This window comes from Halorubrum salinarum (assembly GCF_013267195.1).
In the GTDB taxonomy this organism is placed as follows: domain Archaea; phylum Halobacteriota; class Halobacteria; order Halobacteriales; family Haloferacaceae; genus Halorubrum; species Halorubrum salinarum.
This window is the reverse complement of record NZ_CP053941.1, coordinates 2,608,836-2,663,259: the sequence shown is the minus strand read 5'-3', so window position 1 is coordinate 2,663,259 and position 54,424 is coordinate 2,608,836. Positions and strand designations below refer to the sequence as shown.

Annotated in this window: 56 protein-coding genes (2 of these 56 only partly in view); 29 read left to right on the top strand and 27 right to left on the bottom strand. The window is 71.5% G+C overall.

Features of this window, described 5'->3' with window-relative positions; genetic code table 11:
* Together pyrB and pyrI are read left to right on the top strand one after the other, a co-directional pair.
* Positions 1 to 380, top strand: partial view of an aspartate carbamoyltransferase gene (gene pyrB / locus HPS36_RS13600; RefSeq protein ID WP_173230558.1) — the 3' portion only. 568 nt of this gene lie to the left of the window's left edge; only the last 380 of its 948 coding nucleotides appear in the window; its start codon lies beyond the left edge, outside the window; it ends in the stop codon at positions 378 to 380.
* Positions 377 to 835, top strand: coding sequence for an aspartate carbamoyltransferase regulatory subunit (gene pyrI, locus HPS36_RS13595; RefSeq protein ID WP_137716294.1), 459 nt, complete (start codon positions 377 to 379; stop codon positions 833 to 835). The genes pyrB and pyrI overlap by 4 nt, the downstream gene beginning before the upstream one ends.
* Positions 836 to 1,027: 192 nt before the next feature.
* Here pyrI and HPS36_RS13590 read toward each other — a convergent pair whose 3' ends face one another.
* Positions 1,028 to 2,200, bottom strand: coding sequence for an RNA-guided endonuclease InsQ/TnpB family protein (locus HPS36_RS13590; RefSeq protein WP_173230557.1), 1,173 nt, complete (start codon positions 2,198 to 2,200; stop codon positions 1,028 to 1,030).
* A gap of 2 nt (positions 2,201 to 2,202) precedes the next feature.
* Positions 2,203 to 2,592, bottom strand: coding sequence for an IS200/IS605 family transposase (gene tnpA, locus HPS36_RS13585; protein WP_137716292.1), 390 nt, complete (start codon positions 2,590 to 2,592; stop codon positions 2,203 to 2,205).
* A 263-nt stretch (positions 2,593 to 2,855) separates the two neighbouring features.
* Here tnpA and HPS36_RS13580 point away from each other — a divergent pair, with 263 nt between their 5' ends.
* Positions 2,856 to 3,716 (top strand): hypothetical protein, encoded by an 861-nt coding sequence (locus HPS36_RS13580; protein WP_173230556.1) that lies wholly within the window; start codon positions 2,856 to 2,858, stop codon positions 3,714 to 3,716.
* Between the two features lie 164 nt (positions 3,717 to 3,880).
* Here HPS36_RS13580 and HPS36_RS13575 read toward each other — a convergent pair whose 3' ends face one another.
* Positions 3,881 to 5,530: an NADH-quinone oxidoreductase subunit D gene (locus tag HPS36_RS13575; RefSeq protein ID WP_173230555.1), complete on the bottom strand. Its 1,650-nt coding sequence runs from the start codon at positions 5,528 to 5,530 to the stop codon at positions 3,881 to 3,883.
* Between the two features lie 84 nt (positions 5,531 to 5,614).
* Here HPS36_RS13575 and HPS36_RS13570 point away from each other — a divergent pair, with 84 nt between their 5' ends.
* Entirely contained in the window at positions 5,615 to 6,283 is a 669-nt protein-coding gene (locus HPS36_RS13570) for a helix-turn-helix domain-containing protein (protein ID WP_173230554.1), read from the top strand.
* 67 nt (positions 6,284 to 6,350) lie between these two features.
* On the opposite strand, the gene HPS36_RS13565 is transcribed toward HPS36_RS13570, so the two are convergent.
* Positions 6,351 to 7,094: a ThuA domain-containing protein gene (locus HPS36_RS13565; protein WP_173230553.1), complete on the bottom strand. Its 744-nt coding sequence runs from the start codon at positions 7,092 to 7,094 to the stop codon at positions 6,351 to 6,353.
* Positions 7,095 to 7,161: 67 nt separating this feature from the next.
* Between HPS36_RS13565 and HPS36_RS13560 the strand changes: the two genes are divergently transcribed.
* Positions 7,162 to 7,395 carry a hypothetical protein gene (locus HPS36_RS13560; protein WP_235681712.1) on the top strand — a complete coding sequence of 78 codons (234 nt, stop codon included), beginning with the start codon at positions 7,162 to 7,164 and terminating at the stop codon, positions 7,393 to 7,395.
* Between the two features lie 15 nt (positions 7,396 to 7,410).
* On the opposite strand, the gene HPS36_RS13555 is transcribed toward HPS36_RS13560, so the two are convergent.
* Complete coding sequence (locus HPS36_RS13555) at positions 7,411 to 7,794, bottom strand: TlpA family protein disulfide reductase (protein ID WP_173230552.1); 384 nt, start codon at positions 7,792 to 7,794, stop codon at positions 7,411 to 7,413.
* 129 nt (positions 7,795 to 7,923) lie between these two features.
* On the opposite strand from HPS36_RS13555, the gene HPS36_RS13550 reads away from it, so the two are divergent.
* From HPS36_RS13550 to HPS36_RS13525, 6 genes are all read left to right on the top strand, one after another.
* On the top strand, positions 7,924 to 8,841 hold the full coding sequence (locus tag HPS36_RS13550) for a PLP-dependent cysteine synthase family protein (RefSeq protein WP_173230551.1): 918 nt from the start codon (positions 7,924 to 7,926) through the stop codon (positions 8,839 to 8,841).
* Positions 8,842 to 8,882: 41 nt separating this feature from the next.
* A complete protein-coding gene (locus HPS36_RS13545) occupies positions 8,883 to 9,311 on the top strand; it encodes a hypothetical protein (protein ID WP_235681711.1) in 429 nt (142 codons plus the stop codon).
* A complete protein-coding gene (locus HPS36_RS13540; protein WP_173230550.1) occupies positions 9,311 to 9,868 on the top strand; it encodes an MOSC domain-containing protein in 558 nt (185 codons plus the stop codon). Before HPS36_RS13545 ends, HPS36_RS13540 begins: the two co-directional genes overlap by 1 nt.
* 82 nt (positions 9,869 to 9,950) lie before the next feature.
* On the top strand, positions 9,951 to 11,078 hold the full coding sequence (locus HPS36_RS13535; RefSeq protein ID WP_173230549.1) for a DUF3179 domain-containing protein: 1,128 nt from the start codon (positions 9,951 to 9,953) through the stop codon (positions 11,076 to 11,078).
* Positions 11,068 to 11,712 (top strand): hypothetical protein, encoded by a 645-nt coding sequence (locus HPS36_RS13530; RefSeq protein WP_173230548.1) that lies wholly within the window; start codon positions 11,068 to 11,070, stop codon positions 11,710 to 11,712. The genes HPS36_RS13535 and HPS36_RS13530 overlap by 11 nt, the downstream gene beginning before the upstream one ends.
* 134 nt (positions 11,713 to 11,846) lie before the next feature.
* Complete coding sequence (locus HPS36_RS13525) at positions 11,847 to 13,064, top strand: MFS transporter (protein WP_173230547.1); 1,218 nt, start codon at positions 11,847 to 11,849, stop codon at positions 13,062 to 13,064.
* A 66-nt stretch (positions 13,065 to 13,130) separates the two neighbouring features.
* Here the strand turns inward: HPS36_RS13525 and HPS36_RS13520 are convergent, their stop codons facing one another.
* The gene (locus tag HPS36_RS13520) at positions 13,131 to 15,155 is read right to left on the bottom strand and encodes a peroxidase family protein (RefSeq protein ID WP_235681710.1); all 2,025 of its coding nucleotides are present in this window, start codon (positions 15,153 to 15,155) and stop codon (positions 13,131 to 13,133) included.
* Positions 15,156 to 15,390: 235 nt separating this feature from the next.
* Between HPS36_RS13520 and HPS36_RS13515 the strand changes: the two genes are divergently transcribed.
* Together HPS36_RS13515 and HPS36_RS13510 are read left to right on the top strand one after the other, a co-directional pair.
* A complete protein-coding gene (locus HPS36_RS13515) occupies positions 15,391 to 16,179 on the top strand; it encodes a PHP domain-containing protein (RefSeq protein ID WP_173230832.1) in 789 nt (262 codons plus the stop codon).
* A gap of 214 nt (positions 16,180 to 16,393) precedes the next feature.
* Positions 16,394 to 16,630: a hypothetical protein gene (locus HPS36_RS13510; RefSeq protein WP_173230546.1), complete on the top strand. Its 237-nt coding sequence runs from the start codon at positions 16,394 to 16,396 to the stop codon at positions 16,628 to 16,630.
* A 25-nt stretch (positions 16,631 to 16,655) separates the two neighbouring features.
* Here HPS36_RS13510 and HPS36_RS13505 read toward each other — a convergent pair whose 3' ends face one another.
* Entirely contained in the window at positions 16,656 to 17,894 is a 1,239-nt protein-coding gene (locus HPS36_RS13505; RefSeq protein WP_173230545.1) for a mandelate racemase/muconate lactonizing enzyme family protein, read from the bottom strand.
* A 96-nt stretch (positions 17,895 to 17,990) separates the two neighbouring features.
* Between HPS36_RS13505 and HPS36_RS13500 the strand changes: the two genes are divergently transcribed.
* Positions 17,991 to 18,467, top strand: a complete 477-nt coding sequence (locus HPS36_RS13500; RefSeq protein ID WP_173230544.1) for a TRAM domain-containing protein — start codon at positions 17,991 to 17,993, stop codon at positions 18,465 to 18,467.
* A 12-nt stretch (positions 18,468 to 18,479) separates the two neighbouring features.
* Here HPS36_RS13500 and HPS36_RS13495 read toward each other — a convergent pair whose 3' ends face one another.
* Both HPS36_RS13495 and HPS36_RS13490 read right to left on the bottom strand, forming a co-directional pair.
* Positions 18,480 to 19,610 carry a geranylgeranyl reductase family protein gene (locus HPS36_RS13495; protein WP_173230543.1) on the bottom strand — a complete coding sequence of 377 codons (1,131 nt, stop codon included), beginning with the start codon at positions 19,608 to 19,610 and terminating at the stop codon, positions 18,480 to 18,482.
* Positions 19,611 to 19,700: 90 nt separating this feature from the next.
* Positions 19,701 to 21,935, bottom strand: a complete 2,235-nt coding sequence (locus HPS36_RS13490) for a thioredoxin domain-containing protein (RefSeq protein ID WP_173230542.1) — start codon at positions 21,933 to 21,935, stop codon at positions 19,701 to 19,703.
* Positions 21,936 to 22,075: 140 nt separating this feature from the next.
* On the opposite strand from HPS36_RS13490, the gene purD reads away from it, so the two are divergent.
* Entirely contained in the window at positions 22,076 to 23,359 is a 1,284-nt protein-coding gene (gene purD, locus HPS36_RS13485) for a phosphoribosylamine--glycine ligase (RefSeq protein WP_173230541.1), read from the top strand.
* Between the two features lie 64 nt (positions 23,360 to 23,423).
* Positions 23,424 to 24,020 carry an acyltransferase gene (locus HPS36_RS13480; RefSeq protein WP_173230540.1) on the top strand — a complete coding sequence of 199 codons (597 nt, stop codon included), beginning with the start codon at positions 23,424 to 23,426 and terminating at the stop codon, positions 24,018 to 24,020.
* 12 nt (positions 24,021 to 24,032) lie between these two features.
* Here HPS36_RS13480 and HPS36_RS13475 read toward each other — a convergent pair whose 3' ends face one another.
* On the bottom strand, positions 24,033 to 24,347 hold the full coding sequence (locus tag HPS36_RS13475) for a DUF5798 family protein (protein ID WP_173230539.1): 315 nt from the start codon (positions 24,345 to 24,347) through the stop codon (positions 24,033 to 24,035).
* A gap of 95 nt (positions 24,348 to 24,442) precedes the next feature.
* On the opposite strand from HPS36_RS13475, the gene surE reads away from it, so the two are divergent.
* The gene (surE, locus tag HPS36_RS13470; RefSeq protein ID WP_173230538.1) at positions 24,443 to 25,237 is read left to right on the top strand and encodes a 5'/3'-nucleotidase SurE; all 795 of its coding nucleotides are present in this window, start codon (positions 24,443 to 24,445) and stop codon (positions 25,235 to 25,237) included.
* A 27-nt stretch (positions 25,238 to 25,264) separates the two neighbouring features.
* On the opposite strand, the gene HPS36_RS13465 is transcribed toward surE, so the two are convergent.
* Positions 25,265 to 25,936: a nucleotide exchange factor GrpE gene (locus HPS36_RS13465; protein WP_173230537.1), complete on the bottom strand. Its 672-nt coding sequence runs from the start codon at positions 25,934 to 25,936 to the stop codon at positions 25,265 to 25,267.
* A gap of 74 nt (positions 25,937 to 26,010) precedes the next feature.
* The gene (locus HPS36_RS13460) at positions 26,011 to 27,531 is read right to left on the bottom strand and encodes a trehalase family glycosidase (RefSeq protein WP_173230536.1); all 1,521 of its coding nucleotides are present in this window, start codon (positions 27,529 to 27,531) and stop codon (positions 26,011 to 26,013) included.
* 156 nt (positions 27,532 to 27,687) lie between these two features.
* Between HPS36_RS13460 and HPS36_RS13455 the strand changes: the two genes are divergently transcribed.
* The 3 genes from HPS36_RS13455 to HPS36_RS13445 are packed head-to-tail and all read left to right on the top strand — an operon-like array spanning position 27,688 to position 30,676.
* Positions 27,688 to 28,737, top strand: a complete 1,050-nt coding sequence (locus tag HPS36_RS13455) for an ABC transporter ATP-binding protein (protein WP_173230831.1) — start codon at positions 27,688 to 27,690, stop codon at positions 28,735 to 28,737.
* Between the two features lie 4 nt (positions 28,738 to 28,741).
* Positions 28,742 to 29,680: a carbohydrate ABC transporter permease gene (locus tag HPS36_RS13450; protein ID WP_137695016.1), complete on the top strand. Its 939-nt coding sequence runs from the start codon at positions 28,742 to 28,744 to the stop codon at positions 29,678 to 29,680.
* 6 nt (positions 29,681 to 29,686) lie between these two features.
* Positions 29,687 to 30,676 (top strand): carbohydrate ABC transporter permease, encoded by a 990-nt coding sequence (locus HPS36_RS13445; RefSeq protein ID WP_173230535.1) that lies wholly within the window; start codon positions 29,687 to 29,689, stop codon positions 30,674 to 30,676.
* Between the two features lie 58 nt (positions 30,677 to 30,734).
* On the opposite strand, the gene HPS36_RS13440 is transcribed toward HPS36_RS13445, so the two are convergent.
* From HPS36_RS13440 to dacZ, 7 genes are all read right to left on the bottom strand, one after another.
* The gene (locus HPS36_RS13440; protein WP_173230534.1) at positions 30,735 to 32,264 is read right to left on the bottom strand and encodes a cryptochrome/photolyase family protein; all 1,530 of its coding nucleotides are present in this window, start codon (positions 32,262 to 32,264) and stop codon (positions 30,735 to 30,737) included.
* A 90-nt stretch (positions 32,265 to 32,354) separates the two neighbouring features.
* Complete coding sequence (locus HPS36_RS13435; RefSeq protein ID WP_173230533.1) at positions 32,355 to 32,801, bottom strand: phosphate-starvation-inducible PsiE family protein; 447 nt, start codon at positions 32,799 to 32,801, stop codon at positions 32,355 to 32,357.
* Positions 32,802 to 32,887: 86 nt separating this feature from the next.
* Positions 32,888 to 35,329: a DEAD/DEAH box helicase gene (locus tag HPS36_RS13430; protein WP_173230532.1), complete on the bottom strand. Its 2,442-nt coding sequence runs from the start codon at positions 35,327 to 35,329 to the stop codon at positions 32,888 to 32,890.
* Between the two features lie 81 nt (positions 35,330 to 35,410).
* The gene (locus HPS36_RS13425) at positions 35,411 to 36,073 is read right to left on the bottom strand and encodes a GNAT family N-acetyltransferase (RefSeq protein WP_173230531.1); all 663 of its coding nucleotides are present in this window, start codon (positions 36,071 to 36,073) and stop codon (positions 35,411 to 35,413) included.
* Between the two features lie 75 nt (positions 36,074 to 36,148).
* Positions 36,149 to 37,366: a PAS domain-containing sensor histidine kinase gene (locus HPS36_RS13420; protein ID WP_173230530.1), complete on the bottom strand. Its 1,218-nt coding sequence runs from the start codon at positions 37,364 to 37,366 to the stop codon at positions 36,149 to 36,151.
* Between the two features lie 61 nt (positions 37,367 to 37,427).
* The gene (locus HPS36_RS13415) at positions 37,428 to 38,216 is read right to left on the bottom strand and encodes a mechanosensitive ion channel domain-containing protein (RefSeq protein WP_137716262.1); all 789 of its coding nucleotides are present in this window, start codon (positions 38,214 to 38,216) and stop codon (positions 37,428 to 37,430) included.
* 3 nt (positions 38,217 to 38,219) lie between these two features.
* Positions 38,220 to 39,029 (bottom strand): diadenylate cyclase DacZ, encoded by an 810-nt coding sequence (gene dacZ / locus HPS36_RS13410; protein WP_137716261.1) that lies wholly within the window; start codon positions 39,027 to 39,029, stop codon positions 38,220 to 38,222.
* Positions 39,030 to 39,191: 162 nt separating this feature from the next.
* On the opposite strand from dacZ, the gene HPS36_RS13405 reads away from it, so the two are divergent.
* The 4 genes from HPS36_RS13405 to HPS36_RS13390 all read left to right on the top strand — a co-directional run bounded on the left by HPS36_RS13405 (position 39,192) and on the right by HPS36_RS13390 (position 43,180).
* Positions 39,192 to 39,812 (top strand): class I SAM-dependent methyltransferase, encoded by a 621-nt coding sequence (locus HPS36_RS13405; RefSeq protein WP_137716260.1) that lies wholly within the window; start codon positions 39,192 to 39,194, stop codon positions 39,810 to 39,812.
* A gap of 107 nt (positions 39,813 to 39,919) precedes the next feature.
* A complete protein-coding gene (locus HPS36_RS13400; RefSeq protein ID WP_173230529.1) occupies positions 39,920 to 41,032 on the top strand; it encodes an aldo/keto reductase in 1,113 nt (370 codons plus the stop codon).
* Positions 41,033 to 41,108: 76 nt separating this feature from the next.
* Positions 41,109 to 41,825, top strand: a complete 717-nt coding sequence (locus HPS36_RS13395) for a hypothetical protein (protein WP_173230528.1) — start codon at positions 41,109 to 41,111, stop codon at positions 41,823 to 41,825.
* The gene (locus HPS36_RS13390) at positions 41,825 to 43,180 is read left to right on the top strand and encodes a hypothetical protein (protein ID WP_173230527.1); all 1,356 of its coding nucleotides are present in this window, start codon (positions 41,825 to 41,827) and stop codon (positions 43,178 to 43,180) included. Before HPS36_RS13395 ends, HPS36_RS13390 begins: the two co-directional genes overlap by 1 nt.
* 80 nt (positions 43,181 to 43,260) lie before the next feature.
* On the opposite strand, the gene HPS36_RS13385 is transcribed toward HPS36_RS13390, so the two are convergent.
* Positions 43,261 to 43,431, bottom strand: a complete 171-nt coding sequence (locus tag HPS36_RS13385; RefSeq protein WP_173230526.1) for an HVO_0758 family zinc finger protein — start codon at positions 43,429 to 43,431, stop codon at positions 43,261 to 43,263.
* Positions 43,432 to 43,604: 173 nt separating this feature from the next.
* On the opposite strand from HPS36_RS13385, the gene HPS36_RS13380 reads away from it, so the two are divergent.
* The 3 genes from HPS36_RS13380 (at position 43,605) to HPS36_RS13370 (ending at position 46,651) form a co-directional block, all read left to right on the top strand.
* Complete coding sequence (locus tag HPS36_RS13380) at positions 43,605 to 44,789, top strand: MFS transporter (protein ID WP_173230525.1); 1,185 nt, start codon at positions 43,605 to 43,607, stop codon at positions 44,787 to 44,789.
* A gap of 114 nt (positions 44,790 to 44,903) precedes the next feature.
* Complete coding sequence (locus HPS36_RS13375) at positions 44,904 to 46,091, top strand: glycosyltransferase family protein (protein WP_173230524.1); 1,188 nt, start codon at positions 44,904 to 44,906, stop codon at positions 46,089 to 46,091.
* A gap of 2 nt (positions 46,092 to 46,093) precedes the next feature.
* Complete coding sequence (locus HPS36_RS13370; protein ID WP_173230523.1) at positions 46,094 to 46,651, top strand: DUF7109 family protein; 558 nt, start codon at positions 46,094 to 46,096, stop codon at positions 46,649 to 46,651.
* 15 nt (positions 46,652 to 46,666) lie between these two features.
* Here HPS36_RS13370 and HPS36_RS13365 read toward each other — a convergent pair whose 3' ends face one another.
* Genes HPS36_RS13365 through HPS36_RS13355 form a run of 3 tightly spaced genes read right to left on the bottom strand, consistent with a single transcriptional unit; the run spans position 46,667 to position 49,144 of the window.
* Positions 46,667 to 47,119, bottom strand: a complete 453-nt coding sequence (locus tag HPS36_RS13365; protein WP_173230522.1) for a DUF5804 family protein — start codon at positions 47,117 to 47,119, stop codon at positions 46,667 to 46,669.
* 47 nt (positions 47,120 to 47,166) lie between these two features.
* Positions 47,167 to 47,883: an SDR family NAD(P)-dependent oxidoreductase gene (locus HPS36_RS13360; protein ID WP_173230521.1), complete on the bottom strand. Its 717-nt coding sequence runs from the start codon at positions 47,881 to 47,883 to the stop codon at positions 47,167 to 47,169.
* A 58-nt stretch (positions 47,884 to 47,941) separates the two neighbouring features.
* Positions 47,942 to 49,144: a methionine adenosyltransferase gene (locus HPS36_RS13355; protein WP_137716251.1), complete on the bottom strand. Its 1,203-nt coding sequence runs from the start codon at positions 49,142 to 49,144 to the stop codon at positions 47,942 to 47,944.
* A gap of 181 nt (positions 49,145 to 49,325) precedes the next feature.
* On the opposite strand from HPS36_RS13355, the gene HPS36_RS13350 reads away from it, so the two are divergent.
* The gene (locus HPS36_RS13350; protein ID WP_173230520.1) at positions 49,326 to 50,333 is read left to right on the top strand and encodes a hypothetical protein; all 1,008 of its coding nucleotides are present in this window, start codon (positions 49,326 to 49,328) and stop codon (positions 50,331 to 50,333) included.
* Between the two features lie 25 nt (positions 50,334 to 50,358).
* On the opposite strand, the gene HPS36_RS13345 is transcribed toward HPS36_RS13350, so the two are convergent.
* From HPS36_RS13345 to HPS36_RS13330, 4 genes are all read right to left on the bottom strand, one after another.
* On the bottom strand, positions 50,359 to 51,480 hold the full coding sequence (locus HPS36_RS13345; RefSeq protein ID WP_173230519.1) for a pyridoxal phosphate-dependent aminotransferase: 1,122 nt from the start codon (positions 51,478 to 51,480) through the stop codon (positions 50,359 to 50,361).
* A 75-nt stretch (positions 51,481 to 51,555) separates the two neighbouring features.
* Entirely contained in the window at positions 51,556 to 52,608 is a 1,053-nt protein-coding gene (locus HPS36_RS13340) for a transcriptional regulator TbsP domain-containing protein (RefSeq protein WP_173230518.1), read from the bottom strand.
* Between the two features lie 81 nt (positions 52,609 to 52,689).
* Positions 52,690 to 53,430 carry a tRNA (adenine-N1)-methyltransferase gene (locus tag HPS36_RS13335; RefSeq protein ID WP_121564490.1) on the bottom strand — a complete coding sequence of 247 codons (741 nt, stop codon included), beginning with the start codon at positions 53,428 to 53,430 and terminating at the stop codon, positions 52,690 to 52,692.
* Positions 53,427 to 53,834, bottom strand: a complete 408-nt coding sequence (locus HPS36_RS13330) for a nascent polypeptide-associated complex protein (protein WP_053771409.1) — start codon at positions 53,832 to 53,834, stop codon at positions 53,427 to 53,429. The genes HPS36_RS13335 and HPS36_RS13330 overlap by 4 nt, the downstream gene beginning before the upstream one ends.
* Positions 53,835 to 54,002: 168 nt before the next feature.
* Between HPS36_RS13330 and HPS36_RS13325 the strand changes: the two genes are divergently transcribed.
* Positions 54,003 to 54,424, top strand: partial view of a creatininase family protein gene (locus HPS36_RS13325; RefSeq protein ID WP_173230517.1) — the 5' portion only. 364 nt of this gene lie beyond the right edge of the window; 422 of the gene's 786 nt are visible here — the first part of the coding sequence; its start codon is at positions 54,003 to 54,005; the stop codon falls past the right edge of the window.

Sequence of the window (54,424 nt, the reverse complement as noted above, 5' to 3'; positions counted from 1 at the left end):
CGCGGTCGGTACGGTTCGACCTCCACGAGACGGGCGCGCAGATCCGCGAGCACGAGGACTTAGCGCCCGTCCTCGACGAGCTGGACGTGCTGTACGTCACCCGGATCCAGAAGGAGCGGTTCCCCGACGAGAACGAGTACCACCGCGTCGCCGGCGAGTATCAGATCGACGCCGAGACGCTCGACGCCGCCCCCGACGACCTCACCGTAATGCACCCGCTCCCGCGCGTCGACGAGATCGCGCCCGACGTCGACGAGACCGAGCACGCGCGCTACTTCGAGCAGGCGCACAACGGCATTCCCGTGCGGATGGCGCTGTTGGACACCCTCTTAGAGAACGCGAACCACGACGGCGACGAGGGACTGGAGGTGGACCGATGAGCGACCACGAGCTCCGCGTCTCGAAGATCCGCGACGGCACCGTCATCGACCACGTCGAGGCCGGGCAGGCGCTGAACGTCCTCGCCATCCTCGGCATCGACGGCGCCGAGGGGTTCGGCGTCTCCGTCGGGATGAACGTCCCCTCGGACCGGCTCGGCCGCAAGGACATCGTGAAGGTCGAAGACCGGGAGCTGTCGCAGTCCGAGGTCGACGTGCTCTCGCTCATCGCGCCGGAGGCGACGATCAACATCGTCCGCGACTTCGAGGTGGTCGAGAAGAACCGCGTCACCCGACCCGACGGCGTGACCGGGGTGCTCTCCTGTCCGAACCGCAACTGTATCACGAACGCCGGCGAGCCGGTCGAGACGCGCTTCGACGTGGTCGCCGACGGCGTGCGCTGCGACTACTGCGCGACGATCCTGCGGTCCGACATCGCCGAGCACATCGACGTCTGAGACGCCGACCGGGGGTCGGCGTGCGGCCGTCCCTCACGCGCGCCCTCCGGTAAGTTTTAGCGCCCGCCGCACGAACCGTGGGACATGAGCAAGAAAGCCAAGCTCGTCCTCGTGCTGTCGCTCGTCGCGCTCGCGTACTTCCTCTTCGCCGGCGACAAGCAGCCGGTCGAAGTCGAGTGACTTCTCTCACGACTAAAGTCGTGGGCTTCCCTCACTGAGGGTTAGCCCCACGTCTTCGGGAGAGTTCGCAGGTTCCATCTCACCGCTGGTTCCTTCGAGTACGACCTGCGTTTCGGGCTGAGCCACGACAGCCCCCGCCGTCGATAGCGGGCTCGTGATGTCCTTACCGACGGCTCGTTGCCCAATATTCGACGCCCCGTTTTTATCCGCGTTGTCATCCAACCCACAGTCGTGACACTCCAGACGCCCCTGTACCTCACGACTCGTGTTCTTCGATCCACACCGCCAGCACGTCACGGACGTATTGTGCTCCTTTACTGAGATACACTCGCGTCCATCGAGGTGGGCTTTGTATGTGAGAATATTCGCCATTTTCGCGTACGGCATCTTGTGGGTCTTATCGTTCACGTACCGCCCCTCATCATTGTCGACTCGCAACCCAGTCATATCACCGAACACGATGACGGCGTTGCGCTCCTGAGCGCGAGCGATCAGTTCGTTCGCCACCTGATACAACTCGTGTTCGACCGTTCTGGATTCCTTGTCACCGAGGCGCTCCATGACCTTCGCTCCGGAGCGCACCTTCCTCTTTCCGATGGATTTGCGGAGTTGCTTGTAGTGTTCGCGGACGCGACGGACTTCTGCGCCGTGGAACGTGGTGTCACGGTCAGAGAGCAACGTGCTGACGGCTATCCATTTCGCACCCATATCGACGGCGAGTACGTCGTCGTAGGCGTCTGCGACGGCCACAGACCGTTTACAGACGAGGTGGACGTACCACTCGCCGTCTCGCTGGACGAGTTCCGAATCGCGGATACACTCGTCGGTGAACAGGTGCGTGTCTTTTTCGGGGACGCGAACGGGCACCCAGACGCTATCCCCGTGTTCCTTCTCGGGGTTGTAGACTGGGAGTTTGAACCACCACGACGAGAGAACAGTGTCTTCGTCGTGTTCGATGGTGATACAGTCGTTACGAAGGACGACGGGTTGGTCGGTGTCCGCTCGCGGGTTCTTGTTCGACCGGACTTTGCCCGCCTGTTGCTTGGTGGCGGAGTAGAGGTTCGCGTCGTCGTCACCGTGAACGGCGTCTTGAAACGCGGTGTACTCGCGTTCGACGAGGCGGGCTTTCCGCTCGGTGAGCGAGTGGAGTTTGACCCGTACCGTAGTGGTGACTTCTCGACGCATCGTCATCGTCCGGTCTGTGATTCGATGTACTCCTCGATGGCCTGGCTGGACACCTCGCCCGCGCTGGAGACGAAGTACGAGCGCGTCCACAGCGAGGGGAGGCCGAAGTCGAACTCCTCGCGGAGGTTCCGTGAGGTGTAGCCCTTGACCTGCTGAATGATTTTGTTCGGTGCGAGTTTCGGACTCCCCGTGATGAACAGGTGTACGTGGTCGGGTTGGATTGCCAGTTGGAGGATGTCGAGATCGAGCTCGTCGGCTTTCTCGCCGATGAGTTGGTCAAGACGGTTGGCAACCTCATCCGTCAGCACCGGCTTGCGGTACTTCGAACACCACACGAAGTGGTAGTGGAGGTTGCGTACCAATGTTCGCTCTCGACTGTACCCTCGTGGCATACGATTAGATAAATATCACTCTATATTAGGTCTTGTTCTTATATCAACGCTCGGTCGGCTATCGCGGATGGATTGTGTCATGTGTAGTCGGATTCAACTCACCACTGAAGTCGTGGGCTTTCTCCTCGAATTTCTGTAACGCGGCCGGACTCGCGCCCTCCTCGGGCCGTCTCGCGTACCGGACCGCACGAACCGCTGAGTCGCATCGCGATCGATCGCCGCGAGACCGTCCGTTTTTACCGACCAGCCACGTAGCCGAGGCCATGTACGGGGTCGTCACGCGCAACGCCGACGAGGTCGAGATGGAGCCGTTCGACCTCGGGTTCTACGAGGTGAAAGACGTCACGGGCCGGGCGGCCGAGCCGCTGCCGAACGCCGTGAACATGGTGTCGTGTTTCGGCGACAACGCCGCCGCGAGCGAGAACGAGGAACTCGTTCCGGTCGACGAGCGCGGCGAGCCGGCGACCCGCGACCGCGAGTACTTCGACTGGGCGTACATCTGCCCGACGCACCCAGAGTACCGCGAGGGGCTGTTCGAGATAATCGCGGACTGCGCGGACGCGAACGGGGACGTACGCCTCGACGACGTTGGGTTCCCCCGCGAGGGCTTCTGTCACTGCGACCGCTGCGAGCGCCTGTTCGCCGAGAGCGACCGCGACGACTTCGCCGACTGGCGCGCCGACGTGATCACCGAGTTCGTCGCCGAGGCGGCCGACCTCGTCCCCGGGCGGCTCCTGCTCACGCTGTACCCCGACCCCTATCCCGACCACCTCTACGAGCGCGCCGGCCTGGACCTCGACCGGCTCGCCGACCACGTCGACGAGTTCGTCGTCCCGCTGTACGACACCGAGTACGCGACGACCTACTGGCTGGAGACCATCGCCCGGGGGTTCGGCTCGCGGCTCGGGGGCGACTACGACCTCCACGGCGCGCCGCCGGAGACGCCGTTCTCGCTGGAGCTGTACGCGGTCGAGGTCGACGTCGACGACCTGATCCACGCCGCCGAGGTGGCCGAGACGTACGCGAAGGACGTGTTCTTCGGCTACGACGCGAACAACGCGGCCGCCGCGCTCCGCCGGAAGGACGCCGACTCGCGGGACGGCGAGGTCCACCGCCCCGAGTAAACGAGGGGTTATATACCCGGCCGGCCGAGGGGTACTCGACCGGCCGCCGGCGTGCGACACATCCGGTCGTCTCGCGTTCGCGCGAGGCGGTCGCCTTTCAACGTCCGCGCCGTAGCGGCGGTCGCTCTACACCGCCGAGCCGCCGGCTCGTCGCTCGGACGGCCTCACCGGTCGACCTCGCCCATGATCGTGTCTAAGCTCCCCAGCGACGCGATCAGGTCCGGGATCGACTCGCCCTCGGCCATCTCGGGGAGCGCCTGGAGGTTCGAGAACGACGGGCCGCGGATCTTGAACCGGGCGGGCTCGTCCGTCCCGTCGGCGCGGATGTAGATCCCGAGTTCGCCCTTCGCGGCCTCGACCGCGCGGTAGACCTCCGCGTCGTCGTCCGGGCGGATCGTTCGCGGAACGTTCGCCTGGACGGTGCGTTCGCCCTCGGGCCAGCCGTCGAGCAGGTCGACGCACTGCTCGACGATCTTCGCGGACTCCTCGACCTCGCGCATCCGGACGAGCAGGCGGCTGTAGTTGTCGCAGCCGTCCTCGGTCACCACGTCCCAGTCGAGCTCGTCGTAGTAGCCGTAGGGGTCGTCGCGGCGCAGGTCGTAGTCGACGCCCGAGCCCCGGAGGACCGGCCCGGTCGTCCCGTACTCCTTCGCGACCTCGGGCGGGAGCGTCCCGGTGTCGACCGTGCGGATCTGGAGGATCTCGTTCCGCGTCAGGAGGTCGTGGTACTCCTCGATCCGGCGCGGGAGCCCGTCGAGGTACTCGCGGACGCCCCGGAGGAACGCCTCGCGGGGCTCGGGGAGGTCCCACGCGACGCCGCCGGGCCGGAAGTAGTTGAACATCAGCCGCTGGCCCGTCAGATCTTCGAGCAGGTCCTGGACGCGCTCGCGCTCCTGGATGGCGTACATGAACGTCGCCGTGAAGTCGCCGATCACGTCGAGCGCGTACGCCCCCATCGCCAGCATGTGCGAGAGGACGCGACTGAGCTCCGCGGCCATGGTGCGGATCACCTGCGCGTACTCGGGCACCTCGATGTCCGCGAGGTCCTCGGCGACGCGCGCGTAGGCCCACTCGTTGAGCAGGCCGCCGCCGCCCCAGTCCCAGCGGTCCGGGTACGGCATGATCTGGTGGCGGTACGTCCCCGACTGGGCCATCTGCTCCTCGCACCGGTGGATGTAGCCGATGTCCGGCTCCACGCCGACCACGTCCTCGCCGTCGAGCGTCACCTGGAGGTGGAGCACGCCGTGGGTCGCGGGGTGATGCGGCCCGATGTTGAGGAGCATCGTGTCGCTCCCGGCCGCCGTCGAGGAGCCGGGCTCGATCGGCTCGTTCTCGGAGAGCGAGACGATCTGCGGCCGGTCTCTGTCGTAGTCCGCCGAGAGCGGGTGACCCTGCCACGTCTCCGGCAGGAGGATCCGGCGCAGGTCGGGGTGGTCGTCGTACTCGACGCCGACGAGGTCGTACGCCTCGCGCTCGTGCCAGTCCGCCGTGCGGAACACCGGCGCCGCCGACTCCGAGACCGGCTCGTCGCCGTCGGCGGGGACCACGACGCTGAGCTCCCGCGTGGGGTCGTCGTACGACCGCAGGTGGTAGATCGACTCGTAGCGGCCCTCGTACTCCTGTGCCGTGACGCAGGCGAGGTGGTCGTACCCCGCCTCGGACCGCAGCGCGGAGAGGGCCTCCTGAACGTCGTCGGGCCGGACCCTCGCGGCGGGGGCGTTCAGGTGCTCCTCTCGCGCCGTGACCAGCTCGCGGATCGGCCCGAACGGGTCGTCCGTCCCGTCCTCGCCGTCGCGCGGCAGCGCAGTCGACATACCCGAAGTGAGGCGGGCGCGCGACCCGAGGCTTCTGCCGGCCCCATGCGGGTATTTATAAGATCGGCGTCGGCAGTGTCCCGCGTGAAGTACCTGCGCCTCGAACTCCGGTACCCGCCGGCCCTCATCCATCCGATACACCGGCTGGTCGACGAGTCGGACGCCGTCGAGCGGGACGTGCTCCTCCACGGCAGCCTCTTCGACGAGACGGCCGACACGTTCCTGTTCTACGTCGAGGGGGACATCGACGTGTACGCCGAGGCGCTGCGGTCCGTCGACCGGATCCGGGAGTTCGAGATCACCCGGATCGACGAGTCGGGCCACTACGTCTTCCTCACGCAGCGGCGCGACGCGGTCGACGAGGCCATGTTCGGGTCGCTCCGACGGACCGGCGTCGTCGTCGTCCCGCCGATCGACTTCCGTCCGGACGGGGTCGCGAGGCTGACCGTCCTCGGGGACCACGAGCCGCTTCGAGACGCGCTCGCCGGGCTCCCGGACCGGATCGACAGCGAGGTCCTCCGGATCGGGGAGTACGACTGGCGACAGCACCTCTTCGACCCGGAGCTGACGGACCGGCAGTTCGACGCGCTCGCGGCCGCCGTCGAGTGCGGCTACTACGAGTCCCCGCGCGCGGCGTCCGTCGAGGACGTGGCCGACCGGATCGACGCCGCCCCGAGCACCGCGTCCGAACACCTCCGGAAGGCCGAGTCGGCGATGATGAAGTCGTTCATCGACCTTCGTGACGTGGCCTGACCGGCGGCGACGGCGAGGCGAGCGAGAGAGGGCGGGCGGACCCGGGTTGCGACCGGCCGGCGCCAGCTCAGTGAACTGTCCGGTCGTCGCTCGTGTCGATCGCTTCGATCGGGTCGGCGTTGCCGAACTCGGGCGCGGGGCCGTCGCCCGGCGCCGCCCACTCGACCGCGTTCCGAAGGACCTGCCGAACGTCCTCGTCGTAGTATATCGGGTACGTCTCGTGGCCGGGCCGGAAGTAGAACACCTTCCCGCTCCCACGGCGGTAACAGCAGCCGGACCGGAACACTTCGCCGCCCTCGAACCAGGAGGTGAACACGAGCGTGTCGGGCGCGGGCACGTCGAACCGCTCGCCGTACATCTCGGTCTCCGCCAGCTCGACGTACTCGCCGATCCCGTCGGCGATCGGGTGGCTCGGTTCGATCGTCCACAGTCGCTCGCGCTCGGCGGCCTCGCGCCACTTCAGCGAGCAGCTGGTGCCCATCAGCCGCTTGAAAACCTTCGAGTAGTGCGCGGAGTGGAGCGCGATCAGGCCCGTGCCGTCGAGGACGCGCTCCTGGACGCGGTCGACGACCGCGTCGCGCACCTCGTCGTGCGCGGCGTGGCCCCACCAGACGAGGACGTCGGTGTCGTCCAAGGCGGCCTCGGTGAGCCCGTGGTCCGGCCCCTCGTCGAGCGTCGCGGTGCGGACCTCGTGACCGCCCTCACGGAGCGCGTCCGCGACGACGGCGTGGATCCCGTCGGGGTACACGTCGGCGACGACGTCGCTCTCGCGCTCGTGTCGGTACTCGTTCCAGACCGTGACGCGTGCCATACGCCGCGTGAACGCCGGACCGACTTGAGCGCTCGGCCGCGACTGTCCTCGGGCGACCCGAAGGCACTTGTTTTCTGTCCAACAGAACGAGATATGGTCGGTCCCCGACAGTTGTACCGACGACTGGGCGCGCGGTCTCTCCAGGCTCCGCTACGCGCTCCTCACCGGCGTGATCGCGACGGCGTCGGTCCTCGTGGTCGGCGTCCTTTTTAATACCTCCACGACATTTCAGGCGGTCACGATGGGCGTCACGATGGCCGCGCTCTACTACGCGTTCGACATGAACGCGAGAGCCGACTGAACGACGGGAAACGGGTCAGGCGGTCGCTTCGACGTCCGCGAGCCGCTCGGCCAGGAACTCCGCGATGGAGACCTCCGCCTCCTCGACGAACCGCGCGAGCTCCTCGCCCCCGGGCGACTCGACGACGACGGTCGGGATCAGCTCGATCCCGTACTCCTCGACCAGTTCGCCCTCCTTGCCGTCCGGTCCCTTCGTCACCGGAAACGCCTCGATGCGGTCGTCCGGGACCCCGGCGGCCGCGAGCGCGGCGCCGAACTCCGGGAGCTGGCGCTGGCAGTCGCCGCACCAGTCGCCGCCCCACACCTTGAACACGTACTCCTCGGCCGCGAGCGCGTCGAGAACGGCGTCGTCGAACGCGTCCGCGTCGACGTCGGCGGGCGCGAGCGTTTCGAGTGTCATTGCCCGGGCGTAGGTCGCGGAGGCACGTAAACGGCGCGTCGGTGGCAAGACGGGCCCTCTGGGTTCGCGATCGACATCGATTGCCGCAGTCCGCGGGGCCTTTGGGTCGCGACCGCCTCCGTCCGGATAATGGACGACGACATCCTGTCGACGCTCGGCTCGCCGCTGGTGCGGGTCGACGCGCCCGCGGGAACGACCGTGGCGGCGAAGGTCGAGTCCCGGAACCCGGGCGGCTCGGCGAAGGACCGCCCCGCGCTGTACATGATCGAGGCGGCCGAGTCGGCCGGCGAGATCGAGCCGGGCGACCGCATCGTCGAACCCACCTCGGGCAACACCGGCATCGGGCTGGCGATGGCCGGCGCGGCGCGCGGCTACGACGTCACGCTCGTGATCCCGGAGGGGAAGTCGATCGAGCGCCGACGGCTGATGAAGGCGTACGGCGCGACCGTCGAGCTCGTCGACGGCGACATCTCCGACGCCAAGGACCGCGCGGACGAGCTGGAGGCGGAGCCGAACACCGTTCAGCTGCGGCAGTTCGAGAACCCCGCCAACCCCCGCGCGCACTACGAGACGACGGGCCCGGAGATCCTCGACCAGGTGGGCGATCGGACCGTCGACGCCCTCGTCGCCGGGGTCGGTACCGGCGGCACCCTCTCCGGGATCGGCCGTCGACTGCGGGAGGCGTTCCCGGACGTGCGTATCGACGCCGTCGAGCCCGCGGACAACGCCGTCCTCTCGGGCGACCCGCCGGGCGACGACCGCTTCCAGGGAATGGGTCCGGGGTTCGTCGCGCCGAACCTCGCCGTCGACCTGATCGACGAGGTACACACGGTCGAGCTCGCTGACGCGGAGGCCGAGTGCCGACGGCTCGCCCGCGAGGAGGGAATCTTAGTCGGCCAGTCGTCCGGGGCCTCCAACCTCGCCGCGAAGGACGTCGCGGCCGAGCTCCGCGAGCGCGGCGCGTTCGCCGGCGAGGAACCCCTCGTCGTCACCGTCTTCTGGGACAGCGGCGAGCGCTACCTGACCGCGGGCACCTTCGACGAGTGACCGACCCCGGTGTTGATTAGCGTCCGGCCCGCAAATCGCCCGTGAACCCGCGCACCGAACCGAACGAGTCGTCCGAGGGCGGCCCGGTCGATGGCGATCCGGTCGACGGCGACCCGTCGAGTCCGTTCGGCGCCTCGGACCGCCGCTTCGACGGCCCCTGGCTGGCCGCGCTCGCGGCGACCGTCGCGGCGTGGACGCTGCTGTACGCGCTCGACTACGCGTTCCTGACGCCCGAGACGCCGCTCGGTGCGACAGTCGACTTCGCGCACGGCTACCTCCTCGCGCCGCTGGCGACCGCGACGCTGCTGCTCGACTCGCTCTCGCTCGCGGAGCGTCGCGTCGTCGACATGGGCGTGTTCAAGTGGGTCTACGCGCTCGTCGCCCTGCCCGCGCCGCCGGTCGCGGCCGTCTACTACGCGCACCGCGAGTGGCTGAAGCCCGCCGACGCGGACCTCCTCGGTGGGCCGTGATGCCGGCGGACGAGGCCGACGCGGACGGCCCCGGCAGCGTCGCGTCGCTCGTCACCGCGCCGGAGGGCGGCGCGCCCCCAGTCCGCCGCGAGGCCGTCGAGATCCGTCCGGACGGCGTGGAGGGCGACCGCTACCGCGGCGGCGACGGCCACTTCCAGCTCGACGCCTGCGCGGTCACCCTCGTCGCCGCGTCGGCGCTCGCCGCGGTCCGGGAGGCGACCGGGGTCGACCTCCGCGACGGCCGCCACCGCCGGAACGTCGTCGTCGACGGGGTCGATCCCGGGATGGACTCGCTCCTCGGCGCGACCGTCGCCGTCGGCGACGCGCTCCTGCGGCCGACGCGGCGTCGACCCCCGTGCGCGCACTTGGAGGAGGTCGCCGGCGAGGAGGGGATCGCGGCGGCGCTCCGGAACCGCGGCGGGCTCTGCTGTGAGGTGGTCGAACCCGGTCGCGTCGCCGTCGGCGACGCGGTTCGGATCCGCGAGGCGGACCCGCGGACCGCCGGCGCGGCCATCGCGGAGCGGCTGCGGGAGGGCTCGCCGGGCGGACACGAGTGAGGTTCGTGTCGGCTTGGGCGGCTGTGCGTGCGAAACACACCCACGCTTCGGATTTTACTCGTTCGCCCCCCGAGCGGTCGGTATGAACCGGACTCGTCGGTCGATGCTCGCCGGATTCGCGTCGGCCGGCGCCCTCGGTCTCGCCGGCTGCGTCGGCGGCGGCAGCGGAGGCGGCCCCGGCGGCGAGGGCCCGGACGGCGACGCGGCGAGCGACGGCGGCGGCCCGCCGCCGACCGTCGAGGCGGAGTACCACGTCGCCTACGAGCCCGAGCGCCTGGTGTCGCGGTCCCTCGACGGCGGCGTGGGCAAGGACGGGATACCCTCCGTCGACGACCCCTCGTTCCGCCCGATCGGTGAGGTGAACTTCGCGCGGGGCACGCCGGTGTTCGGCGTCGTCCGCGGCGGTGCGGCGAAAGCGTACCCCCGCCACCTGCTCGCGCATCACGAGATCGTCAACGACGTGGTCGGCGGCGAGCCGGTCGCGGTCACGTACTGTCCGCTGACCGGGACGGCGCAGGGGTTCCGCCGGGGCGACACGACCTTCGGCGTCTCCGGGCGCCTCGTCAACTCGAACCTGATCATGTACGACCGGGGGACCGACAGCTGGTGGCCGCAGATGCTCGCCACGGGGATCGACGGCCCGCTGGCCGGGGAGACGCTCGACGAGTTCCGGGTCACGTGGACGGCGGCCGAGGCGTGGGCCGACCGCCACCCGGACTCGCTCGTCATGACCGACGAGACCGGGTACGTCCGCCGGTACGAGAGCGACCCCTACGGGACGTACGCCCCGCTCGGCGGCTACTACGCCCAGGAGCGGACCGCGTTCCCGCCGCTCGCGTCGCCGGAGGAGGGGCACCCGAAGTCGGTCGTCATCGGGGCGCGGACGGCGGCGGGCGCCGTCGCGTTCGACAAGGCGACGCTGCTCGCGGAGCGCACGCTGACGGGGAGGGTCGGCGAGAGCGGCGCGCGCGTCGTCGCCGTCGCCGACCCGGGGCTCGCGACCGGCCACGTCTACCGCAACCCCGAGGGGCTCTCCGTCGAGTCGGACGGCGACGGGTACCGCGTCGGTGGCGAGGGCGGCGGGTTCGCCGCGGCCGACCTCCCGTTAGAGGAGGTCCTCGCGTTCGACGCCATGTGGTTCGCGTGGGCCGGGTTCTACCCCGACACCGCGTTCGTCGGCGAGCACACGGGGGCGGGGGATGACCGCTGAGGCCCCCGCGTCGGCCGAGTCGCCGGGCGCGCGGGTCGCCGGACTGCTGCGCCGGACCGGGTTCGCGGTCCGCGCGGCGCTCGGTCGACGCGACGGCCGGGCGACGGCGCTGATCGCAGCGGGCGGGTACCTCCTCGCGTACCTCGTCGGACTCGGTCACCTTGGGCTCCGCGAGGGAGGGGCCGCGAGTGACGCCGGGCGGGCAGTCCCGACGGTCGACCTCGTCGTCGCGGGCGACCCGCTGGCGCTCGCGGCGCGGCGGGTCGCGCCGTTCCAGTACGAGCCCGTGGCGCTGCTGTCCGCCGGCCCGGTCGAGTACCTCTTCTCGCCGGTCAACGCGGCCCTCGGCGCGGCGCTGGCCGCGCTCGTGGGAGTCACGCTCGCGGTCTCGGTCGTCGCCTGGCGGGGGCCCGCGGCCTGTCGGATCGGCGCCGGCGCGGGGGCGGTCGCGGGAGTCCCCGGGCTGCTCTCCGGGTTCGCCTGCTGCGGCCCGACGCTCCTGCTCGTGATCGGGGTCCAGGCCTCCGCCGGGCTGCTCGCCGCGCTGCGTTGGTTCCTCCCGGTCTCGGTGGCCGGGCTCTGCGCCACGCTGCTGTGGGTCGGCAGCCGAGTCGACCCGGGCGCCGTCGAGTGAGGCGACCCCGCCCGACCGTCGGCGGTCGCCGCCGTCGGCGCGGACCGCTGTCGAGGGCATGGGCCCGCCGTCGCGTTCGCTGGAACCGAAAGCGTTGACGCGGCCCGGGCCGACCACCCGAGCGTGACTGTCGGATGAACTGGCGGTACCGCCACTCGGTGCTGACGCTGTGTATGCTCGCGTTCTTCGTGACGTACTTCGCCAGGCTGGCGATCAGCCCGGTCGTGCCCCTGATCATCGACGACTTCGGCGTGTCGAACACCGCGGTGGGGGTCGCGCTCTCCGGCATGTGGTTCGCCTACGGGCTCTCGCAGTTCCCGAGCGGCATCCTCGCCGACCGGTACGGCGAGCGCCGCGTGATCCTCGTCGCCGTGGGCGGGACGACCGCGACGAGCCTCCTGCTCGCCGTCGTGCCGGTCTTCCCCGCGTTCGTGCTGGCCGCGGTGCTGCTCGGGCTCGCGGCGGGGCTCCACTACGCGGTGGCGACCACGCTGCTCTCGCGGACGTTCGACGACCTCGGCACCGCGGTCGGGATCCACTCGCTCGGCGGGCCGCTCGCGGGGCTGGTCGCGCCGGTGGCCGCGACGTGGGTGGGGTTCCGCTACGGCTGGCGGCCAGGGGTCGCGCTGGCCGCGCTCGTCGGCGTCCCCATCTTCGCCCTGTTCGCGCGCCGCGTCCGTCCGACCGAGCCGCGGCGCCCGGACCAGCCGATGGCCGAGCGGCTCCGGCTCGCGCCGCTGCTCGAACTGGTCGGGCGCCGCGAGGTCCTCGTCCCGCTCGCGGTGGCGACGCTGGGGACGTACGTCGCGCAGGGCGTCATCTCCTTCCTCCCGACGTTCCTCGTCGAGCTCCGCGGGTACTCGCCCGCCTTCGCGGGCGGCGTCTTCTCGGCGTTCTTCGTCGTCCGCGCCGGCGCGCAGGTCGGGCTCGGGCGGCTCTCCGACCGGCTGGGCCGCGACGCGAGCATCGCCGCGGCCCTCCTCGGCGGGGCTCTCGGCCTCGGCGCGCTGGTCGCGCTCTCCGACCTCCTGCGGCTCCCGACCGCGATTGGGCTCCCCGCGCTCCCCGCGGTCGCGGGGCTCGGCGTCGCCGTCTTCCTCGCCGGCCTCGGGTCGAGCTTCTTCTCGGCCATCGACCCGCGCTTCATGGACGCGCTCGGCGACGCGGAGCGCGGCGCCGGGTTCGGCCTGATCCGGACCGTCTACACCGTCATCGGCTCGGCCGGCTCCGTCGGCGTCGGCCTCGTCGCGGACCTGCTCGGCTGGGCCGCGTCGTTCGCCGTCATCGCCGGCATGTCCGGGCTCGCGTTCCTCGTCATCTCCGCGAACGCGGTCGTCGGCGGGGGGCGGTGACGCGGCCGCGCGCCGGCCGCAGGTACCTCGCGGTTGCCCCGGAGTTCGGCGGCGAAGCCGCGGCGGTCAGCCGACGTAGCGCCGCCTCGTCGTCCGCTCGCCGTCCGCGTCGTACACGGCGACGACCTCGCCCTCGTCGTCGAGCGCGGGCGCGCCGCGGCCGAGGTAGTGGTCGGAGTCGGTGTCCGCGCCCGCGCCGACGTGGACCGTCAGCGTCTCGTCGGGGCCGAGCGTCGCGCTCGGGAGGCCGTCCCGCTGGCCCCCGAGGTCGATGACGTAGCCGGTCAGGTCGACCGGTTCGTCGCCGAGGTTCCGGAGCGTCACGGACTCGTCGAGGGCGTCCCCGGGGCCGCCGCCGACCCCGCTGCCCGGGCCGGCGTCGACGGCGTCGATCACGAGCCCGTCCGGGGCCGCCTCGGCCGCGAACGCCGTCACGTCGGCGAGCGTGTAGCCCTCTGTCGGCGTCGGCTGCGGGAGGCTCGGCTCCCAGTCGTCCGGCGCGGCGTTCGGGTAGGCGGTCTCGTCGGCCTCGATCAGGCCGATCAGCGTCTCGGCGACGATGCGGCTGCCGACCGCGCCGAGGCGCTCGCCGTCCTGCTGGTGTTCCGCCTCGGCGAGCACGTAGTACCACAGCGGCGAGTCGGGGTCCGCGCCGCGGCCGTGCGCCCGCAGGGTCTTCATCATCGGCGAGTCCTCGCCGAACGCCTCGTTGCGGATCGGGTCGTACCCCATCCGCGCGGCCACGTCCTGACCCGACGGGATGCCGAGCGCCTTCCCGCGCCGCAGGTTCCGGACGGCGAGCGAGGAGTCCCCGGAGATGGGCAGGTCGAACAGCGTCGGCGCGAGGAGCGGCTCCGTCTTGCGCGCGTGCTGGTAGTCGCCGTCGCCGGTGTCCAGCAGCCGCGACCAGTCGACGACGAGGTCGCTCGGGACGGGGCGGCCGCCGCGGAGGCTCCGGCCGTCGCCCGGGCCGGTGGGGAACAGCGGCACCTCGCCGACCTCGCCGTTGACGTCGAACGCGTTGGGGATCATGCTGTGGCCGAAGCGGTAGGCGGCGCCGCCGAACTCGACCGGGATGGCCGGCGTGCGTCCCGGCGGGAGGAAGAACTGCCGGCCGCGGTCCTCGATGTCGTCGAGGACGTACCGGTCGCAGATCCGCGGGAGGAAGTCGTGGCGCACGACCCACTGGTAGTGCCACCTGACGAGCCGCTGGGCGGCTTCGAGGACCGACTCGCCGTCCTCCACGAGGTCGGCGCCCGGCCCCCGGAGGTGGTCGACGACGCGGTTGTGGAAGTTCACGAACGCGAGCTGGAGCTGCGAGACGACGACGTTCTCGTCGTTGCGCGGGTCGCCGATCAGCGCGACCCCCTGCTCGTTGCGCTGGAGGTCGGTCCCCGGGAGCCCCGAGAGCCCGCCGCCGTCCGCGGCGTCCGGCGCGCCCGCCTCGCCGGTGAGCAGCTTGCGCTCGTCGGTCTCGTGGTCGTAGAGGAACGGCGCCGCCTCCGCGTTCGTCCGGTACATCGAGTCGAGGTCGAGCGCCGGCGTCCGGAAGTTCCGGAGCGCGGCCGGGTCGTTCCGACGGTCGATGTCGGAGGTCGGGTCGAACGTGATGTCGTGGTCGACGAACTGCCCGAAGATGCCGTAGCCCGCGGGCGTCTCGGCGTCGCCGACCGGGTCGTTCGGCGACTCCATCATCGGGGCGTCGGCCTCGCCGCCGGTCCCGCCGAGCGTCCGGAGCAGGTCGTCGTCGCGCTCGTACGGGTCGAGCTCGGGGAACTGCGTGTGGAACCGGTGGCTCCTGATCGGGCCCGCGTCGGTACACGCCGCCTCGTTCATCCCGCGGTGTTCGGTCCCCCCGTGGATCGCGATGCGGTGCGCGTTCACCGTGAGGCGGAGGGCACCCTCGTCCCCATCCGGCCGTCCTCGCCGCCGGACCGGCTCCTCGCTCCCCCCGCCGGCGGGGTTCCTGACGGTGAACGAGACCTCGTCGACGTCGACGCCCCCGTCCGGTTCGAGAACGAACCCCCCGTCGTCGTCGGTGGTCCAGTAGCCGATCCGGTCCCCGTCACCGCCCCGCCGTTCGCCGACCACGATCCGTCCCGCGAGCGGTCGGTCGTCCCCGTCGACGACGCGACAGCGTATCTTGCCAGTAGTACTTATGGTACGATAAACCAATCATCAGCGAGAAAAAATTTTCTAAATGAACTTTCAACCCGTTTAGCGGATCATGTTGCTGGTGGAGGCGTCGGGCGAGCGGCCGGACGGGGCGCGGTACCGCGTCGCGCGCGACCCGAACCTTCGAGTCGGCCCGCGACCAAGGCGAGGCGTGTACGACTACCACGCCCACACGAACTACTCGGACGGGGCGTTCCTGCGCTGGATGGTCGAGGCGGCCGCGGACGCCGGGCTCGACGGGATCGGGTTCGCCGATCACTGTAACGTCTCGCCGGACTCGACCGCGCGGCGCCACAAGCGCGCGTTCGGGTTCAACCTCGACCTGACCTACGAGCGGCGCCGCGAGGCGATCGAGGCGGTCCGCGACGAGGTCGCCATCGACGTGTTCGACGCCGCCGAGATGGACTACGACCCCGCCCACGAGGGGGCTATCGCCGAGTTCCTCGACGACGCCGGCTTCGACTACGCGGTCGGGAGCGTCCACGACCTCGACGGCGCGAACGTCCACACGCGGTCCCACTTCGCGGACAAGCCGGAGTCGGAGCGGCGCGACCTGGTCGACCGCTACTTCGAGAAGCTGGTCGCCCTGATCGACTCGGAGCTGTTCGCGATCGCGGCGCACCCGGACCTGATCGAGCGCAACCCGCACCTCCGCGGGCTCGCGACCGAGGACCACTACGCCGCCGTCGCGGACGCCTTCCGGGGCTCGCGGACCGTCCCCGAGATCAACGCCGGCCGGCTGCTCGACGACTACGGGGAGTTCCATCCGGCGCCGGCGTTCCTCGACCGCCTCGTCGACGCCGGCGTCGACGTGACCGTCGGCACCGACAGCCACGCGCCGGACGAGATCGCGCCGCGCGTGCGAGAGGTCGAGGCGGAGCTCGACCGGCGCGGGCTTGATTCGGTCCAGCTCGACGAAATCGCGACGAAAAGGGCCTGACGCGATCGCCTATCGGGCCGAGCGGAGTCTAGATTCGTCGGGCGATCCCGCGCTGGTCAAGCCCACGGAGACTAATGCGGTTCGGCTGCTGGATACCGAGAGCGTCGGATACGGAGAGCGCATTCGTCGGATCGACGCGAGGCGGTCCGCAGACCTTCGGTGTGAGTTCAACAATCGAACAAGAACTAAGCAGCGCAGGGACGAACCAGATCCCGTGGCCCTCCTATCGTCTCTCACTCGGAACTTAACTGAACAGGACGGGCGGAAGATTGCGACGATCGTGTCGACGATGACCGTCGGACTCCCGGTCTATACAGCGCTCATGTCTCTCACCGGCGTAATCGATATTCCGACGACGGCCCGCTTCCTCGCGATCACGTCGCTCATCGGGTTCGCGATGTCACTGCTGATGATATCTGCCTATCTGTTGGGGAACAAGGTCACCGCCTGACGGAGTCAGGCGAGTCTGACCCGGCTTATGCCGGATCGAACAGCGTCTCGCCCTCGACCATGTGCTCCTCGACGGTGTCCAGATCGAGCGTGAGGCCGAGGCCCGGCTTCTCCGGCACCTCGATGTAGCCGTCCTCGATCACGTCCTCCTCGACGAGGTCCTCCCACCAGCCCAGTTCGTAGGAGTGGTACTCGATGGCGAGCGAGTTCGGGATGGAGGTGCCGACGTGGGCCGCCGCCATCGTCGCGATCGGCGAGGCGACGTTGTGCATCGCGACCGGGACGTAGTACTGGTTCGCTACGTCCGCGATCTTGCGGGTCTCGCGCATGCCGCCGACCTTCGGGAGGTCGGGTGCGACGATGTCGACCGCCTGGTTCTCGATGAGGCGGCGGAGCTCGGTGACGCGGTAGCGGTTCTCGCCGACCGTGATCGGCGTGGTCGTGCTCTTGGTGACCTCCTCCTGGACTTCGAGGTTCTCCGGCGGGACCGGGTCTTCGAGCCACCACACGTCGTACTCCTCGATGGCGTCCGCGAGCCGCTTCGCGGAGCCGCCCGAGAACGTCCAGTGGCAGTCGAAGGAGACGTCGGCCTTGTCCTTCACGCGCTCGGTGACCTTCTCGACGATCTCCGCCTTGTGGCGGATCTCGCCGGGGCGGAGGTGGCGGTTCGCGCGGTCCTTCTCGAAGCCGCTCGGCACGTCGAGGTCGAACTTCAGCGCGTCGTAGCCCAGCTCGTCGACGACGCGCTCGGCCTCGTCCGCGCACGCCTCGGGGTCCGCCTCCTCCTCGGTGTGGCAGTCGCAGTAGACGCGCATCTGGTCGCGGTACTTCCCGCCGAGCAGCTGGTAGGCGGGCACGTCGAGGATCTTGCCGGCGAGGTCGTGGAGCGCGACCTCGATGCCCGAGATGGCCGTGACGGTGACGCCCTCGACGGAGCCCTCGCCGGACATCTTCTGGATGAGGTGCTCGTAGAGGCGGTCGATGTCGAGCGGGTTCTCGCCGACCACGAACGGCTTCATGCGCTCGATGAGCTCCGGGACGCCCGCGCCCCAGTACGCCTCGCCGGTGCCGACGACGCCCGCGTCGGTGTACACGCGGACGAGCGTCCACGGGAAGTTCCCGTCGACCATCGTCGTCTGAACGTCAGTGATCTCGACGTCGCGGCCGCCCCCGCGCGTCCCGGTGGTCCCCATCGTCTCGGCGGAGAGCTCTCGCATCGTGTACTCCGCGTTCGGGTCGTGGAGCGACTCGTAGTTTCGGCTCATACCGCGTGGGTTAATTCGGAACAGGGTAAACGTTTACCTTCGCCCGTGGTCCGCCCGAACAGGTGGCTTTTCATCCCCGTGCGCGCAATGGCACCCATGGTCGAAATCACTGATTCTCTCGCGTGTCTGTACACCGGACGGGTGGAGTCCCGCGGCGACGACTACGTCGTCACCGTCCCGGCCTCGGAGATCGAACACGGAAGCGTCAGCGTGGGCGAGACGTATCGGATCGCCGTCCTGGACCGCGCCGACTCGCCGGCGGAGTCGACGGACGACGCCGACGCCGCGTCCGTCCCCGAGACGAACGGCACTTCTGACGGCACGCCGTCCGACGACGGCCAGCGGCCCACCTCTCGGGGGGCCGCCGGCGCGGTCCAGCCGGACCCGCCCGTCTCAGAGGGGGAGGTACGGGACGTGACGATCGAGACGCTCGGCGACAAGGGCGACGGGATCGCGAAGATCGAACGCGGCTACGTCGTCATCGTTCCCGACGCGGAGCCGGGCGAGCAGCCGACCGTCGAGATCACGAGCGTCCGCGAGAACGTCTCGTTCGCGAACGTCGTCGACGAGTAGCGACCGATCGGGTCACTGTGCCTCCCGGTTGTCGGGGTGTATCCGTTCCGGGGGGGTCGCCCGCGAGAACAGCGACCGCAGGTTCGACGCCGAGAAGAACGAGGACGGCTCGTCCATGTGGACGCCGATCTCGCCGGACAGCGCCCGCAGCCCGACCCGCTGGACCGGTTCCGGGAGCGAGTAACACCGCCTGATCGCCTTCCCGAGCCGGATCTCCGTGGCCAGCTCGGCGCGCCACCCGGACTCGTAGTCCGCGAGCGTCGCCGGGTCCGCCGGGTCGATCGCCGCCGCGGCCACGTCGGCCGCGCGCATCCCGTAGAGGATGCCGCCGCCGGTGAACGGCTTCGTCTGCGCGGCGGCGTCGCCGATCAGGAAGCCGCGGTCGCTCGTCGTCCGCGACGGCGGTCCGACCGGGATCGCGCCCGAGCAGCGGCGGTCGGTCGTCGCGCCGTAGGCGTCCGTGAGCCGCTCGAACATCCCCGACACGTCCTCGCTCGGCGGCGCCGCCAGCCCGTACTCGACGCCAGCGTCGCCGCGGGGGATCCGCCACGCGAAGAACGTCGGCGCGGTGAGGTGGACGTCGACGTAGTCGCCCGCGTCCGCCGCGGGGTCGAACCCGAGGACGCCGTGGAGGAGTTCGTCCGGCTCCGGGAGGTCGAGCGCGCGCCGCACCCGCGAAGTGGGCCCGTCGCAGCCGGCGACCATCCGGGCCTCGACCCGCTCCACGTCGCCCGCGGGCGTCCGAACGTCCACGGCGACCCGGTCGGAGCGCTCCTCGACGCCGACGACCGTGTGGTCCTCCCGGACGTCGGCGCCCGCCTCGCGCGCGGCCTCGGCGAGGGTTCGGTCGAGCCCGACGCGGTCGATCACGTTGGAGACCGGCTCTCGCTTGTAGAAGGGGTAGGACCGCGACCCTGGACCGCCGACGTGGAAGCGGGCCCCGTACACCCTGTTCTGGAGGAGGTCGTCGCGGGCGCCGTCGGGGGCGTACTCCCACACGTCGTCGGAGACGTGCCCGGAGCAGGCGAGCGGCTCGCCGACCGACCCCTTCTCGAAGGCGACGACGTCGCGGCCGGCCTCGGCCGCGCGTCGGGCGAACCGCGACCCCGGCGGTCCCGCGCCGACGACGACGAAGTCGTACATGGTCGGGTCGTGGTGACGGGGGTAGTTAAGCGCGACGCGCCGACCCGGCCGGTCCCGGCGGGGCGGGGGCCGAGGGGTCGGTAGGGCCGCCTACTCGGACGACTCCCGGGTTTCCAGCCACGAGAGCGCCGCGTCGAGGTCCGTCCGCGGCGGCGAGCAGGTGAACCCCTCGCAGACGTACGCGGTCGGTTCGCCGTCGACCGCGTCGCGGTCCGCCCAGATCGGCGGGGCCTCGGTCATGCCGAGGCGGTCGAGCCACTCGTCGAGGCCGGCATCGGTCGCGGGTCGGGGCGCGACCAGCGCGCCCGGGAGGTACCGCTCGCCGAGCGTCTCGCGCCAGCCGTCGGGGACCGCGTCGGCGGCGACGGTCACCTCGATCCCGCCGGTCTCGACCAGGTCGGCCGCCCGCACGAGGGAGGCGTGTTCCAGCGGGCTCCCGCGGATCCGGTCGGCGTGGGTCCGCACGACGCGCTCGGCGATCTCGCGGAACTCGCCGTCCGTCCGGAAGCCGTCGAGGAGCGCGAGCGTCTCGGCGGCGACGCCGAGGCTCGACGGCGTCGACCGGTCGGTGAACTCCTGCGGGCGCGCGATGAGGGGCCCGGCGTCGGCGGTCTCGTCGCCGGCGTTGCCGGGGCCGTCTCGCGCCTCGCCGTCGAGGTCGCGGGTGAAGTAGATCGTCCCGTCGTCGGCGTCGTGGAACTCGTCGACGAGCGCGTCGGCGAGGTCGAGGGCGAACCCGAGCGGCTCCGGGTCGCCGGTCGCCGCGTACGTGTCGAGCGCGCCGCGCGCGAGGAACGCGTAGTCGTCGAGGTACCCCGGGCCGCGCACGTCGCCGTCGAGCCAGCGCCGGGCGAGCGCGCCGGTCTCGCGGTCGGCGTCGTAGAGGCGTTCCCGACAGAAGTCGAGCGCCTCGCGGGCGATCTCGGCGTACTCTTCGCCGAGGGCGTTCCCGGCCCGGGCGAACGCGGAGATCGCTCGCCCGTTCCACGAGGCCAGCACCTTCTCGTCGCGGGCGGGGCGCGGGCGCTCCTCGCGGGCGTCGAACAGCTCGGTGCGCGCCTCGATCAGGACCTCTCGGACCTCTTCGGGCGACAGGTCGCGGTCGCCGGCCAGCTCCTCGACGGACGCGGCGACCGTCGGGACGGTCGTGCCGCGCTCGAAGTTGCCGCCGGCCCGGATCCCGTACCGCTCCTTGGCGAGCGACGCGGCCGGCTCGTCGAGGATAGCGTCGACCTCTTCGGGCGTCCACACGTAGAACGCCCCCTCGACGTCTCCCCCCTCATCGCCCCCGCGGCTCGCGGGCGGTCGGCTGCGCGCGTCGAGGGTGCTGAAGAAGCCGCCGCCCTCGTGGCGAAGCTCGCGGTCGAGGAACGCCAGCGACTCGCTCGCGACGCGGGCGTACGCTGGGTCGCCCGAGAGCCGGTAGCCGTCGAGGTAGACCATCGGCAGCTCGGCGTTGTCGTACAGCATCTTCTCGAAGTGCGGGACCGTCCACTCGCGGTCGACCGCGTAGCGGTGGAACCCGCCGCCGATCTGGTCGTACATGCCCCCGCGGGCCATCCCGTCGAGCGTGCCGGTCGCGGCCGACAGGAGCGCGTCCCGGCCGCGCCCGGCGTAGGCGCGCATGAGGAGGTCGATCCGGCCGGGCATCGGGAACTTCGCGCCGCCGCTCCCGAAGCCGCCGTGCTCCTCGTCGTAGCCGCGCAGCGCGGCCGCCGCGGCCGTGTCGAGCAAGTCCTCGCCCGCTGGCCGAGCGGCGTCCGCCCCGCTCGGATCGGCCGCGTCCGGCGTCGGCACCGACTCCAGCTCGTCGCGCGCGCTCTCGGCCCACTGGTCGGCGCGCCGCTTCATCTCCTCGCGCTGCTCCGGGTCGCTCCAGGAGTCGGCGATGCGTTCGCACAGGTCGCGGAAGCCGGGCTGATTCCGCCGCGGCTCGGGCGGGAAGTAGGTCCCGACGTAGAACGGCTTCCCCTCCGGGGTACACCACGCCGAGAGCGGCCACCCGCCGCCGCCCGTGACGAGCTGGCAGACGGTCATGAACGTGCTGTCGACGTCCGGCCGCTCCTCCCGGTCGACCTTGACCGGGACGAACGACTCGTTGACCACGCCCGCGACCGACTCGTCCTCGAAGCTCTCCTCGGCCATGACGTGACACCAGTGACACGAGGAGTAGCCGATGGAGACGAACACCGGAACGTCGTGCTCCTGAGCGCGCTCGAACGCCTCGTCGCCCCACGGCTGCCAGTTGACGGGGTTGTCGGCGTGCTGTTGGAGGTACGGGCTCGCCTCGCCGTCGAGGCGATTCCGCTCGGTCGGCTGTGGCATGGGCCCGATTCGGCCCGGCGGGGCAAAAGGCGTCCGCACCGGGGCGATTCCCGCTTCGAGCGCAGTTCTATCCACGTCTGCGCATATATCGAGCCCGATAGAGAGTAAGGTTTACACTACCGTGCGGACACCCGTCGGGCATGACGGAGACCGTACTCGTGGTGGGGGGCGGCGGGCGCGAACACGCGATCGCCCGCGCCGTGGCCGACGACTGCGCGCTGTACGCCTGCGCGAGCGTCCGGAACCCGGGGATCCGACGGTTGGCGGACGGGTTCGAGGCGATCGACGAGACCGATCCGGCCGCGGTCGCCGACTACGCGACCGAGGTCGGCGCGGACCTCGCGGTCATCGGCCCGGAGTCGGCGTTGGAGGCGGGGGTCGCGGACGCGCTCGACGACGCCGGCGTCTACGCGTTCGGCCCGCGGGCCGCGGAGGCCCGGCTGGAGACAGACAAGGCGTACCAGCGGGAGTTCATGGAGGAGCACGCGATCCCGGGCTGTCCGGACTACGCGGTGTTCGACGACACGGAGGCGGCCTGCGAGTACATCGACGAGTACGACGGCGACCTCGCGGTCAAGCCCGCCGGGCTCACCGGCGGGAAGGGCGTGAAGGTGATCGGCGACCAGGTGACGAGCGAGGAGGCCAAGGCGTACCTCCGCGACTCCGACTACGACCGCGTGGTGCTGGAGGAGCGGCTCGTCGGCGAGGAGTTCACGATCCAGGCGTTCGTCGCCGACGGCGACCTGCGGACGACGCCGGCGGTCCAGGACCACAAGCGCGCCTACGAGGGCGACGAGGGGCCCAACACCGGCGGGATGGGCTCGTACTCCGACACGGGGCCGTCGCTGCCGTTCATGCGCGAGGGAGACTACGAGGCCGCGGTCGAGGTACTGGAGGCGGTCGTCGACGCGCTCCCCGAGTACAAGGGCGTCCTCTACGGTCAGTTCATGCTCACGGACGCGGGCCCGAAGGTCGTCGAGTTCAACGCGCGCTTCGGCGACCCGGAGGCGATGAACACGCTGCCCGTCCTCGACACGCCGTTCGTCGACGTGCTCGCCGCCGCGCGCGACGGCGACTCCCTCCCGGAGCTCTCCTTCTCCGGCGAGGCGACCGTCTGTAAGTACGCGGTGCCGGACGGCTATCCGACCGACCCCGACGCGGGCGCCGAGATCGCGGTCGACGAGGAGAGCGCGGGCGACGCGCTCCTCTACTACGCCAGCGTCGACGAGCGCGACGGCCGCCTGTACACGACCACGTCGCGGGCGTTCGCCGTCGTCGGCCGCGGCGACTCCGTCGCGGCCGCCGAGGCGCAGGCGGAGGACGCCCTGGCGGCCGCGGGCGACCGCGTCCGCATCCGCCACGACATCGGCACGGCCGACCTCGTCCAGCGCCGGATCGACCACATGGACGACCTCCGGAGCTGACCGGGCGCGTTCCGACCGACCCCCCGGAGCGACCCTTTTATTCTCCCCGTCCGAACGGGACGACGTGACCGACGATGACGCGGCCGCGACGCGCGACGACACCGAGCCGGCACGCGGCGACCAGGGCGCGAGGCCCGACGGCGCCGACCCATCCCGGAGCGACCGCCTCGACCGGTTTCCGACGCCGGGACCGCGCAACTCCCTGTGGTCGTGGCCGGACGCGAAGTCGCCGCTCGCGGTCGTCCGCAACTACGTCGTGATCGTCGTCGCGCGGATCTGTCCGAGCCTCCGGCTGAAGAACTGGCTGCTGCGGCGGATCGGCGTCACGGTCGGCGCCGGCGTCGCCTGGGGGTTGGAGTCGACGCCCGACGTGTTCTGGCCCGAGCGGATCCGCGTCGGCGACGACGCAGTCATCGGGTACGACGCCACGCTGCTGTGCCACGAGTTCCTCCACGAGGAGTACCGCCTCGGCGACGTGGTCGTCGAGGACGAGGCGATGGTCGGCGCCGGGGCGATAGTGCTGCCCGGCGTCACCGTCGGCGAGGGGGCGCGCGTCGCCGCGAACTCGCTCGTCGCCGAGGACGTGCCGCCGGGCGCGACCGTCGCGGGCGTGCCGGCCGAGGTCGTCTCGCGGGCGGAGACGGCCGCGAGCGACGACTGACGCGACCGTCGGTTACGCCGCGTTATCGTCGGCGTCGTCGCTCTCGTCCGCGTCGTCGGCCGCGTCGGCCGCCGACTCCTCGGCGTCGGTGATGTGCGCCTCGGTGCTCACGCGCGCCAGGTCGACGCCGACCTCCTCGGCGACGGCGTCGAGGACGGCCCGCTGTTCGGCCATCTCGTTTTCGAGCGTCTTGACGCGCTCCGCGGTGTCTTTCACCGTCTCCTGCGTCTCGTCGACCTCGTCGCGGAGCTCGCTGATCTTCTTGTACGTGCGCTCCGCGCGGTCCGCGAGGGTCTGGATCTTCTTTGCGGTGTCCCCGAATCCCATATCGACGGGTCGGCCCGGCGATACGTGTGCTTTTCCGTTCGACGCGACGCCCGCGCCGACGGTGGACTTTTGCCCGACTCGCCCGTGGTAGGGGTATGAGCGTCGACCGGATCCTGTTGACCAACGACGACGGCGTCGACGCCGCGGGGCTGCGCGCGCTCCACGACGCGCTCGCGACCGAGTACGCGGTGACGGTCGTCGCGCCGGCCGACGACCAGTCGTCCGTCGGCCGCCGCCTCTCCGACGACGTCGCGGTCGACGACCACGAGCTGGGGTACGTCCTCGACGGGACCCCCGTCGACTGCGTCGTCGCCGGCCTCGACGAACTCGTCCCGGAGGCGGACGCGGTCGTCGCGGGCTGCAACGAGGGGGCGAACCTCGGCGCCTACACGCTCGGCCGGTCGGGGACCGTCTCCGCGGCGGTCGAGGCCGCGTTCTTCGACGTGCCCGCGGTCGCGACCTCGATGTACGTGCCCGGCGGCGACGACTGGTGGAAGCGGGAGTTCGCGGCCGCGGACTTCGCGCACGCGGCACGGGCGACGCGGTACCTCGTCGACGAGGCGGTCGACGCCGGCGTGTTCGAGCGGGCGGACTACCTCAACGTCAACGCGCCCATCGCGGACGAGGACCGCGCGCCGCTCCGCGTCACGACGCCCTCGACGTGGTACGGGATGCGCGCGGAGCGCAACGGGGACGGTCGCGTCGGGTTCTCCGACCCGATCTGGGGCCGGATGAACGACGGCGACGTGCCGGATCCCGTTGGGACCGACCGGCGCGCCGTCGTCGACGGCGAGGTGTCGGTCTCGCCGCTCTCGGTGCCGCACGCCGCGGCGCCGAACGCCGGGCTCGACGACCTCGCCGACGCCTACGAATCGGCGGTCCGGTCCTGACGCGCCGCGGGAACCGAGGCGCGCGAGCTATTCGCCGTCGCCGGTGCTGACGGTCACCTTCGCCTCGCTCAGCACGCGGTCGCCCATCTCGTAGCCGGGCTCGTACACCTCGTGGATCGTCCCCTCGGGGCGGTCGCTGTCGACGCGGAGCATCACCTGGTGGCGCGCCGGGTCGACCTCCTCGCCCGGCTCCGGCTCGATGGGTTCGACCCCCTCGTCGGCGAGCACGTCGTCGAACTTCTCCAGCGTCGACTCCACGCCGGGGCGGAGGTCGCTCCCCTCGTCCTGGTCGAGCGCGCGCAGGAGGTCGTTCCGGACGGGCGCGATCCGCTCGACGAGCGCCTCGGAGGCGCGCTCGCGGATCTCCTCCTGCTTCCGCTTCGCGCGCTCCTTGTAGTTGCTGAAGTCCGCCTTCACGCGGGCGAGCTTGCTCGTCAGCTCCTCGACCTCCTCGTCGCGCTCGCGCAGCGCCTCGCGGGTCTCGGCGAGGTCGGCCTCCAGCGCCGCGACCTCGCGCGCGAGCGCCTCGTCGTGCTCGGCGACGGCTGCGGCGAGCGCCTCCTCGTCGTGACGGGCGTCGCCGTCGGCCGACTCTGCGGCCGCTTCCTCGGCGGTCGCCTCCGCCGTGCCGTTCGTCCGCGCCGCGTCGCCCGCCTCGTCCTCGGCGGACTCGACGTCGACGGCGTCGTCGTCGCTCATACCCGATCGAAGTCGGTCGGCGGGGATAAGCGTTCAGAAGCGCGACGCTCTCGCTCGGGCGGCAGAGGAAGGGCCTACCGCCGAGCCGACAGCGCCGTGACGACGCCGTTCGTCCAGCCGAACCCGTACTGGGGTTCGTACTCGCCCAAGTCGGTCGTCTCTCCGACAGTGCGCACGTCGTACTTCTCCGCCATGCGGCCGGTCTCCTCGAACGACCGCCGCGCGAGGCCGACCCAGCGGTCCGCTATCTCGTCGGCCAGGTCGTCGTGCCCGTACCGCCGCAGCCCGGTGACGGCCATCCAATGGAGCGGGGCCCAGCCGCTGGGCGCGTCCCACTGCTCGCCCGTGGCTTCGAGCGTCGTCACGAGGCCGCCGGGGCGGAGGAAGTCCTCACGCAGCCGGTCGGCGACCGCGGCCGCCCGGTCGTTGGTCGCGGCGCCGGTGAAGAGCGGCGCGACGGCGGCGAGCGTGAGGCGGCCGGACGGCCGGCCGTCGACCCACGAGTGGTCGACGTAGAACCCCGCGTCCGGGTCCCAGCAGTAGCGGTTGATCGCCGTCCGCCGGTCGGCGGCGAGGTCGGCGTACCGCTCGCCGGCCTCGACCCGGCCGACCTTCGGGAGCCACTCCGCGAGGGCGGACTCCATCCCGAAGAGGACGGCGTTGAGGTCGACCGGCACCAGCTCGGTCGTCCGGATCGTGGTGAGGTCGTCCGCCGCGAGCCACCGGGAGCTGAAGTCCCAGCCCGACTCGCAGGCGGCCCGGACGTCGCGGAACAGGTCGGGCCGGTCGTCGACCGGGACCCGCTCGGCGAGCCGGCGGTCCTCGTGGTACGACTCCGGACGCGGGCGGGCGCGGTCGTCCCAGTACCGGTTGAGGACGGTCGCGTCCGCGAGCCCGACGACGCGGCGGTGCGCCGCGGGACCGCTCTCCCGGCCGACGCGGTCGGCCCCGTCCATCCAGAACTCGTGTTCCGTCCGGAGCGCCTCGACGTGGGGGGCGACCGCGTCGAACCCCTCCGCGCGCTCCAGCACGCGCAGCATGCGGTAGAACAGCGGGACCTGCGACCGGCTGTCGTAGTACGCCCGGTTGCCGAGGGGGACGAAGCCGAAGCGGTCGATCAGGGAGGCGATGTTCCCGACCATGCCGGCGATCAGGTCGGTCCGGTCGGCGGCCGCCAGCCCCTCCGCGGTGAAGTAGCTGTCCCAGTAGTACATCTCCCGGAAGCGACCGCCCGGGACGACGTGCGGGTTCGGGATCGGGACGACCGTCGAGCCGGCCGCGTCGTCCTCGAACGTCCGGGTCAGGGCGCCCCACAGCGACGAGACGTGGTCCTCCATCGACCGCGACGCGGTGAGGTCCGGAGCGGCGGCGACCGGTTCCGGCAGCCGAAAGTGGTCCTCGACGAACGACGCCAGTTCGAAGTCGGGCCGGTCGCGCGCGGACAGGTACCGTTCGAGAACCAGGTCGGGGGAGACGCGCGGCTCCGCGTCGACGAACCGCTTGTCGTCCTCGAAGAGGTCGCGACCCTGGACGGTGCGGAAGAGCTCGCCGGAGATCTGCGGAAAATTGGTGTAGTCGAAGAGACCGGAACTCATCTCCCCCACGTAGTGAAAGGATTGCTAAGTAATTATTGAATTAGCCGGACAGAGAACGGATAGCGGGCCCCTGCGGCAGTCTTCTTATCCATGGTCTATGATTAATTATAAGTGTAATAAATGAATACGGGCGGGTAGTCGATGACCCGCATTAGCATGCGATCGGTGAGCAAGTACTTCGACGGGGGTGACACGGTCGCAAACTACAAGCTGGACATGGAGGTGGACGACGGGGAGTTCGTGGTGTTCCTCGGGCCGTCCGGCTGCGGAAAGACGACCGCCCTCCGGATGATCGCGGGGTTAGAGGACCCGTCGGAGGGGGAGATCTACTTCGACGACGACCGGGTCGACGGGACCCCGCCCGCCGATCGCAACGTCGCGATGGTGTTCCAGAACTACGCGCTGTACCCCCACATGACCGTTCGGGAGAACATCGAGTACCCGCTGAAGGTCAGGGGGGTGCCGCCGGAGGAGCGGGACGAGCGGGTCGCCCAGGTCGCCGAGCTGCTCCACATCGAAGACCAGATGGAGAGCGACCCGGGCGAGATCTCCGGCGGGCAGCGCCAGCGGACCTCGCTCGCGCGGGCGATCGTCCGCGAGCCGTCGGTGTTCCTCCTCGACGAGCCGCTCAGTAACCTCGACGCGAAGCTCCGCTTAGAGATGCGCTCCGAGCTCAAGCGGATCCAGAACGAGCTCGGGATCACGACGGTGTACGTGACGCACAACCAGGAGGAGGCGATGAGCATGGGCGACAAGATCGTCGTGTTGAACGACGGGACGATCCGGCAGGTCGCCGACCCCGAGGAACTGTACGAGCGGCCGCGGACCACCTGGGTCGCGAAGTTCATCGGGTCGCCGCCGATGAACCTCTTCGAGGGCGAGAACCGCGACGGCACCGTCCAACTCGCCGAGGGCAACAGCCTCCCGATGCCGGCGGAGACGTCGTCGCAAACCGTCTCGGTGGGCGTCCGGCCGGAGGACATCGACGTGTCGACCGCGGCGCCCAACACGGACTGGACGGTGCCGGGCACGGTGAAGACGGTCGAACCGCTCGGGGAGTACGTGCTGGTCAACGTCGAGGTGGGCGGCTCCGTGGTGAACGTGAAGGTCCCGACGACGGACGCGGCGGCGGGAGACGGCGTTCACCTCACGTTCGACCCGAGCGACGCGTACCTCTACGACGGGGACGGGGAGCTGGTGGCCTGATACCATGTCCGTCGAATCGTACCTAGAGGACCGGCTCGACCGCGACGTGGACGGGGAGAAGCTCACCGCGATCCTCGTGTTCATGCTCCCCGGGCTCACGCTGTTCGGCATCTTCTCCGTCGGGCCGATGCTGTACTCGGCGGTCGGGAGCTTCTTCACCTGGGACGGGTTCACGATCGGGCAGTTCGCCGGGTTCGAGACGTGGATCGCGACGTTCAACGACGACGCGATCATCAACTGGGACAACCTCCTCGCGCTCCAGTACCCGATGGGGGCGCTGCCGCAGAACATCATCTGGATGGTTGTCCACGTCCCGCTGAGCACGCTGCTCGGCCTCGGGCTCGCGCTGCTTTTCGCCGACCTGCGCGGGCGGAGCATCCTGCGCTCGATGGTGTTCCTCGCGTTCACGACGCCGACGGTCGTGATCGGGCTCGTCCTCCTCTTCGTCTACGACCCGCAGGCCGGCATCTTCAACGGGCTGCTCCGGTCGATCGGGCTGGAGTCGGTGGTGCGGAACTGGGTCCAGGAGCCGCAGATCGCGATCTACGCGCTGATCGCGGGCGGCGTCTGGGTCCAGACCGGATTCAGCATGCTGTTGTACAGCTCCGCGCTCGCGGGGATCGACCCCGCGCTGCTGGAGTCCGCCCGCGTCGACGGCGCGGGGCGGTTCAGGCGGTTCAAGGACATCATCTGGCCGCTCGTCAAGCCCGTGACGGCGGTCGTGGTGATCATGAGCATGATCTGGGTGATCCGGATCTTCGCCATCGTCTACGCGGCCGGGGGGCCCTCGGGCGGTCCCGGCGGGGTGTTCTCCGTCCTCGGCTTAGAGGTGTACCAGGCGGCGTTCTCCGTTCCGATCGAGTACAGCAAGGCGATGGTCGTCGCGCTCATCGAACTGGTGATCGCGCTCCCGATGGCATGGTACATCGCGTCAATGGACTGATACACGATGACTGACACACACAACTCGGCCGATCCGACCGACGCCGGCGACGAACCGGAGTCCGCCGCCGACAGCGACCCGAAGACCGACGGCGGGCGCGTGTACCACGAGCCGCCGGAGACCGCACCGATCGCCGACCGGCCCCTCCCCGAACGGGTCCGCGCGGCGGTCCCCAGCGGGCCGCGCGCCCTCAGGTACGTCGTCGCGATCGGGGTCGCGCTCCTGTGGCTCGTCCCGCTCGTCGGGCTGTTCATGGCCTCCGTCCGCCCGCTCGACCAGATCATCCAGGGCTGGTGGAACTTCGAGACGTTCACCGTCACCTTCGAGAACTACGCCCGCGCGTGGACGTTCCAGTCCGGGCCGATGCGGCAGGCGATGCTGAACACCGCGATCGTCACGGTGCCGTCCGTCCTCGCCGTGACGCTGCTCGGGACGATGGTGGCGTACCCGTTCGCCCGCTTCGACTTCCCGCTGAAGACCGCGCTGTTCTTCCTGCTCATCGTGGTCATGGCGGCGCCGCCGGAGTTAGTGGCGATGGGCAACTACAACACGCTGCGGACGACCGGCCTGTTCGACACGTACATGGGGCTCATCCTGGTCCACATCGGCTGGGGGATGGGATGGGTCGTCATGTTCCTCCGGAACTTCCTGCTGGGGCTCCCCGAGGAGCTGGAGGAGGCCGCCCGGATCGACGGCGCGTCGCGGTACCAGATATTCAAGTCGATCGTGTTGCCGTACTCCGCCCCGGCGCTCGTCTCGGTGGCGGTGATCCAGTTCACGTGGGTGTGGAACTCCTTCTTCTTCCCCCTCGTGTTCATGCGGTCCCGCGAGAACCAGCTCGCACCGCAGGTGCTGCCGCTGATGAAGGGGCGCCTCCAGATCGACTGGGGGCTCGTCGCCGCCGGCTCGGTGCTGACGATGATCGTCCCCATCGTCCTGTTCGTCACGCTCCAGCGGTACTACAAGCAGGGGATGGTGGCCGCGGTCGCCGACTGAGCCGGCGTCGGCGCCCCACGTTCGGTCGCGGGACGAACGCGCTCTCTGCGCCGCGGTCTCAGTCGTCCGGGTCCTCGCCGCGCGCTCGCTTGTACATCGCGAGGGCCGCCTCGCGCCGCTCCGAGTGGTCCACGATCGGCGACGGGTACTCCGGCGCGGCGTTCGCGCGCTGGGTGGGCGACAGCTCGTGCCACTCGTGGATCAGGTCGGCGTCGAGCCCGCGGAGCTCCGGGACGTACTCGGTGATGTACTCCGCGTCCGGGTCGTAGCGCTCCCCCTGCGTCATCGGGTTGAAGATGCGGAAGTACGGCTGCGCGTCGGTCCCCGTCGAGGCCGCCCACTGCCAGCCGCCGTTGTCGTTGGCGGTGTCGTGGTCGGCGAGGTGCTCGCGGAAGTGGTCGTAGCCGTGCCGCCAGTCCGCGAGGAGGTCCTTCGTGAGGAAGGAGGCGACGATCATCCGCACCCGGTTGTGCATGAACGCCTCCTCGCGGAGCTGGCGCATCCCGGCGTCGACGATGGGGTACCCCGTCTCGCCGCGCTTCCACGCGGCGATCTCCTCGGGGTCGTCGCGCCACTCGATCCCCTCCTCGTACTCCTTGTAGTTCTCGGAGACCACCTCCGGGTTGTGGAAGAGGACCTGCGTGTAGAACTCCCGCCAGGCCAACTGCTGTTGGAACTCCTCGACCTGCTCCGGGGCGTCCTCGGGCCGCGAGTCGGACTCCGCCTCGGCCATCGCTTCCTCGGTGGCCGCGTACGCCTCGCGGACGCCGATCTCGCCGTACTTGAAGAACGCGGAGAGCCGCGATGTCGCCTCCCGGGCCGGGTAGTCGCGCTCGGCCTCGTAGGCGAACACGGCCTCGTCGAGGAAGTCGTCGAGGCGCTCCCGGGCCGCTTCCGTCCCCGCGGGGCCGACCGCCGCGTCCGGTTCCGCGAAACCGAGGTCCGCGGGCGTCGGGAGGTCGCCGACCGCCGCGCCGAGCGTCGCCGCCTCGCCGCCGTCGGCGACCGCGCCCGACGCGTCCGCCCCGTCGACGGCGTCGGCCGCGTCCGCGAGCCGATCGGTGTCAGCCAGGCCCGCCTCGGTCGGCACCGGCGCCGGGTCCGCTTTCTCGCGGTCGGTCCACTTCTTCCAGTAGTAGCTGTACACGGAGTAGGGATCGCCGGCGTTCGTCCGGATCGCGTCGGGGTCGTGGAGGACCGCGTCGTGGTGGGCCTCGCGCGCCACGTCGACCGCGTCGAGCGCGCGTCGCACGCCGGCGTCGCGCTCCCTGGCGAGCCCGGAGTAGTCGCGGTTCCAGACGACGCGGTCGGCGTCGAGCGCCGCCGCGAGCCGCGGGAGGACGGTCTCCGGGTCGCCGCGCGCGACGAGCAGGTCGCTCCCGCGCTCGCGGTAGTCGTCGCGCAGCGCGGCCAGTCCGTCGAGCAGGCGCCGCACGCGCACGTCGCTCGCGTGGTCGAGCACGTTCGGATCGAAGACGAACACGGGCGCTGCGGGGCCGCGGTCGGGGTCGTCGCCCGCCCCGCTCGCGGCCGCCAGCCCGACGTTGTCGGCGGCTCTGAGGTCCCGTCGGTACCAGAACAGCTCCATGGGATCGACACGGGCGCGTCCACCGTGAAACCACCGGGAGCGGCGCGGGGGTCTCGGCCGGCAGCGGGCGGCGCTCCGGTCGCGCCGCGATCAGAGTTCGAGGCGGCCGGGGACGCTCACCCGGTCGAGAAGGAAGTAGCCGACCGTGAGCGACAGAACGAGGACGCCGAGCGCCGCGGCCGCGAGCAGCGCCTCGTCGCCCCCGCCGTAGTCCTCGAGCCGGAAGCTGATCACGCGCCGGGAGACGGCGATGATCGCCGCGCTCACGACGATGCGGAGGACCGGCTGGCCGCGCGCGTAGGCCACGAGCGTCCGGTGGACCTCGACGATGATCAGGAGGAGGAGGACGCTGTCGAGGAGCGCGACCACCTCGGCCGGGTCGGTGAAGTTCCCCGCGACGAGGAGCCGGTACAGCGAGACGAACAGGTCGAACACGCCGATGAGGAACAACAGCAGGAGGAAGTACGCCGCGCCGAGGACGAGCCACTCCATCGCCCGGGCCGCGGGGTCCGCGGCGTCGTCGAGGTCGAGCGCCATCGACGGAACGCTCGACGCCCGCGGGCAAGTCACTTTGGGTGCGCTGTGAGGTGGACGGGAGAAGTCCGGGCGGCCCGCCCGCCCCGTCAGTCCGCCTCGCCAGTCAGCGATTCGAGCAGGCGGACGGCGGGCGCCTTCGCCAGCGGGTCGTTCCCGTTGCCGCAGTGGGGCGACTGGACGCAGGCCGGGCAGCCGCCCTCGCAGTCGCAGGTGTCGATGAGCCGCGCCGTCCGGGTCATCAGCTCCTCGATCCGGCGGTGCCCGCGGCGAGTGAGCCCGACGCCGCCCGGGTACCCGTCGTAGACGAACACGGCCGGCCCCTCGGTGTGGGGGTGGTGCGGCGTCGAGATGCCGCCGACGTCGGCGCGGTCGCAGAGCAGGTGGAACGGGAACAGCGAGATGATCCCGTGTTCGGCCGCGTGGATCCCGCCGTTGAACGCGTACTCGCCGCCCGGGATCGGTTCGCCGTCGGCGTCGTCGCGTGCGCCGTCGGAGGGCTCGCCGCCGTCGGCGCTGACCTCGGGGTCGCCCGCGTCCTCGCCGTCGAGCGCGTCGCCGAGCCGGCGCATCTCGCGCTCGACGTCCCGGGGCACCGGGAAGTACAGCGCCTTCGTCCGCAGCGTCGTCTCCGGGAGGTCGAGCGTCGACTCGCCGAGGGACTCGCCCGTGGCGGCGTCCTTCCGGACGAAGCCCGTAATCTGCTCGGTCACCGTCACGTCGGCGAAGCGGACCGGCACGTCCTCGCGCGCCGAGAGCGCGCGCTCGTCGAGGTCCTCGTTCACGACGATGTCCTTGTCCGACCGCACCTGCGTGTAGTAGTCCGCCCACGACTGCTGGAGCTCCGCCACGTCGCGGTCGAGGTCGAGGTCGACCACCTCGTAGGTGCGGCCCTGCTGGTGGTAGATGGCGCCGGGGTGGGCGTCGCGGAGCGCGTCGGCGAACCCGAGCGTGGCGACCGTCTCGCCGCTCGACCGCTCGATCAGCGATATCTCGCGCTCCTCGGCGGTGCGGAGGTTCACGGACTGTTGCGGGCTCGACCCCCCGGCGTGGACCCAGCGCGTCCCCTTCGCGGCCTCGCGCCGGTTCAGGACGCCCTCGTCGGTGAGGTCGGCCACCACGCCCGGGAACGAGTCGCCGAAGAACCACTCGTCTCCGGGCGAGAGCCAGTTCTCGTCGGCCGCGCAGGCGACGTGGCCGGGCATGAGCTGGCCGTTCTCCGGGTCGCAGATCGCGTCCTCGGGCGGCGCGTCGAAGAAGTCGCTCGGGTTCCGCATCAGGTACTGGTCGAGCTGGTCCTCGCCGCCGACCATCACCACGAGGGCGGGGTCGTCGCCGCGACCGGCCCGGCCCGCGCGCTGGTGGGCCGACATCCGCGTGCCGGGGTAGCCGTCGAGGACGACCGCGTCGAGCCCGCCCACGTCGACGCCGAGTTCGAGGGCGCTCGTCGACCAGACGCCGCGGAGGTCGCCGGCGTGGAGGTCGGCCTCTATCTCCCGGCGCCGGTCGTCAGTGAGCGCCGCCTGGTACGCGCCGACCCTCCCGGCGAGGTCGCGCTCGCCCCGCTCCCGGAGGTCGCTCGCGCTGTCGGTCGCGTACTGCTCGGCGGTCTGTCGCGCCCGCGTGAACGCCAGGGTCTGCGCGCCCGCCGTCACGAGGTCGACGAACAGCCGCTTCGACTCGGTGTGGCTCGACTTCCGCCGGCCGCTCCCGCGTTCCTGGCAGTCGTCGTCGTACTCCGGCGGGTTCCACAGCACCCAGTCGCGCGGCCCGCGCCCGGAGGTGTCCTCGTCGACGAGGGCGATCCCCTCGGGGTCGCGGCCGGTGACCGTCGCGACGTGGTCGACTGGGTTGTTGATCGTCGCCGAGCAGCAGACGAACTGCGGCGACGAGCCGAACCGCTCGCAGGTCCGCGCGAGCCGGCGGAGGGTCAGCGCGACCTGCGACCCGAACACGCCGCGGTAGCTGTGGACCTCGTCGATCACGACGTACTCCAGCGACGAGAAGAACCAGTCCCAGAGGCGCCCGGCGTACGGCAGCAGCGCGTAGTGGAGCATGTCCGGGTTCGAGAGGAGGACGGTCGGGCGGCGGTCGCGCACGTCGCGCTTCTCCGACCGCGAGAGCCGCCCGGTGTAGGAGTCGACCGAGACGCGGCTGCCGAAGCCGAGGTCGGCCGCGAGGTCCGACAGCGACTCCTCCTGGTCGGCGATCAGCGCGTTCTGCGGCCCGAGGTAGAGCGTCCGCCCGCCGTGGTCCGTCGCCGCCTCGAACGCGGGCACGGTGTACGCGAGCGACTTGCCGCTGGCCGTCTCGGTCGCGAGGACGACGTCGTCGCCGTCGCGGACGGCCCCGATCGCGTCGGCCTGGTGGCGGTAGAGCCGGTCGATCCCGCGGTCGGCGAGCGCGTCGGCGAGCCGGGGTTCGAGGTCCACGTCGCCGAACTCGGGCTCGCGCGCCGGGAGCCGCCGGTGGTCGGCGATCTGTCCCTCGTAGAAGGGGCGGTCCCGCAGCCACTCGATGGCGTCGTCCACGGTTACGGTACCCTGGGGTCGGCGGGGCCTAACGGTTGCGGTGACGGCGGTCCGGAGAGCGGGCCGGGCGGCCGCCTCGCCTCAGTCGTCAGCCGGAGATCGTCCGGGGCCGCCGTCACGGGGCGAGAGGTCGACCGCCGGCTCCGCGGGCCCCTGGCGGGCGAGCGGCGGCCAGCGGACCTCGGTCGCGATCGGCTCGTCGAGGTCGAGCTCCATCCGGAGGTCGCCGCGCCGCTCGGCGACCTCGAAGCCGACCGTCCGGTAGACGCTCCGCGCGACGCGGTTGCCGGTCTCGACGTGGAGTTCGAGCCCCTCGCGGCCGGCTGCGGCGGCGTTGGCGATCACGTGCCGACACAGCTCCGTCCCGACGCCGCGGTCCTGCGCGGCGGGGTGGACGAAGACCGCGAGCTCAGGGACCGCGGCGTCGGTCGGCGTGTACATCGCGTGGCCGAGCAGCTCGCCGTCCCGCTCTGCGACGACGTTGTTCGCCTCGCCGAGCATCGTCTCGACCCAGTCGGCGCAGCGCCGCCGGCTCACCGGCGGGAGGCCCTGCGCGCGGTGGGCGCGGTCGAACGCGTCGTACATCTCGGCGAGGAACGGCTCGTCTGCGTCTCTCGCCGGGCGGATCGTCCAGCGCGTGCCCTCCTTGTCGACGAACCGCGGACAGCGCGGGGGGCAGTGGGGCGTCCCCTCGCACTCGCTGCCGTCCCAGCCGTCGCAGGCCGCGGTGGCGTCGTCGTTCATACGCGGGTATCGATCGTCTGGTAAGTTATATCGTGAGACCGGATCCCACGAGGTGGGAACGTCCGGGCGGCGCAATCACCGACGGAGGACGACGGTGATCGCGGTCCCGCCGGCCTCGCTCTCCTCGACGCGCAACTCGCCGCCGGAGCTGCGGACGATCCAACGGACCAACCAGATCCCCATACCGGTGCTGTGTGTGAGCTGCGTCTCGTCCGAGCGGGTCAACACCTCCCGCTCGTGCGCCGGGAGCCCCGGGCCGTCGTCCGCCACCGTGAGGAGCGCTCTGTCCCCTTCCTCCCGGACCGCCACGCGTACCTGGGGGGACGGTCCGCAGTGCTCGACCGCGTTCTCCAGCAGGTTGTCGAGCGCGTACGGGAGCAGCTCGTGGGCGACGGCCTCGACGACGTCCGGTCCCCCGACGCTGAACGCGGCGTCGCCGACGGCGGTATCGAATTCGCGGACTCGATCGCGGGCGAGCGCCGACAGGTCGAATGTCGTCCGGCTCGCTTCGCCGTCGGACTCCTGAAGCCGCTCGGCGCGTCTGGCCGCGTCGCTCAGGTCGACGATCTCTGCGAGCCGCCGCTCCATCGCCGCCACGTGCGGGTCGTCGTCGGGTCGCTCGGCCGCGAGCGCTTCGAGGTGACCCAACACGACGTTCACGTCGTTGCGAATGTTGTGCCGCAACACACGGTTGAGCACGGTCAGTCGCTGTTCGCGGCGCTTCCGCTCTCCGACGTCGGTCGCGACGTACGTGGCGCCGGCGAAGTCGTCGTGTCGATCGCGGAGGGGGGCCGCCCAGAACCGGATGTCCACCAGCGAGCCGTCTCGGTGTGGGTGGCGTGTTTCGACTCCCGTGAGTCGCTCGCCCCGTTCGAGCCGCGAGAGGGAGTCGCCGAACGGCCCGCCCGCGTCCGCCTCCTTCGAGACGAGGCGACCGCCGAGCGCGTCCGACTCCGTCCAGCCGAACAGCCGCTCGGCGCCGTCGTTCCAGAGCTGGACCGCACCCTCTGCGTCGACGACGACGATGGCGACGGGCGCGACCTCGACGACGGAGACGAGCCGGTCGAAGAGGAACTCGATCGCGTCGGTGAGGACGACGGCACCCTCCCGGCGGCCGAGCTGCTCGTTGAGCACGGCGACGAGCTCCGTTATCAGCCGTTCAATCAGTTCGTCGCGACCCTCGGACGCGCTGGACTCGTACGCACGTAACAGGCGCTTTCGGGCCTCGTCGTGCCCCTGTGTCACCAACACGTCGAACAGGGCACCGACGAGCTGTTCCTCCTGTCGCCTCATTTTAGGCGGGCCTAAAACACAGTCGGGTAAGTGCGTTCCGAACTCGGCGCCGCCGCGCGAGTCACTCCCGGATCAGCACGATCCCTTCGCGGAACACCGCGTGGTTCGGAAGGACGTGCTCCTCCCCGTCCGTCTCGATGTGGGTGACGAAGAGGTCCACCTCCTGGACGACGCCGCGCTCGCCGGCGACCCGTACCTCGTCGCCGATGCCGTACGGCTGGCGGAGGAGGAGGAAGACGCCGGCCGCGGCCGAGGCGACCAAGTCCTTCGTCGCGAGCGCGGCGAACAGGACGACCGCGAACGCGTACGCCGCGAGCAGCACGATGAGCGCGAGCGTCTGGACGCCGACCTGGCCGAGCGCGATGAGCGTCGCGACGTACACGACGCTGTACTTCACGAGCGTCGGGAGCACGCCGAGCTCGGGGAGCTTGATTCCCCGGAGGCGCTCGGCGACGAGCAGCTCCGCCTTGTCGCCGACGACGATACCGACGATGAACACGACCACGGCGACGAACAGCCGCGGGAGGAACGCGGCGACCCCCGACCAGAACTGTTCGAGGTAGTTCACGTCCGCGACGGTCAGGGCGACGATGACCGTGACGGCGAGGATGAAGTAGCTCGACAGCTGCGCCAGGATCCGCACCGTCGAGGTGTCGAACTCGCGGGCGGTCCGCTCGAAGGCGGTCCCCTCGATCACCTCGGGAACGCCGGCGCGCCGGAGGAGTCGGCGGTTGATCACGCCGGTGAGGTACGCCAGCACGAGCCCGAGCGCGAGCACTCCGAGCGCCAGCCAGATCCGGTACGGGACGTTCGCGACGAACTCGGGGACGGAGATCTGGGCCGCGGACATCGCTCAGTACTCCTCCGGATCGATCTCCAAGACGAGTTCGCCGGCCTTGAACGCCCGGACGAGCCCGTCCGACTCCGAGAGGACGATGGCGGTCGCGTTGGTGTCGCGGGTGATCGCGCCGCCCGCCATGTGGCGCGCGCCGAGCCCCTTCGGGATGTCGACCCCCTCGGCCGCGGGTTCGAGGTAGCGGTACGCCGAGACGATCTTCCCGGAGTCGGAGACGACGAACGCGCCGTCCAGCCGCGAGAACTCCTTGAGCATGACGTTCACAATGGGGTCGCCGACGTGGACGTGGCTCTTCTCGAAGGGGTTGTACGACAGCGGCCGCGACTTGTTCATCACCTTCCCCGCGTCGCCGACGACGAACAGCGCGCCGACCGGCTTGCCCTTCTGCCCCTTCTTGCCGAGTTCGATCGCGACCTCGAACACGTCGCGGATGACGCTCGGCTCGGCCCGGGAGTTGGCGAACAGGTCGTAGATGCCGGTGTGGATCCCCTCGTCGACGGTGACGCGGACGACCGCGTCCGAGCCCCCGTCGAACACCGACGCGACGCAGGCCACCTCGTCGCCCTCCGCGAGGAGGTCCGCGTCCATGGCGCCCTCGATGCCGAACCGGATCCGGTCTTTGACGTTGTCGAAGGGGAGCGGCAGTTCGACGAACGTCTCGGCGTCGACGTCGTTGTCGGGCGCGACGACGACGACCTCGGTCCCGTCGTCCGCGAACGGCTCGTAGAAGGAACTCGTCGGCGAGAACAGCAGGACCGCGTCCACATCGGCGACGAGGTCCGCCAGGTGGTCGGTGAGCGAGGCCATTACCACGTCTGACACGAGGAATCCGTATAGTCGTTGCGTCGTGCGTGCGTCTGACGCAGGGGCGCGGTCGGCGTTGCTGCCCTCCCGGGTCACGTCCGCCGCCGGCGTCCGCGCCTGGACGCCGTTCGACGGCGTTTTAGGTCTCTGTCCGCGGTGGCACACGTGGAACCCAACGCCGTCCGAGACTCGTGGACGAACCGGGCGGGCGAATACTCACCGCGCTACTACGCGCACTACGGGCCGAACGAGACGAGCGAGCGGATCCGCGAGGCGCTGACAGCGCACCTCGACCGCGACGCGGCCGTCCTCGAACTGGGGTGCGGCTCGGGGCGGCACCTCGATCACCTCGCCGCCCACGGGTTCGACGACCTCTCGGGCGTCGACATCAACGCCGACGCGTTCGACGCGATGCGGGAGACCTACCCCGACCTGGCCGCCGACGGGACGTTCCACTGCGGCGCGATAGAGGACCTCGTCGGCGAGTTCGAGGACGGGGCGTTCGACGCCGTGTACTCGGTCGAGACGCTCCAACACCTCCACCCCGACGTCGAGTGGGTCTTCGAGGAGATCGCGCGGATCACCGACGAACTCCTCGTCACGGCCGAGATCGAGGAGCCGGCGGGCGAGGCGGAGGCGGCCGACCCGGACGTGAACTACGTCGACGACGAGACGCCGCTGTACTACCGGGACTGGGGCGAGGTGTTCACCTCCCTGGGGCTGATCGAGGTCGACGTGGTCCGCGGCGACAGGGACACCGCCCGGACCTTCCGCGTGACCGACTGACTCGCGCCGTTGGCGGTCCGATCGGTGCGGCTCGCGCGGCGGTTTGTCGAACGCGACGAGCCGCCCTCCCGCGCGACTTTTACCCGCGAGCCGACTACCCCGACCACATGGCGACTCGCGAGGCCCTCTGGGGGTACCGGAACCGGTTCGGCGACGCCTTCGGGCGCACCTACTTCCGGCGCTTCGGCCCCGGCGTCGTCTCCAGCCTCGGGATCGGGACGTACCTCGGCGAGCCGACGCCCGCGGTCGACGACGCCGCCCGCGAGTCGATCGGACTGGCGCTCCGGTCGGGGGTAAACCACGCCGACACCGCGGCCAACTACCGCTGCGGGCGCGCCGAGCGCGTCGTCGGCGAGGCCCTCCGCGAGGCGCCCGTCGACCGCGAGTCGGTCGTCGTCGCGACGAAGGGCGGCTTCCTCCCGTTCGACGGCGAGCGTCCTCCGGACCCGAGCGCCTACGTCCGCGAGCGCTTCGTCGAGCCGGGGATCGTCGACCCGGGCGACCTCGCGAACGGCGCCCACGCGATGACGCCGGCGTACCTGGAGTGGTCGCTGGACCGCTCGCTCGACCGGCTCGGCCTCGACTCCGTCGACTGCTTCTACGTCCACAACCCCGAGACGCAGCTCGCCGTGCGCTCGCGGTCCGAGGTGTACGACGCGCTCGAAGCCGCCTTCGAGGCCCTCGAACGCCGGCGCGCCGCGGGCGACGTCGGCGCGTACGGCGTCGCGTCGTGGAGCGCCTTCCGCGTGCCGCAGGGGGCCAACGACTACCTCTCGCTCGCCGAGGTCCTCGCCCGCGCCGAGGCGGCCGGCGAGGCGGTCGGACCCGACGACGACCACGGGTTCGCGGCGGTCCAGCTCCCGTTCAACGTCGCGATGGCCGACGCGTTCACCCGGCGGAACCAGCCCGCGCCGCCCGGCGCCGACGCGGACGGGCCCGTCTCGACGCTCACGTTCGCTCACGAGGCCGGGCTCTCGGTGGTGACGAGCGCGAGTCTCGGGCAGGGCGACCTGGCGATCGAGGGCGCGATTCCCGCGGACGTGGACGCGACGCTCGCGGGGGAGACGCCGGCCCAGCGCGCGCTCAACTTCGCGCGGAGCGCCCCGGGCGTCACCGCCTCGCTCGTCGGCACGACCGACCCCGAGCACGTCCGCGAGAACGTCGCGGCCGGCACCTTCGACCCGCTCGGCGCGTCGGCGTTCGACGCCGTCTTCGAGTGAGGCGGCGGCGCGGGGGCGGATCCGGCGGCGGTCGCGCGCCACAAGACGTTTGTTCCGACCGGCGCAACCGGGCCGTATGTCCCCCACGCGACGAGCCCTCCTGAGTAGCGCCGCACTCGGTGCGGTCGGCGCGCTCGCCGGCTGCTTCGGCGGCGACCCGGCCGACGACTCCGACCCCGTCGCCCGGTCGTCGTCCGCCCCCGGAACCGACACGGACCCGACCGTGCTGAAGGTGCGGAACGACTGGCGGGAGCCCGTTCTCGTCGAGGCCGGAAGCGGCGGCGAGGACGGAACTGACGGCGGCGTCGCGCCGGACGACGACGCGAGCGGCGACGACGCCGACGGCCCCACCGGAGTCGGGAGGGAGCTCGTAACGACGGCCGGGCGGGCCGCCCGGATCCGGGCCGCGCCGGGCGTCGCCGACGAGGACCGGCGGCGGGTCCGCGCGTTCCTCGACGAGACCGACTACGACGCGGAGACGGTGTACGTCACGCCGGCCGGCGTCCGCTCCTGCCAGCGGCTCGAAATCCACTCGGTGTCGTGGCAGCCGGGGCGGGTCGAGTACGAGTACTGTCGCGAGCTCAGACCGCCCGACGCGGCGTGCGAGGCCGGTACCAGGGTCACGCTGGCGCTGCTTTTCCGGCTCCCGGTCGCGCTCGACGAGCGGATCCGCGGCTCCGGCTCCAGCGGGCGGTCGCCGTGCCGGACGACGGACACCGAGTACGCGGTTATCGAGGAGAACGCGACCGTGCCCGGGAACGCCACCGCCACCGACGAGTGGGGTGACTTCTGATGGCCCGACGGCTCACCCGTCGCGGCGCGCTGGCCGCCGCCGGCGGAGTCGCGCTCGGCTCGCTCGCCGGCTGCCTCGGCGGCGGGGGCGACCCGCGGTTCTGGGACGACCCGCCGTCGCTCGACATCGAGGCCGTCCCGCGGGAGTTCGACGGGTCGGTCCCCGAGCGTCCGCGGCTCGTTCCCGTCGACGTCGAGCCCGCGGTCGCGAGCGCGTTCGCGGACCGCGTCGACCGCCTCCTCTCGCCGATTCCCGAGCCGCTGACGGCTGAGACGCTCCCCAACGGCGAGTTCCGCGAGCAGATCGCGACCGAGCGGACGGCGGCCCGCGAGGCGCTGCCGGGCGGGCCGGCGTCGCTGACGCCGCTGGAGGCGGTCGAGCGGTACGCGACGGCGCGCGAGCACGCCGCGACCGCCGTCGGCACGTGGGCGGCCGTGACCGTCGATGGCGATCCGACCGCGGTGGCCCCGGATCTCGGAACGGTGCGTCGCCGAGCGTCCGAGACGCTGCGGGAACTCCCCGGTCCGGCCGCGGACCCGCTCGCGGCCGCCGCGGTGTACGGGCCGATGGAGCGGTGGTACGACGTGGCGCGCCGGCGGACGCTCGTCGGCGGCGGCGTGGGGCCCGCCGACCGGGCGAACCCGCTTCGGACGGGGGACGCGATCGGCGACGTCGAGCGCGTCCAGGCGCACGTGGAAGCGGGCCGGTACCTCCGCGACCGGTACGCGGCGTCGCTCGGCGATCCGGCGTCCGTGGCCGAGCCGCTCCGCCGCGAGATGAGCCGAATCGGCCGCGAGGTCGGCGACCGGCTTCGCGAGCTCCACGGCGAGGGCGTCGAGGACCTCCGACATAACCCGGGCACCGAGGCGTTCGTCGACGAGCGGGCGGTCGAACGGGGCGCGCCGAGCGACGCCCTGCTGTCGAGCGCCGTGTACCGGAGCTTCGACGGCATGTGGTTCGACCCGGTCGCGTTCGGCGACTACGAGCCCGACAACCCGGCGACCGGGCTGACCCGGACCGCGCTCGCGTGGACGCGGCTCCGTGCGCTCGACGCCGTGGCGTCGCGGGTCGAGGAGGGCGACGCGATGTTCCCCGACGACCCGGCAGCGATCGGCGACGCGCGCGAGGGGGCCGTCGAGTCGGCGTCGTCGCTCGCCGGGAGCGAGAACCCACTTGCTCGGTGGCTGGCGACCGAGTTCCTCGCGCTGTTCGACGAGCCCGACGGCGCCGTCGCGGCGGCCGACCGGACCGTCAGGTCGACGGTCGAGGCGTACACGCGGTACCGGTGGATCGAGATCGTGACGGGCGAGGCGCTGGCGGTTGCGGCGTCGGTCGCGGACTCGTTCGGCTCCTGAACGGGCGCGAGCGGGAGAGCAAGGAGAGCGACGGTGGGGCGGGGACTCTGACGGCGGGTCGGCGTCTCGGGCGCGCGGCCTCAGCGGAGTTCCTTGTAGCGCGCGCCGCACTCCGGACAGATCCGGACCGAGAACACCTCGTCGGGGTCGTTCTCCTTCTTCAGGACCTGGTCGCAGTCGGCGCAGTTGAGCCGCTCGTAGGTGTCCTTGACGAGGTCCCCGTCGCGGAGCCCCTTGCGCGTGGATTTCATACCCGGGGTTTGTCGCCGGGGCGCATAAAAACCCTGTACGACATCGGTCTGACGACTTCGGCGAAACCGCGGGCTGGCGGGGCGGTACGGGCTCCCCCGCCGCGGTTGAATCCTCTCGGCGTCCGACCGGGCGCTTTCGCAACGCTTGTGTCCGGGCGCGCGGAATCGCCGCCGTGTCACGGACCAGGCTGTTCGGATCGCTGTGCGCGCTGGTCTTCCTCGTCAACTTCGCCCGGGTCGTGTTCGCGCCCCTCGTGGGCGAGTTCATCGACGCGTTCGGGATCCGCGAGGGGACCGCCGGGCTCATCGTCACGCTCGCGTGGCTCGGCTCGGCCGCCCCGCGGCTCCCCGCCGGCTGGGCGCTCACCCGGTTCACGCGGCGCCGCGTGATCGTCGTCTCCGGCGCGATGCTGACCGCCGGCGCGCTCGGCGTCGCGCTCGCGCCGACCGTGCTCGCGCTCATGGTCGCCGCCTTCGCGGTCGGGCTGGCCTCCGGCGTCTACTTCGTCGCCGCCAACCCGTTCATCTCGGAGCTGTTCCCCCAGCGCGTCGGTCGCGTGATGGGCGTCCACGGCATGGCCAGCCAGCTCTCCGCAGTCATCGCCGCGCCCGCGGTCACCGTCGCGCTGTGGTACGACTGGCGCTACGCCTTCTACGCGCTCGCGGTCGCCGCGGCCGCCAGCACGCTGCTGTTCGTCGCGCTCGCGAAGCGGACCGACCTCCCGGACGCGGGGGCCGGCGACACCGACTTCCTCGCGGCCGCCCGCGGCGAGTGGAAGCTGATCCTCGCCGGGGTCGTGCTGATGGGCCTCACGAGCTTCGTCTGGCAGGGCCTGTTCAACTTCTACGAGCTGTACATGATCGACAAGGGGCTCCCCCGGGCGACGGCCCGGAACCTCCTGACCGTCATCTTCGCCGCCGGGGTGCCCGCCTTCCTCGTCTCGGGCGACCTCGCGGACCGGCTCCCGCACGTGCCCTACCTGCTCGGCATCGTCGCCTCGTTCGTGGGGGGCGTCGTCCTCGTGGTCCTCGCGCAGGGGCTCGCGGCGGTGATCGCCGCGAGCGTCGTCGTCGGGTTCGCCATCCACATGCTGTTCCCGGCCGGCGACACGTACCTGCTGGCGTCGCTGCCGGACGAGTCGCGCGCGTCGGCGTACGCGATGTTCTCGGCCGGGATGATGTCCACGCAGGCGGCGGGCTCTTGGGTCGTCGGCGAGGCGATCGAGGCGGGCGCGGGGTACGACGCCGTCTTCCTCGCGCTCGCCGGCGGGCTGGCGCTCCTCGTCGCCGGGTACGCGGCCCTCTACCGCCTCGGGCGCGTCCCGGGCGGGGCGGCGGGTTCGACGCGGACGGTTTGACGCGGCGGCGCGGCCCCGCCGGCGACGGGACCGGAGCGCGGGGCCCGTTCGAAGCGGCCGAACGGGTCGGGGGTACCGCACCTGTTTTGGGCGTCGCTCCCGTGTGATCGGTAAATGGAGTACGTTCAGGAGCGCGTGACGACCCTCCACGCGTTGACCGACCACCGGCCCGACGCCCCGACGGACCGCGCGGCGGTCGTCGTGCCGATGACCGAGCGCGAGTACGGGACGCTCGCGGCCGAGCGCGTGCTCTCGACGCTGGAGACCGTCGACCCCGCCCGGGTCATCGTCCCCCTGCGGGCGTCGGCCGACCGCGCCGGGCCGTTCGCCGACTGGCTCGACGGGTTCGACCTCGACGTCGAGACGCTGTGGTGCGACGGGCCCCGACTCGCGTCGCTGCTGGAGGCGCGCGGCCTCGACGGCGAGCGCGGCAAGGGCCGCGACGTGTGGCTCGCCCTCGGCCGCGCGCTCGACGAGGAGTTCGTCGTCGTCCACGACGCCGACACCAAGACCTACTCGCCCGCGTTCGTCAACCGCCTGCTGTTCCCGCTGGGGCGCGGCTACGCCTTCTCGAAGGGGTACTACGCCCGCGTCGAGGACGGCTCGCTGTACGGGCGGCTGTTCAGGCTGTTCTTCCGGCCGCTGGTCCGCGCGCTCGGCGACGCCGCGCCCGGGCGAGAGCCGGCCGTCCTGGAGTACCTCTCGGCGTTCCGCTACGCGCTCGCCGGGGAGTTCGCGGCGACGAGCGACCTCGTCTCGCGGCTCCGCGTCCAGCGCGGCTGGGGGCTGGAGGTCGGGACGCTCGGGGAGGCGTTCGGCCACGCCGGCTTCGCGGACAGCGCCCAGGTCGACCTCGGGCGCTACGAGCACGACCACCGATCCGTGGAGGGGCCGACCGGCCTCGCGGACATGAGCCGCGCGGTCGGCGAGGCGACGCTGCGCGCGGTCGAGGACGCGGGCGTCGACGTCGACTACGACGGCCTCGCCGACCGGTACCGCGACGCGGCGGCGACGTTAGTCGACGGCTACGCCGCCGACGCCGCGTTCAACGGCCTCTCGTACGACGCCGCCGACGAGCGCTCGCAGGTGGCGACCTACGCCGAGGCGCTCGGCGAGCCCGGCCCCGACACGCGGCTCCCCGCGTGGCAGGACGCGCCGGTCGACCCCGACGAGGTCCGAGAGGCCGCCGGGGAAGACCTCGAGGCGGTCCGCGGCGACGCCTCGGGAGGCAACGGGAGCGACGCCGTCGGCGGCTCGGCGACCGACGACGGACACGCGGAGCCCGCGCCGGGGGAGGACTGACGATGGCGGACGCGAGCGGGCCGAGCGTCGCCGCGCGCGACGACCTCGCGGGCGTCGTCGACCTGTTCGGCTGGCTCACCCGGGCGGAGCTGTCGCGCGCGCTCTCCGAGCTGGCGTTCAAACAGCGGACCGAGGTCGACGAGGACGCCATCGACGCCGCCATCGACCTCGCGGTCGCCGAGTACGCGCTCGTGCCGGCGCCGAGCGGCGCGCTCTCCGGGGGCGGCGCGGACGACATCGCGAACGGCGACGGAGGGGCAGGCGAGGAGGGGAACGACGAGTCGACCACGCTCGCGGTCGGGCCGGCCGCGTTCCCGACGCTCCCGGCGGGCGCCGAGGACCTCCCGCACATCCTCGACGTGCCGGACCGCGAGGTCGACCGGGAGGCGCTCGCGGACGCGGTGCTCGAACGGCTGCGGGAGGAGGCGGTCGAGGCGATAGGCGCGGGCGACGACGACCGCCTGGAGACGCTCGCTGACGTGACCTACGACGTGGAGGCGTGGGCGCCGGTCGACGTGGACCCGGTCCGGACGCGGATCCTCGCCGAGGTCGACGAGTGACGGAGAGGGACCGGCCTACCCCGAGAACTCGGACTCGCTCACGCGGACGACGACGGTCTCCTCGACGTCGCGGAGGTCGTACTCGGGCGTCTCGCCCTGTCGCCGGCGGACGAAGAGGGGCTCGACCGGGCGCCCGTCGACGAGCCCGAACACCTTCAGGTGCTGGTCGGTCTCCTCGGGCGGCACCTCGCCGTCGCGGACCTCGCGGGCGAGGTCGCGGGAGAGCCACTCGTCGGTCGCGACGGACGGCTCTAAGACGAGCGCCTCCGCGACGAAGCGGACGAGGTACCAGTCGAGGTCGTTGAGCAGGGAGACGGCGGCGCCGAGGCTCACGGTGTCGACGGCGACGCTGTTCTCGAACGGCTCCTCGATGTCGTAGGTGGCGAGCGCGTCGCGAGCCGTCTCGCGGGAGAGCAGCTCGTAGGAGAGCTCCACGTCGGGGTCGCCGAGGAGACACACCCGCGTCATGCCCGGGGTTCGGACCGGGCGGCGCAAATCCGTTGCGGTCGGCGACGCTACCAGGGGATCCGCTCGCGGTCCTTCCAGAGATGGCCCGCGGGGCTCCCCGGCGCGAAGCGCGCGAGCCAGACCGGCGTCTCAGCGCCCTTCGACGGGGTTCTCGGGGCCTCGTCGCCGCCCATATCCGTCCGGACCCACCCCGGCGAGACGGCGTTCGCGATGAGACCCCGGTCGCCGTACTCCCCGTCGAGGTACGCGGTCAGTCCGCCGACGCCGACCTTCGAGAGCCGGTAGGCCGGGTAGCCGCCGCCCATCTGCCCCTCGGTGAACTGCCCCAGCCCGGACGAGAGGCTCACGACGCGACCGCCGGTTTCCTCCAGCAGCAGCGGCAGCGCGTGCTTGGTCAGGACGACCGGGCCGCGGAGGTTGACGGCCGTCGTGCGGTCGAAGTCCGAGAGGTCCATCTCGTGGAGCGGCCCGGACCGGGGGAACACGCCCGCGTTGTTCACGAGGACGTCGAGCGAGCCTTCCTCGCGCCAGATCCGGTCGACCGCGGCGCGGACCTCCTCGTCGTCGGTCACGTCCAGGCGGACCGCGCGCTGGTCCGCCGCGGTCACGTCGTCGGGGTCGCGCGCACCGGCGTAGACGGTCGCGCCCAGGTCTGCGAGTTCCGCGGCGATCTCGGCGCCGATCCCGCGCGTCGCGCCCGTGACGAGGGCCACGTCGTCGGTCAGGTCGGCCTTGAGGTCGACGTCGGTCGGGGTGTCGGCCATGGCGATCGCTACGGCGCCTCGCCTGTAGAAACCTCGGGCGGACCGCCGCCAGTCGCCCTCAGAACGTCGAGACGTCGCCCTCGATGACGCTGCGGGTCACGTCCGTCACGTCGGCCAGCTCGCGGTCGACGATGGCGAGCACGTCGTCCTCTATGTCGCCCAGCGCGACCCCGTCCTCGGTGACGATCTGCGCGTCGGCGACGTGCGGCTCGTCGATCGGCCGGCCGATCTGCGAAAGGAGTCGGACCTGGAGGTCGCGGATCCCGTCGACCTCGCTCGTGACCGACTCGGCGATGCGGGTGGAGAGCAGGTTGTATATCTTCCCGATGTGGTTGACGGGGTTCTTCCCGGAGGTCGCCTCCATCGACATCGGGCGGTTCGGGGTGATGAGCCCGTTGGCGCGGTTCCCGCGACCGACCGAGCCGTCGTCGCCCTGTTCGGCGGAGGTGCCGGTGACGGTGAGGTAGACGGAGCCCTCGTCGTAGTCGTCGGCGGTGTTGACGTCGACGTTGACCTCGCGGTCGGTGTACTCGCGCGCGAGCTCGTCGACGTACTCGCGGACGGACGCGACCGCGTCGTCGTACTCGTCGAGCCCGTCGACGTACGCGTCGACCATCGCGGCGGCGACGGTGATGTCGATCCGGTCGCCCTCGCGTTTGCCCATGATCTTCACGTCGGGGCCGAGCTCGGGGTGGTCGTCGTGGTAGGTCGTGTTGAGCGCGCGCTCGGCCTCGTGGACGATGGTCTCCGTCTCGGTGAGCGGCGCGTGGCCGACGCCGAAGGAGGTGTCGTTGGCCATCGGGACCTCCTGCGTCTCCTCGCCGAAGACGTCCTGGAGGTCGCCCGACCCCTCGCCGAGCTTCACGTCGACGACCACGTCGGTGCCGTACTCCAGCTCCGGGATCGCCTCGGCGAGGTAGTCGCGGGCGGCCGCGAGCGCGGTCGAGTCGACGGGCAGCTGCTCGCCGTCGTACTCTTTCGTGGCGCGGCCGACGATGAGGATGTAGATAGGTTCGACGACCTCGCCGCCGCCGAACGCGGGGGCCGCGCGGCCGGCGACGAGCTGCGTCTCGTCGGTGTTGTAGTGGAGGACTTTGCCGACGCGGTCGAGGTAGAGCTGCGAGAGCGCCCGCGAGACCGACTCCGCGACGCCGTCGCAGATCGAGTCGGGGTGACCGATCCCCTTTCGCTCGACGATTTCGACCTCCTGGTCCTCGACCGCCTGCCGGTCGAGGCGGCTGACCTGTATGTTCCGGTCCATTGCCCGTCGCTACTCCGTCGGCGGCAGTATAACTTGCGGAAACTCTCCGTAGAGCTCGGATAACCCGAAGTAATTAGTGAAGCGGCTCCGGGGCCGCGCCTCCGAGCGAGCGTCCTCGGTCACTCAAGCGGGCGTTTGTGCTTCGCCAACCGCTTTCCCGTCGCCCCGACGAGGACCGGGTATGGAACACCTCACGGCGACTCGTCGCCGCCTCCTCGCCGCCGGCCTCGCGGGCGGGGTCGGCGCCGTCGCGGGCTGTCTCGGGACCGACGACGGCGGTCCGAGCGGCGGCGCGAAGCTCTCGCTGTCGCTGTCGCGCGTCGACGGGTCGCTTCGCGACCGGTACGTCCGCGACCGCGACGCCCCGGCCGACGCGTGGGACGAGGCGGCGCTCGACGCCGCGCTCGCCGGCGAACCGTACACGACCCGCCATCGCAGGCCGTTCTTCGCGACCCCGGACGATCCGGCGTACGTGCTCGACGATGGGACCTATCACCGGCTCGGATCGGTCGTGGTCGGCGAGGTCGCAGAGGCGTATCCGGTCCTCAGACTCTACGCCGTCGACGACGGAGAGACGGCGACGGACGGCGACGGCGGATCGGCGGTCGACGGGGGCGAGGGCGGGGACCTCCCCGACGCCGACCGGCGCGCGGTCCGGATCGCCTACTTCGCCGCGCGAGCCCGCGGGAACGCGGGCGGGTACCCGGTCGGGCTGGTCGAGCGCGGCGGTTACGTGTACCGGTCAGAGGCGGCCCGCTCCGAGAGCGCGCTGCTCGACGACGACGGCCCCGAGCGCGTCGCCTACCGAGAGACCACGTACCGAGTGGATATCGAGCGGGAGCGGTTCCACGAGGCCGTCTACCGGCCCACCGCCGAGCCCGTCGCGGAGCGCCCCGAGCGGATGGAATCGATCCTCCGGGCGCGGCTCGTCGGCCCCAGGATAGACCCGGACGCGCTCTCCTCGGAAGCGCGGCGGATCGTCGACCGCGCGGCGGTCGAGGAGTACGGCGAGACGCACCCGTACTCCGACGCCTACGCGGAGCTGGTCCGCGCGCTCGACGCGCGTCACTTCCTCGACGGGGACATGCGGAACGACGGGGGCGTCGGCGAGGGGCGAGAGGAGCTGATCCGCTACGGCGACGAGTACTACGAGCGCTACCTGCGGATCACGGGCGGGGAAGCGGAGTGACCGGTCGGCGCGGTCCGCCGCCGGCTCAGCGGACCGCCGCGTACGCCTCGGCCATCACGTCGAGCGCCTCGCGCAGCTCCGCCTCGTCGGTCGCGTACGAGATCCGCGCGTGGCCGGCGCCGCCCTCGCCGAACGCCTCGCCGGGGACGACGACCACGCCGCGGTCGATACACTCGTCGACGAACCCCTCGGGGACGCGAGGCATCGCGTAGAACGCGCCCTGCGGCGTCGGGCAGTCGATTCCGATATCCTCGAAGCCGTCGAGGAGGATATCGCGGCGGCGCTCGAAGGAGGCGGTCATCTCGTCGACCACGCCGCGGTCGCCGCGCAGCGCGGCCTCGGCGGCGTACTGGGCCGGCGCCGAGGCGCACGCCTGCGCGTACTGATGGACGCGGAGCATGCGTTCGACGCGCTCGTCGGACCCGTACACCCAGCCGAGTCGCCAGCCGGTCATCGAGAACAGCTTCGAGGCGGAGTTGACGACCACGACGTTGTCCGTCTCCGCGAACTCCATCGGCGAGTGGTGCTCGCCGTCGAAGACGGTGTACTCGTACACCTCGTCGGAGATACAGAGCACGTCGTGCTCGTCCGCGATGCGGGCGAACTCGCGCACGTCTTCCTCGGAGGAGACGGCCCCGGTGGGGTTGCCGGGGGAGTTGACGACGAACGCCGCCGTGTCGTCGGTGATCGCGTCCTCGATCGCGGCGGGGTCGATGGTGAGGTCGTCGCGGAGCGGCACGGGAACCGGCTCGCCGCCAGTCAGCTTCGTCAAGGCGTCGTAGGAGACGAACCCGGGGTCCGGGATCAGCACCTCGTCGCCGGCGTCGACGTGGGCTTCGAGGGCGATATGAAGCGCCTCGCTGCCGCCCGCGGTCGCGATGACGTTACCCGGGTCGAGGTCGATCCCCTGGTCGGCGCGGTGCTTCTCGGCGATGGCCTCCCGCAGCGACCGCGTGCCCTTGTTCTCGGTGTAGGCGTCCGCCTTCCCGGACTCGATGGCGTCGACCGCGGCCCGCCGGGCGTGGTCCGGCGTCGGGAAGTCGGGCTGGCCCAGCCCGAGGTTGATCGCGTCGTCGCCGGCCGCCTCGAACACCTCGCGGATCCCGCTTATCGAGATCCGCTCGACCCTGTCGGAGAACGTCGTCATGTCAGTGTGGGCGCGCCGCCGAGAGTTAGTTCTTGCCACGTCGCCCGACACCGGGCCCCGACTCGACGCCGTCCGTCACCAGCGCCGACGCTCCCAGACGGGGCGGCGCTCGCCCCGACGGGCGTCGTCGCGGACCCGGCCGTCCGCGTCGGTCGGCAGCGCGAACCGACCCTCCAGGACGTCCGGCACCTCCTCCGGCCGCGCTCGCAACAGCGCGTCGTCGACCGCGCGGAGCCGGAGCATCGGACGTCCCGGCCCCATCGGCACCTTGACCGACTCGATCAGTCCCCGGTTGACGAGCGCCTGCCGGTCACCGGTGAACTCCTGTGCGGGGGCGATCCCGACGCCGTCGGTCCCGACCCACGTCCGCAGGTCGCGGAAGAGGTGGTCGTGACGCGCCGCGAGCGCGACGAGGAGCGTCCGGTCGGACGGCCGGGTCGTGCGGCCGAACTCGCCGGGGTCGAGCGCCGCGAGCAGCGACTCCAGATCGTCGGCGAAGCGGTCGTCGAGGGCCTCTCGCGCGGCGGCGAGCAGTCGCGTCCGCGAGGGCATCCCGACCGTCTCGGGTGTCGCCGCGTCGAAGCGCGACTCGGCCGTCGCGCGAGCGCCGTCGACCGCCTCGGCGTCGCCGTCGACCGCGTCGGACCCGGCGTCGGCCGTCGTCGCCAGCGTCCGGTCCCCGCGGGGGCCGACGACGGCGTCGGCGCGATCCGGACTCGCGAACAGCGTCCCGCCCGTCCCGTGGCCGAGCGGGTCGCCGGTCCGGACCCGTATCTCGTCGGTCTCGACCGCCTCGGCGACGGCGCTCCCGAGGACGAGCGCGCGCGAGAGCGCGTCGACGACTCCTGGCCGGCACGCGACCCGCCACGGCGGGCCCGAGGAGCGCTCGCGAGCGGCCAGCACGGACGGGAGCAGCCGGATCGGCACGCCGACGGCGACGACCGCGGACCGGCCGGCCAGCGCGGTCTCGACCGCCTCGGCGAGCGGGTCGTCGGGACGCGGCAGAACGTCCGACACCTCGGCTCCGTCGCCGGCGTCGTCGCCCGCCGGTTCGGACCCCTCGCTCTCGGTCTCAGCGTCGGTCGCGGGGTCGGCGTCGGTCCCGGTCTCGGCGTCGTCGCCGGTCACACACGTCGTCACTGCCGCGATCCGAAAGAGCGTTGCGCCGGTGAGCGCGGGCGTCGGGGGGAAGGGGTCGCCGCGCCGGCGTCAGGGCGCCCGACCGAACACGAGGTAGCCCGTGTGCCCCACGCCTGCGGTGGAAGGGCGGGAGCCGCGGTCGGAGAAGTCCATCTCGCGCTGGATCGTCTCCAGCGTCTCGACCTCGTCGAAGCCGGCCTCGCGCGCCGCGAGGGCCGCCTCGCGGGTGCCCTCGACGAACGGCGAGTAGACGGCGAGGCGGCCGCCGGGCGCGAGCAGGTCGTCCGCGCGCTCGACGACCGCCGGGGCGTCGCCCGTGTCGAGCGTGAGGGCGTCGAACGGCTCGCCGTCGGCGAGCGCGTCGAGCTCGTCGGTGAGGTCGCCGGTGCGGACCTCGACGCGGTCGGCGACGCCCGCCGTCCGCATGTTGTCGCGGGCGACCTCGGCGAACTCGGCGTCGACCTCGTAGGTGGTCACGTCCGCGCCGGCCCGGCCGAGGTACGCGGCGAGGATGCCGGTCCCGGTGCCGGCGTCGAGGACGCGGTCGCCGCCGGACGCGCCGGTGTGGCCCATCACGAGGCCCACGTCGCGCGGCATCATCGGCGCCCCGGTGCGTTCGAGGTGGTTGAACAGGTCGGGGCCGCGGAGCGCGCGGACCTCGAAGACGGTGCCGAGGTGGGTCTCGACCTCGTCGCCGGCCGCGACGTCCTCGGGGACCTCGATCACGCCGAGGTCGGTGCCGAACTCCTCGCCGGGCTCCAGCAGGTACTCGCGGTCCTCGTGGACGAGCAGGTACGCGGCGTCCGTCACTGCAGGTCGGAGATCGCTCGCGCGGGCTCGCCGTTGGCCGCCTCCAGCGCCTCGCGGGCGGCCTCCTTCGAGACGCCCGCCTGCTGGGCGACCAGCTTCACGTCCTCCTCGGGGATGCCGTCGTCGCCGTCGTCCGCGTCGTCGAGCGCCGGGTCGTCGCCGCCCTCGACGGCCGTCGCGCCGCCCGCGCCCGCGTCGGCGACCGACTCGGGCGAGCCGACGATCTGGTAGGTCTCCTGCCCCTGGGCGTCCATCTTGGTCACCTGGGCGCCGTCGAAGACGAGGTCGTCGCCGTCGGCCGTCTCGATGACGACCCGCTCGGCGTCGAGCTCCTCGACGTCGATCCCCATCTGTTTCATCATCTGTTTCATCTTGCGCGGGTTCATGCCGCCGCCTCCGAACATGCCACCCGATTCGGCCGGACGACACAAAAAGGGTGTCGACACGGGCCGAAGCGGCGGCGTGCCGCGGGAGCGCGGTCGCGGCGAGGCCGGTGGAACGCCGCCCGGCCGAACCCCGGCGAACCGGACCGAGACGGCTGGGTTGATACGTGTCGCGCGCGAGGCGGTGGTATGTACCTCGCGGACCACACCTGGCCGGAGCTGGACGACGCGCTCGCTCCCGGCTCCGTCGCGCTCGTCCCGCTCGGCTCGACCGAACAGCACGGACCGAACCTCCCGCTCGCGACCGACCACCTGATCGCCGAGGCGCTCGCGACGGCGGCCGCCGAGCGGTCGGACGCGTTCCGAACGCCGACGATCAACGTCGGCGTCAGCCCGCACCACCGACAGTTCCCGGGGACGATGTGGGTCGATCCGCCGGAGTTCCGGGACTACGTCGAGTCGTTCTCGCGGAACCTCGCGTACCACGGGATCGACCGCGTGGTGTTCGTCAACGCCCACGGCGGCAACGTCCAGCACCTCCGCGAGGTCGGGCGTCGGCTCCACGAGGACGAGGTCGCCTACGCCGTCGAGTGGATGTGGGACGAGTCGAT

What these genes read in the sequence shown, in the direction of transcription:
- HPS36_RS13460 (WP_173230536.1), bottom strand. Translation starts at nt 27,531, where the DNA reads ATGAGTTCCGGTCTCTTCGACTACACCAATTTTCCGCAGATCTCCGGC.
- HPS36_RS13435 (WP_173230533.1), bottom strand. Translation starts at nt 32,801, where the DNA reads ATGGCGCTCGACCTCGACGACGCCGCGGACCCCGCGGCCCGGGCGATG.
- HPS36_RS13370 (WP_173230523.1), top strand. Translation starts at nt 46,094, where the DNA reads ATGGCGGACGCGAGCGGGCCGAGCGTCGCCGCGCGCGACGACCTCGCG.
- HPS36_RS13490 (WP_173230542.1), bottom strand. Translation starts at nt 21,935, where the DNA reads ATGCCACAGCCGACCGAGCGGAATCGCCTCGACGGCGAGGCGAGCCCG.
- HPS36_RS13365 (WP_173230522.1), bottom strand. Translation starts at nt 47,119, where the DNA reads ATGACGCGGGTGTGTCTCCTCGGCGACCCCGACGTGGAGCTCTCCTAC.
- surE (WP_173230538.1), top strand. Translation starts at nt 24,443, where the DNA reads ATGAGCGTCGACCGGATCCTGTTGACCAACGACGACGGCGTCGACGCC.
- HPS36_RS13355 (WP_137716251.1), bottom strand. Translation starts at nt 49,144, where the DNA reads ATGGACCGGAACATACAGGTCAGCCGCCTCGACCGGCAGGCGGTCGAG.
- HPS36_RS13360 (WP_173230521.1), bottom strand. Translation starts at nt 47,883, where the DNA reads ATGGCCGACACCCCGACCGACGTCGACCTCAAGGCCGACCTGACCGAC.
- HPS36_RS13420 (WP_173230530.1), bottom strand. Translation starts at nt 37,366, where the DNA reads ATGAGGCGACAGGAGGAACAGCTCGTCGGTGCCCTGTTCGACGTGTTG.
- HPS36_RS13475 (WP_173230539.1), bottom strand. Translation starts at nt 24,347, where the DNA reads ATGGGATTCGGGGACACCGCAAAGAAGATCCAGACCCTCGCGGACCGC.
- HPS36_RS13425 (WP_173230531.1), bottom strand. Translation starts at nt 36,073, where the DNA reads ATGAACGACGACGCCACCGCGGCCTGCGACGGCTGGGACGGCAGCGAG.
- HPS36_RS13580 (WP_173230556.1), top strand. Translation starts at nt 2,856, where the DNA reads ATGTACGGGGTCGTCACGCGCAACGCCGACGAGGTCGAGATGGAGCCG.
- HPS36_RS13590 (WP_173230557.1), bottom strand. Translation starts at nt 2,200, where the DNA reads ATGCGTCGAGAAGTCACCACTACGGTACGGGTCAAACTCCACTCGCTC.
- HPS36_RS13330 (WP_053771409.1), bottom strand. Translation starts at nt 53,834, where the DNA reads ATGTTCGGAGGCGGCGGCATGAACCCGCGCAAGATGAAACAGATGATG.
- HPS36_RS13385 (WP_173230526.1), bottom strand. Translation starts at nt 43,431, where the DNA reads ATGAAATCCACGCGCAAGGGGCTCCGCGACGGGGACCTCGTCAAGGAC.
- HPS36_RS13375 (WP_173230524.1), top strand. Translation starts at nt 44,904, where the DNA reads ATGGAGTACGTTCAGGAGCGCGTGACGACCCTCCACGCGTTGACCGAC.
- HPS36_RS13505 (WP_173230545.1), bottom strand. Translation starts at nt 17,894, where the DNA reads ATGAGCCGAAACTACGAGTCGCTCCACGACCCGAACGCGGAGTACACG.
- HPS36_RS13350 (WP_173230520.1), top strand. Translation starts at nt 49,326, where the DNA reads ATGGAACACCTCACGGCGACTCGTCGCCGCCTCCTCGCCGCCGGCCTC.
- tnpA (WP_137716292.1), bottom strand. Translation starts at nt 2,592, where the DNA reads ATGCCACGAGGGTACAGTCGAGAGCGAACATTGGTACGCAACCTCCAC.
- HPS36_RS13455 (WP_173230831.1), top strand. Translation starts at nt 27,688, where the DNA reads ATGCGATCGGTGAGCAAGTACTTCGACGGGGGTGACACGGTCGCAAAC.
- HPS36_RS13555 (WP_173230552.1), bottom strand. Translation starts at nt 7,794, where the DNA reads ATGACACTCGAAACGCTCGCGCCCGCCGACGTCGACGCGGACGCGTTC.
- HPS36_RS13525 (WP_173230547.1), top strand. Translation starts at nt 11,847, where the DNA reads ATGAACTGGCGGTACCGCCACTCGGTGCTGACGCTGTGTATGCTCGCG.
- HPS36_RS13415 (WP_137716262.1), bottom strand. Translation starts at nt 38,216, where the DNA reads ATGTCCGCGGCCCAGATCTCCGTCCCCGAGTTCGTCGCGAACGTCCCG.
- HPS36_RS13390 (WP_173230527.1), top strand. Translation starts at nt 41,825, where the DNA reads ATGGCCCGACGGCTCACCCGTCGCGGCGCGCTGGCCGCCGCCGGCGGA.
- dacZ (WP_137716261.1), bottom strand. Translation starts at nt 39,029, where the DNA reads ATGGCCTCGCTCACCGACCACCTGGCGGACCTCGTCGCCGATGTGGAC.
- HPS36_RS13400 (WP_173230529.1), top strand. Translation starts at nt 39,920, where the DNA reads ATGGCGACTCGCGAGGCCCTCTGGGGGTACCGGAACCGGTTCGGCGAC.
- HPS36_RS13575 (WP_173230555.1), bottom strand. Translation starts at nt 5,530, where the DNA reads ATGTCGACTGCGCTGCCGCGCGACGGCGAGGACGGGACGGACGACCCG.
- HPS36_RS13565 (WP_173230553.1), bottom strand. Translation starts at nt 7,094, where the DNA reads ATGGCACGCGTCACGGTCTGGAACGAGTACCGACACGAGCGCGAGAGC.
- purD (WP_173230541.1), top strand. Translation starts at nt 22,076, where the DNA reads ATGACGGAGACCGTACTCGTGGTGGGGGGCGGCGGGCGCGAACACGCG.
- HPS36_RS13530 (WP_173230548.1), top strand. Translation starts at nt 11,068, where the DNA reads ATGACCGCTGAGGCCCCCGCGTCGGCCGAGTCGCCGGGCGCGCGGGTC.
- HPS36_RS13395 (WP_173230528.1), top strand. Translation starts at nt 41,109, where the DNA reads ATGTCCCCCACGCGACGAGCCCTCCTGAGTAGCGCCGCACTCGGTGCG.
- HPS36_RS13345 (WP_173230519.1), bottom strand. Translation starts at nt 51,480, where the DNA reads ATGACGACGTTCTCCGACAGGGTCGAGCGGATCTCGATAAGCGGGATC.
- pyrI (WP_137716294.1), top strand. Translation starts at nt 377, where the DNA reads ATGAGCGACCACGAGCTCCGCGTCTCGAAGATCCGCGACGGCACCGTC.
- HPS36_RS13500 (WP_173230544.1), top strand. Translation starts at nt 17,991, where the DNA reads ATGGTCGAAATCACTGATTCTCTCGCGTGTCTGTACACCGGACGGGTG.
- HPS36_RS13440 (WP_173230534.1), bottom strand. Translation starts at nt 32,264, where the DNA reads ATGGAGCTGTTCTGGTACCGACGGGACCTCAGAGCCGCCGACAACGTC.
- HPS36_RS13550 (WP_173230551.1), top strand. Translation starts at nt 7,924, where the DNA reads ATGGACGACGACATCCTGTCGACGCTCGGCTCGCCGCTGGTGCGGGTC.
- HPS36_RS13465 (WP_173230537.1), bottom strand. Translation starts at nt 25,936, where the DNA reads ATGAGCGACGACGACGCCGTCGACGTCGAGTCCGCCGAGGACGAGGCG.
- HPS36_RS13535 (WP_173230549.1), top strand. Translation starts at nt 9,951, where the DNA reads ATGAACCGGACTCGTCGGTCGATGCTCGCCGGATTCGCGTCGGCCGGC.
- HPS36_RS13540 (WP_173230550.1), top strand. Translation starts at nt 9,311, where the DNA reads ATGCCGGCGGACGAGGCCGACGCGGACGGCCCCGGCAGCGTCGCGTCG.
- HPS36_RS13445 (WP_173230535.1), top strand. Translation starts at nt 29,687, where the DNA reads ATGACTGACACACACAACTCGGCCGATCCGACCGACGCCGGCGACGAA.
- HPS36_RS13495 (WP_173230543.1), bottom strand. Translation starts at nt 19,610, where the DNA reads ATGTACGACTTCGTCGTCGTCGGCGCGGGACCGCCGGGGTCGCGGTTC.
- HPS36_RS13450 (WP_137695016.1), top strand. Translation starts at nt 28,742, where the DNA reads ATGTCCGTCGAATCGTACCTAGAGGACCGGCTCGACCGCGACGTGGAC.